This is a genomic window from Enterobacter soli ATCC BAA-2102 (assembly GCF_001654845.1).
GTDB lineage: Bacteria > Pseudomonadota > Gammaproteobacteria > Enterobacterales > Enterobacteriaceae > Enterobacter > Enterobacter soli.
This window is the reverse complement of the sequence record NZ_LXES01000048.1, coordinates 1-57,671: the sequence shown is the minus strand read 5'-3', so window position 1 is coordinate 57,671 and position 57,671 is coordinate 1. Positions and strand designations below refer to the sequence as shown.

The window sequence follows — 57,671 nt, the reverse complement described above, 5'->3', positions numbered from 1 at the left end:
CAATCCGCTATCGCAGAAAATTTAAAACTCGGTTTTTTGGTAAAACAACCTGAAGAACCCTGGTTCCAGACAGAATGGAAATTCGCTGATAAAGCCGGGAAAGATTTAGGTTTTGACGTCATTAAAATTGCGGTGCCGGACGGTGAAAAGACCCTGAATGCCATTGATAGCCTGGCAGCCAGCGGCGCGAAAGGATTCGTCATCTGTACGCCTGATCCAAAACTCGGTTCCGCGATTGCCGCAAAAGCGCGTGGTTATGGCATGAAAGTCATCGCCGTTGATGACCAGTTCGTCAATGCCAAAGGCAAACCAATGGACACCGTGCCGCTGGTGATGATGGCAGCCACCAAAATCGGTGAACGCCAGGGGCAGGAACTCTATAAAGAGATGCAAAAACGCGGCTGGGACGTGAAAGAAACAGGCGTGATGGCCATTACCGCGGATGAACTGGACACTGCCCGTCGCCGTACCACCGGTTCAATGGATGCCCTGAAAGCGGCCGGTTTCCCTGAAAAACAGATCTACAAAGTGCCGACCAAATCCAACGACATCCCGGGTGCGTTTGATGCGGCTAACTCCATGCTGGTACAGCATCCTGAAGTGAAACACTGGCTGGTGGTCGGTATGAACGACAACACCGTGCTCGGTGGTGTGCGTGCAACAGAAGGCCAGGGCTTCAAAGCACCAGATGTTATCGGTATTGGTATCAACGGTGTTGACGCCGTAAGTGAACTCTCTAAAGCCCAGGCTACCGGCTTCTATGGCTCTCTGCTGCCAAGCCCGGACGTACACGGCTATAAATCCAGTGAGATGCTCTACAACTGGGTGACCAAAGGGGCGGAACCGCCGAAATTCACCGAAGTGACCGATGTGGTGCTGATCACACGCGATAACTTCAAAGAGGAGCTGGCGAAAAAAGGACTGGGCGGTAAGTCATAAGTCATTCGCTGTGATTGTGCCCCTCATGTCGCCATGAGGGGCCAGACGTACACACTACAGGAATCACGGAGTCGTTATGCAACAGTCCTTACCGTATCTCTCTTTTCGCGGCATAGGTAAAACATTCCCCGGTGTAAACGCGCTGACCGATATCAGCTTCGATTGCTATGCCGGCCAGGTTCACGCCCTGATGGGGGAGAATGGCGCGGGGAAATCCACGCTGTTGAAAATCCTCAGCGGCAACTACACCCCAACCACCGGTACGCTTGCCATTCGTGGCGAAGAGGTGGCATTTGCCGACACCACAGCCGCACTGAATGCGGGTGTGGCTATCATTTATCAGGAGCTGCACCTGATCCCTGAAATGACGGTGGCTGAAAACATCTATTTAGGCCAGCTTCCGCACAAAAGCGGCGTGGTAAATCGTTCGCTACTCAATTATGAAGCGGGGCTGCAATTAAAACACCTTGGGCTGGATGTCGATCCACAAACGCCCCTGAAGTATCTCTCTATTGGCCAGTGGCAGATGGTGGAAATAGCGAAGGCGCTGGCGCGTAATGCCAAGATTATTGCCTTTGATGAACCTACCAGTTCGCTCTCTGCCCGCGAAATTGAAAACTTGTTCCGCGTGATACGCGAGCTGCGTAAAGAAGGCCGCATTATTTTGTACGTTTCGCACCGCATGGAAGAAATTTTCGCCCTTAGCGATGCCATTACTGTGTTCAAAGACGGGCGTTATGTGCGCACCTTTAGCGACATGCAGCAGGTCAATCACGATCAGCTGGTGCAGGCGATGGTCGGGCGCGAGCTGGGGGACATTTATCACTGGAAATCCAGAGAGTATGGCCCTGAACGCCTGCGTCTGGATAACGTCAAAGCGCCTGGCGTGCGTACCCCGATTTCATTATCGGTACGCAGCGGTGAAATCGTTGGGCTGTTTGGCCTTGTCGGGGCGGGGCGCAGCGAGTTAATGAAAGGGCTGTTTGGCGGGACGCGTATCACCGAAGGGCAAGTCACTATCGATGGCGAGCAGGTCGATATCCGCAAACCCGCTCACGCCATCAGGGCAGGGATGATGCTCTGTCCGGAAGACCGCAAAGCAGAAGGGATCATTCCCGTGCACTCGGTGCGCGACAACATCAACATTTCAGCAAGACGTAAGTTTATCCGCGCTGGCTGCCTGATTAACGATGGCTGGGAGTCGAGCAACGCCGATCATCACATCCGGTCGTTAAATATCAAAACGCCGGGGGCGGAGCAGTTAATCATGAACCTCTCCGGCGGTAACCAGCAAAAGGCGATCTTAGGCCGCTGGCTGTCGGAAGATATGAAGGTCATTTTGCTGGATGAACCCACCCGCGGGATCGACGTGGGGGCAAAACACGAAATCTATAACGTGATTTATGAACTGGCAAAACGCGGTGTGGCAGTGCTGTTCGCCTCAAGCGATCTGCCTGAGGTGCTGGGGGTTGCCGACCGCATTGTGGTGATGCGTGAAGGTGAAATTGCCGGTGAATTGCTTCATGAACAGGCGAATGAACAACAGGCGTTAAGTCTCGCCATGCCTAAAGTTAGCCAGGCTGTCGCCTGAGTAAGGAGTTAATGATGTCCTCTGTTACTACATCTGGATCACCGAAGTCGGCATTCAGTTTTGGCCGCATCTGGGATCAGTATGGGATGCTGGTGGTTTTTGCTGCCCTGTTCATCGCCTGTTCCCTGTTTGTTCCGAACTTTGCCACCTTCATTAATATGAAGGGGCTGGGGCTGGCGATTTCCATGTCTGGCATGGTGGCCTGTGGGATGCTGTTCTGCCTGGCGTCCGGCGATTTTGATTTGTCTGTTGCCTCTGTGATTGCCTGTGCTGGCGTCACAACGGCGGTGGTCATCAATATGACCGAAAGCCTGTGGATTGGCGTGTTTGCCGGTCTGCTGCTTGGGGTGTTAAGCGGTCTGGTGAACGGTTTCGTGATTGCGCGCCTTAAGATCAACGCGCTAATCACCACCCTTGCGACGATGCAAATTGTGCGTGGTCTGGCCTATATCATCTCTGACGGTAAAGCGGTCGGGATTGAAGACGAGCGCTTCTTTACCCTGGGTTATGCCAACTGGTTAGGTCTGCCTGCGCCAATCTGGCTGACGGTGGCCTGTCTTATCCTGTTCGGCTTCCTGCTTAACCGCACCACCTTTGGCCGCAATACGCTGGCTATTGGCGGTAACGAAGAGGCCGCGCGTCTGGCGGGTGTACCGGTGGTGCGCACCAAGATCATCATCTTTGTATTGTCAGGGCTGGTGTCGGCAGCGGCGGGGATTATCCTGGCATCGCGTATGACCAGCGGCCAGCCAATGACCTCTATCGGTTATGAGCTGATTGTGATTTCAGCCTGTGTTCTGGGCGGAGTATCCCTGAAAGGCGGCATCGGAAAAATCTCATATGTGGTGGCCGGTATTCTGATTCTGGGGACGGTAGAAAACGCCATGAACCTGCTGAACATCTCTCCGTTCTCGCAGTATGTGGTACGCGGCCTGATCCTGCTGGCAGCGGTAATCTTCGACCGTTACAAGCAAAAAGCGAAGCGTACCGTTTAAGCCATTTCCCACCTTTTTACGACCCAACTTATAACTGTAGTTGACCCTCTAACCCACCGGCCAGTTTCCCTGGCCGGTGGGTTCCTGAATGGCGAGCAACGTCACACTGTCTATACTTACATGGCTAATGATGGGGTAACGGTTTTACCTCACACAACCCTGTAAGGAGGAAGAGGGTGGCTGACCTGTTAACTGCACCGCCTGTACTGCCCGGACACTTTGCATTCTTTTTTGACCTCGACGGCACACTCGCCGAGATAAAACCGCATCCCGACCAGGTGGTCATACCCACTGCGGTTCTTCAGATGTTGGATCAGCTCTCGCAGATGAATGAGGGAGCACTGGCATTGATATCAGGGCGCTCAATGGCCGAGCTGGATATGCTCGCCAGGCCTTATCGCTTTCCGCTGGCGGGTGTCCACGGAGCGGAGCGCCGCGACATCCATGACCAAACCCATATTGTTTCTCTCCCGGATGATTTAATTGCGCTGCTGCACACGCAGCTTACGTCTGAGCTTGCCCGGCTTGCGGGCACTGAGCTTGAAGCCAAAGGCATGGCCTTTGCGCTGCACTATCGCCAGGCGCCGCAGCATGAAGTCGCAGTGCTTGCGCTGGCAAAGACGCTGGTGGATGCACATCCTCAGCTGGCGCTTCAGCCAGGGAAATGTGTGGTCGAGATAAAACCTGCCGGGATCAACAAAGGCGCGGCAATCAGTGCCTTTATGGGAACCCCGCCATTTAAAGGCCGGACACCGGTATTTGTGGGGGATGATCTCACGGATGAAGCCGGGTTTGCGGTCGTCAACCGGGCCAACGGCATGTCGGTAAAAGTTGGGCCGGGTGAAACAAACGCCGTATGGCGTCTGGGTAATGTCGGCAGCGTCTGGCAGTGGATAACGGATGTCGCTAATCAGCAAATCGCACAACACAGCGGGAGGAGCCAGTATGGGTCGCTTAGTCGTCATCTCTAACCGGATTGCGCCACCGGACGATAAGAAGTCCGGCGCAGGGGGGCTGGCGGTAGGGGTGTTAGGTGCCTTAAAAGCCGCCGGAGGCCTGTGGTTTGGCTGGAGCGGTGATATCAGCAATGAAGATAAGCCCCTGAAGAAAGTGACACGGGGCAACATCACATGGGCATCCTTCGCCCTCAATGAGAAAGATTACGAAGAGTATTACTCTGAGTTCTCGAATGCCGTGTTATGGCCAGCGTTTCACTATCGTCTGGATCTGGTGAACTTCCAGCGCGGATCCTTTGAGGGCTATATGCGCGTTAATGCGCTGCTGGCGGATAAACTGCTGCCATTAATTGAGCCCGACGATATTTTATGGGTGCACGATTACCATCTGCTCCCCTTTGCCAGAGAGCTGCGAAATCGCGGCGTAAATAACAGGATCGGCTTTTTCCTGCATATTCCTTTCCCTACGCCTGAAATATTCAACGCGCTGCCGCCACATGAAGAGCTGCTGGAAGGGTTATGTGACTACGATCTGCTGGGGTTTCAGACCGAAAATGACCGGCTGGCATTCCTCGACAGCGTCTCAGGCAAAACCCGGCTGGTAACCAATGGCAGCAAGTCGCATACCGCGTGGGGCAAACCGTTCCATACCGATGTGTACCCTATCGGCATCGAGCCTGATGAAATTGCCGGGCAGGCCGCGGGGCCGTTGCCGCCAAAACTGGCGCAGCTCAAGAATGAACTCAAGCATGTTAAGAATATCTTTTCGGTTGAGCGATTGGATTACTCCAAAGGTTTGCCGGAGCGTTTTCTTGCCTATGAAGCGCTGCTCGAAAAATTCCCTCAGCATCACGGTAAAATTCGCTACACCCAGATAGCGCCTACCTCACGTGGCGAAGTGCAGGCCTATCAGGACATTCGTCATCAGTTAGAAACGGAAGCGGGGCGCATTAACGGTCGTTACGGGCAATTAGGCTGGACGCCACTCTTTTATTTAAACCAGCATTTTGAGCGGAAGATCCTGATGAAAGTTTTCCGCTATGCCGATGTCGGGCTGGTCACACCGCTGCGAGACGGCATGAATCTGGTGGCAAAAGAGTATGTCGCCGCGCAGGATCCTGCCGATCCTGGTGTTTTGGTGTTGTCACAGTTTGCCGGGGCAGCAAACGAATTGACCTCTGCGCTGATCGTGAATCCCTACGATCGCGATGATGTGGCTAATGCGCTCGATCGTGCGCTGAATATGCCGCTTACTGAGCGTATTTCACGTCATGCTGAGATGATGGAAACCATCCATAAAAATGACATCAACCACTGGCAGTCGCATTTTATTCGCGACCTGCGCAGTATCACGCCGCGGGATACGGAGCAACGTTTCCAAAAAAAAGTCGCGACATTCCCTAAGCTGGCATAACACCTTCCGGGGGTATTATTTACCCCCGAGAGGCACTAACAGCACATCAACCTGGCTTGATGCAACAATCGATTTTGCAGAACATGCCGCTCTGGAAAAGAAACTGTGGTTATGATTACCGCAAATAACCAGGTCAATATTCTGTTTTCGACACATGCTAAGAATATGTTCGTTTAATTCACCCGTCGCAATGACGGTGTCATAAACAGGATATTGCGCCTTCTCAACCAGCTCCCGCAGAAATTGCTGCGTCTCTTCCTGCAATACGTCACGAATATCTTCGAGCATGGGTGCGGCCAGTTGATTGTACATCTCTGGCTCAGCCGCAAGGGTTATCAGGGTGATCCGGGCATTGGTGGGCCTGGCGATGGAAACCGCACGGGCGACAAGTTGGTGGCTTTCAGGTGAAACAGCAACAGAAACAAGAAGATGGGTGTAGCTCATCACGCACTCCTTTGGCATCTGAAACACAGTGTTTCAATCAGCATTACCGCGATTTTGCCGCTTCTGCAAGAGGTGAATACGACATTAGTGTGAACCTTATCATAATTATTCATTAATTATTCATTAATTATTCTTATAGGAGGAATAATCAAATAACGTGGCTGAATGATAAAAATTAACAACTTAACGTAAACAAAACAAATATTGTGTTGGGTTACTAAATCGTTTTAACGGGTTATCAACACAGGTGGGATGATAACGTAGGGAAATTTGTTAAATACAATATATCTATAACTGTATGTTTTTAATAGATTATAGATGCATGTCTCTATCATAGAGATATCACCTGACGCAAACTCGCTAATCATCAGGCCGCTAAGCAATTGTCATACCCAGCCTCTTCATACTTCTGCATGAGTATTCGTCCATTAAGAATATAAAATAGTGCCAACAGGTCAATAAATAATCAATTTACAAGTCGTGCTGATGGATTTCTCGGTAACATTCGCTTAAATTATGTGACGTGGATCACATTTTTTTTAAATTTTGGGTGAGGTCGCATTGTATGTGTCAGAGCTGACGAGTAGAGTTTGCGTCGAATTAGGAAAAATCTTAGTTATTTGTAAGAAATGATAAAACGTGTAACCAACGCCGCTGTGTGTTGGGATATCGCGCGTTTTGCTGCATACAAACCTTAATTCAACTATGCATTTGGCCTTTTCTTTTTTTATACCGGGTGATTTCCCGGCGACATCACGGGGTGCGGTCTTTCCGCATAAAAATAATAGTAGTTATTCGGGATGGGAAAAATGCATACATCCGAGTTGCTAAAACATATCTATGACATCAACTTGTCATATTTACTGCTCGCGCAGCGTTTAATTAGTCAGGACAAAGCGTCCGCGATGTTTCGTTTGGGTGTTAGCGAAGAAATGGCAACCATGCTGGGTGGGTTAACCCTTCCTCAGATGGTAAAGCTGGCGGAAACGAATCAACTAGTATGTCAGTTCCGTTTTGATAATCCTCAGACTATCACGCGTTTGACTCAGGAATCCCGTGTTGATGATCTGCAACAGATCCACACCGGTATTTTACTTTCTACTCGTTTGCTCAGCGAAATCAGCCAGCCTGATGACGCAGCCCGTAAGAAAAGGGCGTAAAAATGAGCGAAAAAAGCATTGTTCAGGAAGCGCGTGACATACAGCTGGCAATGGAACTGATTACGCTGGGTGCTCGTTTACAAATGCTGGAAAGTGAAACCCAGCTGAGCCGTGGTCGCCTCATCAAACTGTATAAAGAATTACGTGGCAGCCCACCGCCAAAAGGGATGCTGCCGTTCTCAACGGACTGGTTTATGACCTGGGAACAGAACATCCATGCCTCGATGTTCTGCAACGCCTGGCAGTACCTGCTGAAAACAGGTCTGTGCAGTGGCGTTGATGCCGTGATCAAAGCGTATAAACTCTACCTTGAGCAATGCCCACAGCAGAATGACGATGGTCCACTGCTGGCCTTAACCCGCGCCTGGACACTGGTGCGTTTTGTTGAAAGCGGAATGCTTGAACTGTCACGCTGCAACTGCTGTGACGGTAATTTTATTACCCATGCTCATCAGCCTGCTGGCAGCTTTGCCTGTAGTTTGTGCCAGCCTCCATCCCGAGCCGTAAAAAGACGTAAACTTTCCCGGGATGCTGCCGATATTATTCCACAACTGCTGGATGAACAGATCGAACAAGCTGTTTAACCCGAACGTGTGGGCAAGATTCCAGCAGCGGTAAGAAATTACCGCTGCTTTTTTTTACCCCGCATTCCGGTCACACACTCGAAATGAACGTCCTGCCTTAGTCACTAGCGGAAGGATGATGTCGTGCTTATCTTATTAGGTTACCTGGTAGTTCTCGGTACAGTTTTCGGCGGTTACATGATGACCGGCGGGCACCTTGGAGCACTCTATCAACCGGCCGAACTTATTATCATCGGCGGCGCAGGGGTAGGGGCTTTTATCGTTGGTAACAACGGTAAATCGATCAAGGGGACGCTGAAAGCTATTCCACTGCTGTTCCGTCGCTCGAAATACACCAAAAGCATGTATATGGATTTGCTGGCGCTGCTCTATCGCCTGATGGCGAAGTCGCGTCAACAGGGGATGTTCTCGCTGGAGCGAGACATTGAAAATCCAAAAGAGAGCGAAATCTTCGCCAGCTATCCGCGCATTCTTGCCGACGCCATGATGCTGGATTTTATCGTTGATTATCTGCGCCTTATCATCAGCGGCAACATGAACACCTTCGAGATCGAAGCGCTGATGGACGAAGAGATCGAAACTCATGAAAGCGAATCCGAAGTGCCGGCAAACAGCCTGGCGCTTGTGGGCGACTCGCTTCCGGCCTTCGGTATCGTGGCAGCAGTCATGGGGGTAGTACACGCCCTGGCGTCTGCGGATCGTCCGGCGGCGGAGCTGGGTGCCCTGATTGCGCACGCAATGGTCGGGACCTTCCTCGGTATTTTGCTGGCCTACGGTTTTATTTCTCCGCTGGCAAGCGTGCTGCGTCAGAAGAGCGCGGAAACCACCAAAATGATGCAGTGCGTGAAGATCACGCTGCTCTCTAACCTCAACGGCTACGCGCCGCCGATCGCTGTCGAATTCGGTCGTAAAACGCTCTACTCCAGCGAACGTCCTTCGTTTATCGAGCTGGAAGAACACGTGCGCGCGGTGAAAAACCCAAATCAACAGACGACAACTGAGGACGCATGAAAAACCAGTCCCATCCGATCGTCATCGTAAAAAAGCGCAAGCACAAGGGGGGCGGGCATGGCGCGCACGGCTCCTGGAAAATTGCTTACGCCGACTTTATGACCGCAATGATGGCGTTCTTTCTGGTGATGTGGCTTATCTCCATCTCCAGCCCGAAAGAGCTTATCCAGATTGCTGAATATTTCAGAACCCCGCTGGCGACGGCGGTGACAGGTGGGCAGCGTATCGCGAACAGCGATAGCCCAATTCCTGGCGGCGGTGACGACTACACCCAGCAAAAGGGTGAAGTGAAAAAAGAGCCGAACATTGACGAGCTGAAAAGACGGATGGAACAGGCGCGGCTGAAAAAACTGCGTGGCGATCTGGATCAGTTGATTGAAGCCGATCCGAAACTGCGCGCATTACGCCCACACCTGAAGATTGACCTCGTGCAGGAAGGTTTGCGTATTCAGATTATTGATAGTCAGAACCGCCCAATGTTTAAAACCGGCAGCGCCGAAGTTGAACCTTATATGCGCGACATTTTACGCGCAATTGCACCGGTTCTGAACGGGATCCCAAACCGCGTCAGCCTGTCAGGACACACGGACGATTTCCCGTATGCAACGGGTGAGAAGGGATACAGCAACTGGGAACTTTCTGCCGACCGTGCCAACGCCTCGCGTCGCGAGCTGGTGGCGGGTGGGCTTGATGATGGCAAGGTACTGCGCGTGGTCGGCATGGCCGCAACGATGCGCGTCTCCGACCGCGGGCCAGATGATGCCATCAACCGTCGTATCAGTCTTTTAGTGCTGAACCAGCAGGCGGAGCAGGCCATCCTGCATGAAAACGCCGAAAGTCAGAATGAGTCACTGGACGATTTAAAACAGCCTGGGGCCGTACCTTCGGCTGCCGTTCCAACATCGCCACCAGCCAATCCGAGGTGATAGCGTGAGCATGGATATTAGCGATTTTTATCAGACATTTTTTGATGAAGCCGACGAATTGTTGGCTGATATGGAGCAACACCTTCTGGATCTGGTGCCTGAAGCACCGGATTCAGAGCAGCTCAATGCCATCTTCCGTGCGGCGCATTCTATTAAAGGCGGAGCAGGGACGTTTGGTTTTACCATCTTGCAGGAAACAACCCATTTAATGGAAAACCTGCTCGATGAAGCGCGCCGTGGTGAGATGCAGCTCAATACCGACATTATTAACCTGTTTTTGGAAACCAAAGATATTATGCAGGAACAGCTCGACGCCTATAAAAGCTCGGCAGAGCCTGATGCCGCCAGCTTTGAATACATCTGCAACGCGCTGCGTCAGTTAGCGCTGGAAGCAAAAGGTGAAGCAGCCGCTCCCGCTGTTAGCCCGGCAACCCTGAGCGTTGTCGATACCGCTGAAGAGGCTGCACCTGCCGCTGCGGCCAGTAAGCTGCGCGTTGTGCTTTCTCGCCTGAAAGAGAGCGAAGTCAACCTGCTGGAAGAAGAACTGGGTAATCTGGCCAAATTAAGCAATGTGGTGAAAGGGAAAGACAGCCTTGCCGCAACGCTTGAAGACGGCATTAGCCAGGATGATATCGTGGCGGTGCTGTGCTTCGTCATCGAAGCCGATCAGATTGATTTTGAAACAGAAACGGCTCAAGCCCCTGCACCTGCCGAAGCGGTTGTGGCGGTTGCTGAAGTCGCGGCACCTGCTGTCGTTCCTGCGGCACCCGCGCTGAAAGCGGTGCCAAAAGAACCTGCTGCACCTGGCCGCGGTGAAAAACCGGCGGCTCGCTCCAGTGAATCAACCAGTATTCGCGTGGCGGTCGAGAAAGTTGACCAGCTGATTAACCTGGTAGGCGAACTGGTGATCACCCAGTCTATGCTCGCCCAGCGTTCCAACGAACTGGACCCGGTCACTCACGGCGATCTCATCACCAGCATGGGTCAGTTACAACGTAACGCCCGCGATTTGCAGGAATCGGTGATGTCCATCCGTATGATGCCGATGGAATATGTCTTTAGCCGCTTCCCGCGTCTGGTGCGCGACCTGGCCGGAAAACTGAACAAGCAAATCGAACTGACGCTGATGGGCAGCTCTACCGAACTGGATAAGAGCCTGATCGAACGCATCATCGATCCATTAACGCACCTGGTGCGTAATAGCCTTGACCACGGTATCGAACTGCCGGAAAACCGCGTTGCTGCGGGTAAATCACCGGTCGGTAACCTGATTTTGTCTGCGGAACACCAGGGCGGCAATATCTGTATCGAAGTGACCGACGACGGTGCTGGCCTGAACCGCGAGCGTATTCTGGCGAAAGCGATGTCTCAGGGCATGGCGGTTAGCGAAAACATGACCGACGAAGAAGTGGGGATGCTGATCTTTGCACCTGGCTTCTCGACGGCTGAACAGGTGACGGACGTTTCTGGCCGTGGCGTGGGCATGGACGTGGTGAAACGTAATATCCAGGAGATGGGTGGCCACGTTGAAATCCAGTCTAAGCAAGGTTCCGGTACAACCATCCGCATCCTGCTACCGCTGACGCTGGCAATTCTGGATGGTATGTCTGTCAAAGTTGCGGGCGAAGTCTTCATTCTGCCACTGAATGCGGTAATGGAATCTCTGCAACCGCGTGAAGAAGATCTGCATCCACTGGCAGGTGGCGAGCGCGTACTGGAAGTCCGTGGCGAGTATCTGCCGTTGGTTGAACTGTGGAAAGTATTCGAAGTCGATGGTGCGAAAACCGAAGCGACGCAAGGCATTGTGGTTATTCTGCAAAGCGCAGGCCGCCGCTATGCGCTGCTGGTCGATCAGCTGATTGGTCAGCATCAGGTCGTGGTGAAAAACCTCGAAAGCAACTACCGCAAGGTGCCGGGAATTTCTGCCGCCACCATCCTGGGCGATGGTAGCGTTGCGCTGATCGTTGATGTCTCAGCGCTTCAGGGATTAAATCGTGAACAACGTGTGGCATACACAGCCGCCTGATTAAGAAAAAGGTAATAACATGACCGGTATGAGTAATGTAACGAAACTGGCGGGCGAGCCATCTGGACAGGAGTTCCTGGTCTTCACTTTAGGCGATGAAGAGTACGGAATCGACATCCTTAAAGTGCAGGAGATCCGTGGTTACGATCAGGTTACCCGTATTGCTAACACCCCAGCCTTTATCAAGGGCGTGACGAACCTGCGCGGTGTGATTGTGCCAATCGTTGACCTGCGCGTGAAGTTCAGCCAGGGCGACGTGGATTACAATGACAACACCGTGGTGATTGTCCTGAATCTGGGTCAGCGCGTTGTGGGTATTGTTGTTGATGGCGTGTCTGATGTGCTGTCGCTGACCTCCGACCAAATCCGCCCTGCGCCGGAGTTTGCGGTAACGCTGTCTACCGAATATCTGACCGGTCTGGGTGCGCTCGGCGAGCGTATGCTGATTCTGGTGAATATCGAGAAGCTGCTGAACAGCGATGAGATGGCGCTGCTGGATATCGCGGCGAGTCACGTAGCGTAGGTAAATGCAAAACGGCAACTCAGGTTGCCGTTTTTAGTGTTTGCTCCCTCTCCCGTGGGAGAGGGGTGGGGTGAGGGCAACAGGCCTCACCTTTTTTACATCTTAAGCTTCCTGCTCCACCAGCTCAGCTTCCGCTTCCCGCGCACCTTCGTTCTGTGACAGCATCGCCGTCGCAATCCCGTTACCCAGCACGTTAATTGCGGAACGACCCATATCCAGGAAGTGGTCAATCCCCATCAGCAGCAGAATACCCGCCACCGGAATATTAAAGCTTGGAATGGTCGCTGCCAGCACCACCAGGGAAGAACGCGGAACACCCGCAATCCCTTTGGAGGCCAGCATCAGCGTCAGCATCAGCACCGTGACTTCGGAGAAACTCAGATGGATGTTGTACGCCTGGGCGATAAACATCGAGGCGAAAGAGCAATACACCATCGAGCCCACCAGGTTAAAGGAATAACCAATTGGCAGAACGAAAGAGGCGATATTGCGTGAACAGCCAAAGCGCTCCAGCTGCTCCAGCGTTTTTGGATATGCTGCTTCAGAGCTGCTGGTGGTAAACGCGACCAGCACCGGATCTTTCAGCATACTGACCAGGCGAAACACCTCTTTTTTCAGCACCATGTAACCCACTGCCAGCAGCACCATGCAGGTGAGCAGGATGGCAACATAGTAACCGCCGATAAATGACGCGTAGTTCAGCAGAATGCCCAGACCCTGGGTGGCAATAACGGATGAGATGGCCGCGAAAATGGCCAGTGGCGCAACGTACATCACGTAGCCCGTCACCTTCAGCATGATGTGAGAAACGACATCCAGCGCGGCAACCAGCGGAGCATTGAATTTTTGACCTAGCGACGCACCGCCAATACCGAAGAACATCGAGAACACCACAATTTGCAGGATCTCGTTGTTCGCCATTGCACCCGCAATACTGGTTGGAATGGTGTGGGACAGGAAGGCTTTCAGCGTCATCCCCCCAACGGCCAGACCGGTATCAACCGCTTCGGTCGGGATAGCCAGGTTCAGGCCGCTCCCCGGACGTTCCAGGGTGACAATAAACAGCCCCACCAGAATAGAAAGTACGGAGGAGCTGATAAACCACACCATCGCTTTACCGCCAACGCGGCCAATGGTTGAGGTTTCGCCCAGCTTCATAATGCCGACGGTTAACGTACTGAACACCAACGGCGCTATCACCATTTTAATCAGTCGCAGGAAAATATCGGTCAGCAGCGTGATGTTATCCGCCCAGGCGGTAATGACATCCTGTGATGCGTACTCGTGAATGGCTGCCCCTGAAAGAATACCCGCCAGCATGAATATCACGATGAAGAGTGTGAGTTTGTTTGCACTTGCCACGAAAAAAGACCCTCTATGCGCTTAAGATTCATCCCCACGCCGATACATATAGATTTTTTATTACAGCGCAGGAAAATATTCGGCACATAAATTGACGTAAAGCGAGGGGGGATACAACTGCTTTTTAATTTTTATTAATTTTGTTGCTAATGCTGCGACGATATATTGTGACGCTTATCACGTTTTTATGGATATATCCTTAGGATGCGACGCGTTTAATTCCTTTCAATCGTGTTAACTGATTGTTTTTTAATTAACTAACTTGTCAATACGGCAAAAGTTGCACGTACCCTGGCAAGGGTGGTTGAAGCGGTAACCATCAACTAAATTCTCAGTAACCCCCTCTCGGGATTGTTCAGTGGGGCTAACATCTTGAACAGTATCAATAAAATATAGCAAGCGAATGGCGACATCTTCTGGAGGGTGGGAAATGAAAAGAAAACGCCTTTTGATATTTGCAGGCGCCCTGCTGATCGCAACGACCGCCTGGCAGGCGCAGGCAGTAACCAGTAGCGGCACCATCGGCGCGACGCTGACGCTGACCAACGGTTGTCTGATCAACGGATCCCCCACTCAAAATGGGATTAACTTCGGGACGCTGGATTTCGGGACCCATCCTGCGACCTTTTCCACCCTGACTACCCAGTTGACCGGGGCGAGCGGCGGGAACGCCTTCACCATTCAATGTACCACCGCCAGCTTCACGGTAGCGATAACCGGCAATACCAACTCCACCGCACCGGGTACCGTTGTCGGAACACCGGGAACGCCTGCGCGTTACCTGATCAATACCGCCAATGCGGCACAGGGTGTGGCATACAGCCTGTACAGCGACAGCGGCTTTAACAACATTATCGCCAATAACGCGTCGATACCAGCAGCGTCGACGACGGGCGGGGTGAGCAGTTACACCCTGTACGGACGCATCACCGGAGGCGGCAACAGCGTGACGGTTGTCCCGGGAACCTACACTGACACCATTAACGTCAGCGTAACCTACTAGTCCAGCCATGAAGGCATTCTGGTTATGTCTGCGCAAAAGCGCAGAGGGTTTCGTGCAACCTTTTTTTGTCCTCGCGGTGGGGCTGATGCTGGCGTCCATCGCCGGGGCGGTGACGTCACAGCCATTTAAGGTCAGTGCGACCATTGTGCCGGGCTGCTCGGTCACCTCCGGAACCGGTGGGATTTTGGGGACGCTGGATTTTGGCACACATACCGGAGTGGAAAGCGCCCCTGTCAGCACCAGCTTTGTGCCCAACGGGGCATTGTCCATTGCCTGTACGCCAGGCGTGGCGCTGAGTATGAGCATCGATAGCGGGCAGAATTACGCTTCTGTGCGGCAAATGAAACGTTCAGGCGGAACCGATGTTGTGGCGTACCGACTCTACAGCAGCAGTTCGCTGGCCGCGAACAGTGAGATTGGGGTCAACCAGGCAGTCGCAGTGACCTATACCAACAGCAACAACATCTCACTGCCGCTCTTCGGTGTGGCGCTCCTGACCGGGTTTAGCCCGGCTGGTGCGTATTCTGATCAACTCGTCGTGACGTTGTCATGGTGATAAAGGGAGAAAATCGATGCAGCCATTATTCAGGCATCTTTGTCTGGTGAGTTTATTGGGGGTTACCGCCGCTGCAACGAGCCAGGTGCAGGCGGCGGCGACCATTCTGTTATGGCCCATCGACCCGTGGCTTTCGGCAGAGACCAAAGCCACGGAATTGTGGATCCAGAATCAGGGCAACAGCGCGACGACCATGCAGGTGCGCATTGTGCGCTGGAAGCAGGAAGAGGGATTTGAACGCTATACCGCACAGCAGGATGTTGTCGCCAGTCCGCCGATTGTCACCATCGGTAAAGGCAGCAAGCAGCTTATCCGTTTGATCAAACAAGGCGCTGTCCCGATGGGCGTCGAGCAAGCCTACCGCATTATTGTGGATGAAATTCCCCAGCCAGATGCCAAAGCCGAACCGACCATCGGCCTTAAACTCCAGATGCGCTACTCCATTCCGCTCTTTGTCTACGGGCAAGGGATCCCGACTATAAAAGAGGGCGCGCATCATGCGCTGGTGGAGAGCAAAAATCTGAGCTGGCGGGTGACGCAGGAAGCAGGGCACCCTGCGCTTGAGGTGCGCAATCAGGGGGATGTGCACGTCAGGCTGAGTCAGGTTACTCTGGATCAGGGTGGGCAGAAACGCACGGTTGCCGATGGGTTGCTGGGTTATGTGCTGCCAGGCAGTACCCGCAGCTGGCCGATCCCGGCGGGAATTCGCCAGCCAGAGCAGATGAGCGCGCAGATTAATGCCAGGGATACGCAATGGCAGTCGACGCCCGTCAACTGAAACCGGCGATGATTATCCTGCTCTGCGTCAGTACCAGCACCTGGGCCGAGCCTGGCGATGACAGTTTGCCACCGCCACCGCAAGCCCAGGCGATAAACGGTGAGGCCGTTTTTCAGCTTGCTCTCGTGCTGAACCATTACGATACCGGGCTGGTGGTGCCTGTCACGCAGCGCGATGGCGCTTATTTTATCTCCAGTGCCGATCTGCTGCGCGCCGGGCTTCCCCCTGAACATGTGCCGAATGGGGACGTCAATCTGTCTACGCTTTCACAGGTGCGCGTGGAGTACGACAGCGCTGCCCAGCGGCTGTTGTTAACTGTGCCTCGCGACTGGGTTTCATCCCGCGTCACGCCGTTTAGCGGCATGGCGGCGCAGAGCAAACCCCACTATGGCCGGGGGGCGCTGTTTAATTACGATCTCTATACCAACCACACCGACCACATTGGCGGCCAGGCGTCTCTCTGGCATGAATTCCGCTACTTCAATGAAAACGGCTCTTTTTCATCTACCGGTTACGCCCGGCAAAATTTCTCCGGGGACAATGGTCAACAGGAAGGTTACGTGCGCTATGACACCACCCTGTTGATGACCAACGAAGACGACGCAACCACCTGGACCGCCGGGGATGTGATAAGCGATGCCCTGAGCTGGAGCAGCAGCGTGCGGATGGGCGGGATAAGCTACGGACGTGATTTCTCCCTGCGACCGGATCTGGTGACCTGGCCGCTGCCGGAGTTCTCGGGGGAAGCGGCCGTGCCCACCTCCGTCGATCTGTTTATCAACGGCTATCGTTCGGGTTCGACTCAGCTCCAGCCGGGGCCGTTCACCCTGACAAACCTGCCCTATATCAACGGTGCAGGGGATGCGGTGCTGGTGACCACTGATGCGCTGGGGCGACAGGTCAGCACAACGCTGCCGTTTTATGTCACCAGTGATGTGCTCAAACAAGGTCTGAGCGACGGTGCGGTGACGCTCGGGAGCCTGCGGCGAAATTACGGAATTAAGAGTTTCGACTATGGCCCGGCGGCAGGCAGCGGATCGTATCGCTATGGTCTTACTGACTGGCTGACGCTGGAAGGACACGCCGAAGGCGCGCAAGAGCTGGCGCTGGGCGGGGCAGGAACGGTAGTGAAGCTCGGACGTTTTGGCGTGGTGAATACCTCATATACCCGCAGCCATATGCGCGGGGACGATGGCGGGCAAATCAACTGGGGGTATCAGTACAGCACCAGTGAGTTTAGCCTGGCGACCCAGCATAGCCGGCGCGGCCGCGGCTATGGCAACCTGGCCCTGTATGACCAGCCGACGGTCTATGATGAAAACAACCGTCCCATTGCCAGTTTTAGCCGCAACACTGACCAGTATTCCCTGACCTTTAACCTTGGGCAGTACGGCAATATTGGCGCGGCCTGGATTGGTGTTGAGAGTTTTGATAACCAGAAAACGGAGCTGCTGAATCTCTCCTGGAGCCGAAATTTGTGGGGGGCCAGCAGCATCTATCTGGCAGCCAGCCGCGACCAACAACGGGGTGACTGGACGGTCGCGCTCTCGCTACAGGTGCCGTTGGGTGAACGTGACAGCGCCGCCGTCACCTTTGAAAATACGCCGGATGCAGGCAGCACACAGCGCATCAACTACAACCACTCCATGCCTTCCGACGGTGGGTTTAGCTGGAATATGGCGTGGGCTAATCAGTCGAGGGCGAATAACTATCAGCAGGGCACGCTGGGCTGGCGCAACAATAATATTGAATTGCAGGGCGGCGGTTACGGCGAACAGGACATGATGACCTGGTGGGGCGAGGCGATGGGCTCCATTGTGCTGATGGACGGTGAGTTGTTTGCCGCCAATAAAATCAATGATGCGTTCGTGGTGATCAGCACCGATGGCCACCCGGATGTTCCCGTCAGCTATGAGAACCAGCCGGTCGGCAAAACCAATAACAACGGTTATCTGCTGGTGAGCGGCGTGTCGGCCTATTATCCGGCAAGCTACAGTATTGATACCCTGAATCTGCCTGCCGATACCCGGCTAAAAGAGACCGAGCGGCGGGTGGCGATCCGCCGTCACAGTGGCTATCTGGTCGATTTCCCGATGGAGCAGGAGCGGGTGGCAAGCGTGATCCTGCATGATGCGCAGGGGCATGATATCCCGGTGGGAAGCCAAGTGCGACGCGCCTCGCGCAGCAATGCGGTGGTGGGGTATGACGGCATTGCCTGGCTGGAAAACCTCAGCGATGTGAATCCGCTGGATATCACCACCCCGGACGGAAAACACTGCACGGCGACGCTGACCATTGGCGCAAACCCGGAACATAAGCTGCAAACCTACGGGCCACTGGTGTGCCGGGAGGGGCCATGAAGCGCCTGCTGCTGGTGATCATGCTGCTCTTTTCCGGCGGCAGCTGGGCGGCCTGTACCATCAGTACGGTGAATGCCGCCTTTGGCAACGTCGGGTCATTTTCCCTCAGTGGAACCGGAGAGGTGGAAACCACCGGCACTCTGGTGGTTTCCTGCGATGCGGTACTCAATCTGTTGACTAACGATTCGGTGACGCTGAGCTACACCTCGGCATCGGTGTCCGGTAACAGCCGCGCCACGATGAAACGCACCGACAACGCAACCATCACCGACGTGATCCCCACGCGGCTGTGTGGTTTATCGGGCTGTGCAAGCAACAGCGAAGTGCAAATCAGCAAAACCTATACCTGGAGTGGTAACACACTGCTGGGGCTGCTGGGGTCGAAGCAGTACAACATCCCGCTCTATTTCCGTACCGTGGCCGGGCAAAACGTCACGGCCGGACCGTATCAGGTGCTGTTGACCTTCAGCATTAACTACAACGTCTGTTCTGTGGGGATTCTGGGGCTATGTACTACGCCGCAAACGGGGACGGCGACGACAAGTATTTTGCTTAATATGACCGTGACCAACGACTGTAGCGCCATGACCACGCCGGACGTGAACTTCAACAGCGCGCCGCTGGTACAAAATTTCCCGACCATTTCACAAGCCATCGCCGTGACCTGCACCAAGGGCAGCACTTACACCATAGGAATTAACAATGGTGCCAACGCGCTGAACAATGTTCGCCGTATGGTTAACGGCAGTAACTATATGAGTTACGACATCTATAAAGAAGCCACCACCAACCGCTGGGGCGGAAGCGGCACCGAGCGCTGGGCCAGCTCGGCCTCTTCGCAACTGAGCACTGACGGCCTGCTGCGCACCTATAACTACACGGCCAAAGTGCTCACCAACCAGACCACCCCACCTGCCGGAACCTACAGCGACACGCTGATTGTCGATGTGGCGTTTTAACGGCGCTTTTCCCTTTCGCAAATGTAAAGTTCCTGTGGTCAGTGCCGATAACACCGTTAATAAATCTATGAGAAGGTGTTGTATGTTGAACCGTATCCGCGTTGTCACAATGCTTATGATGGTGCTGGTCATTTTCGCGCTTCTTCAGCTCATTTCGGGCGGGCTTTTTTTCTCGTCGTTAAAAAATAATCAGGATAGCTTTGCCGCATCAAACGATCTGCGTTTGCAACAGAGCGAGCTGACATCGACCTGGGATCTGATGCTGCAAACGCGCATTAACCTGAGCCGCTCTTCTGCCCGCATGATGATGGACCCTAATAACCAGCAGAGCACTGCGAAAACGGATCTGCTGAAAAATGCCCGCGCAACGCTTGCCGATGCTGCGAAACACTACGATGCCTTCAAGAAAATTGCCCCGCAGCCTGCCATGGAGCAGGTGAGCAGCAACATTGATGAAAAATACACGGCCTACTTCGCGGGGCTGACGGAGCTGATTCAGTTCCTCGAAAGCGGCAACATGGATGCCTACTTCGCGCAGCCAACCCAGGGGATGCAAAACGCCCTTGGTGCAGCGTTGGGGGAATACGCCAAAGCCAGTAACGACCTGTATCACACCTCCTTTACCGAAAGTCAGAACGACTACCGCTTCGCCAAATGGCAGATGGCTGTTCTGGCGCTGGCGCTGGTGATTGTGCTGGTTGGCGTGTGGTACGGCATTCGCCATATTCTGCTGAATCCGCTGGGCCGCGTGATTGCCCATATCCGTGAAATCGCCAGCGGTGACCTGACCAAAACGCTCACCGTGTCCGGGCGTAATGAAATCACGGAGCTGGCGAACTCCGTTGACCATATGCAGCGCTCGCTGATTGATACTGTGACCAATGTGCGTCAGGGATCGGATGCCATTTATACCGGAACCAGCGAAATTGCGATGGGCAACAACGATCTCTCTTCACGTACCGAACAGCAGGCTTCGGCGCTGGAAGAGACGGCCGCCAGCATGGAAGAGTTAACGGCGACCGTGAAGCAGAATGCGGACAACGCCCGTCAGGCTTCTCAGCTTGCCGAAAGCGCCTCTGACACCGCTCAGCGCGGTGGCCGTGTGGTGGATGGCGTGGTGAAAACCATGCATGAAATTGCCGACAGCTCGAAGAAAATTGCCGACATCATCAGCGTTATCGATGGTATTGCCTTCCAGACCAACATCCTGGCGCTGAACGCCGCGGTTGAAGCCGCTCGCGCTGGTGAACAGGGCCGTGGGTTTGCGGTAGTGGCCGGTGAAGTGCGTAACCTGGCAAGCCGCAGTGCTAACGCGGCGAAAGAGATTAAAGCGCTGATTGAAGATTCCGTTTCCCGTGTGGATACCGGCTCCGTGCTGGTGGAAAGCGCAGGGGAAACCATGAATGACATCGTGAATGCTGTTACCCGCGTAACGGACATCATGGGTGAAATCGCCTCTGCATCGGATGAGCAGAGTCGTGGTATTGACCAGGTCGCCCTGGCGGTATCTGAAATGGATCGCGTGACACAGCAAAACGCCGCGCTGGTGCAGGAGTCCGCAACGGCGGCGGCTGCACTGGAAGATCAGGCGAGCCGTCTGAAGATGGCCGTCTCGGCGTTCCGTCTTGCTTCAAAAACGACAAATACGGCCAACACGCGTGCAATGCACAGTGAGTCAGCAACTGCCCCGGCAGCGGCTCGCACCCGCACCGTGACGACCGGACAAGATGAAAACTGGGAAACATTTTGACTGAACTTTAAACCGCGGCTGCTTGCCGCTTAATGGGAGCGTGGATGTTAAATCGTATTCGTATCTCGACCACACTGTTTTTGATTCTGATCCTTTGCGGTGTGTTGCAGGTTGGCAGTAACGGGTTGTCTTTTTGGGCGTTTCGCGATGGCTATCAGAATTTGCAGGAAGTTGAGGCGAGTAATCAACAGCGCTCCGCACTGGCACAAACGCGTGCCGTGCTGTTGCAGGCAAGCACTGCGCTGAACAAGGCAGGGACCTTAACCGCGTTAAGTTATCCGCCGGATGACATCAAGGCGCTGATGGCAACCGCACGCGACAGCCTCAAGCAGGCTGATGCGCAGTTTAAAGCCTTCGTGTCTCAGGAGGCTGTCAGCGAGAAAGGCAAAGCGCTGAAAGTCGCCATGAAGAAGAACTTTGATCAGTGGCACAGCGATCTGGATCACCAGGCGACCTGGCTTGAGAACAACCAGCTCTCTGATTTTATGACCGCGCCGGTGCAGGAATCGCAGGCGGCCTTTGATGGCAGCTTTAACGCCTGGCAGCAGGACATCAACCAGTTTGTTGAGCGTGCAGGGGCAGCCAGCCGCACCAGCTACCACATGTCCGGCGTGATTTTTGCCGTCGTGGTGATTCTGGCGGCCTTGCTGACCGGGGGCGCGCTGTTCTGGTCGCGCAGAATGATTGTGCAGCCGCTGGCGATCATCAGCAGCCATTTCGACAGCATTGCGAAGGGTAACCTGGCGCGCCCGGTGGCGGTTTACGGTAAGAACGAGATTTCGGCAATTTTCGCCAGCCTGAAGGCGATGCAGGGATCACTGCGTGAAACGGTGACCGATGTGCGTCAGGGCAGTTATGCCATGCACACCGGGATATCTGAAATTGCGGCAGGCAATAACGATCTCTCTTCCAGAACCGAGCAGCAGGCGGCCTCGCTGGCACAAACAGCGGCCAGCATGGAGCAACTGACGGCGACGGTAAGCCAGAACGCCGATAACGCGCGTCAGGCATCGGATCTGTCGAAACAGGCCGCGCAAACGGCGAAGAAAGGGGGCGACCAGGCGACTCACGTTGCCAGCACTATGCATGAGATAGCCGCCAGTTCACAGAAAATTGGCGACATTATCAGCGTGATTGACGGTATTGCCTTCCAGACCAACATTCTGGCCCTGAACGCCGCCGTTGAGGCAGCGCGAGCAGGGGAACAGGGGCGCGGATTTGCGGTAGTCGCCGGTGAAGTTCGTAACCTGGCAAGCCGCAGCGCTAACGCGGCAAAAGAAATTAAGGTGCTGATTGAAGAGTCGGTGTCTCGCGTTGAGCAAGGCTCTGCGTTGGTGGATACGGCAGCAAAAACGATGAGCGAAATTGTCACCTCAGTGACCCGGGTTAACGACATCATGGGCGAAATCGCCTCCGCATCAGATGAACAACGTCGCGGGATCGAGCAGGTAGCCCAGGCGGTCAGCCAGATGGATCAGGTGACACAGCAGAACGCTTCGCTGGTGGAAGAGGCAGCCGCGGCAACCGATCAGCTGGCGAGCCAGGCCGATCACCTGACCGGGCTGGTCGCGGTATTTAATGTAAAAGAGCACGTTGAAGCAGTAACAGAAGTCGGGCGGTCGCAGGCCGTGCCAGTTGGAACCTGAATGTGATTAAGAAGGCGCTATGACATCACCAATGCCCTCAGGGCAAACGTCATTACTGTTACAGATGACACAGCGCCTCGCGCTGTCCGACGCGCATTTTCGTCGGATATGTCAGTTAATCTACCAGCGTGCGGGGATCGTGCTTGCCGATCATAAGCGAGACATGGTTTACAACCGGCTGGTGCGGCGCTTGCGCACCCTCGGGCTGGATGATTTTGGCCGCTATCTGAGTATGCTCGAAGCGAACCAGAACAGCGCGGAATGGCAGGCATTTATTAACTCGTTAACCACTAACCTGACCGCGTTTTTCCGTGAAGGGCACCATTTCCCGGTGTTGGCGGATCATGCGCGGCGTCGTAGCGGGGAGTATCGCGTCTGGAGTGCGGCAGCCTCAACCGGGGAAGAGCCGTACTCGCTGGCGATCACGCTGGCGGACACGCTGGGGATGGCGCCTGGGCGCTGGAAAGTGTTCGCCAGTGATATCGACACCGAAGTGCTGGAAAAAGCGCGTAATGGGGTCTATCGCCAGGATGAACTGAAGACGCTCTCGCCTCAGCAGCTTCAGCGTTACTTCATGCGCGGTACGGGCCCGCATGAAGGGCTGGTGCGCGTACGCCAGGAGCTGGCGAACTGCGTGGAATTCACCTCTGTAAACCTGCTGGATAAGCAGTACAACGTTCCGGGGCCGTTTGATGCCATTTTTTGCCGTAACGTGATGATTTATTTTGATAAAGAGACGCAACAGGACATTCTGCGTCGCTTTGTTCCGTTGCTCAAGCCTGACGGTTTACTGTTTGCCGGGCACTCGGAAAACTTTAGCAACCTCGTGCGTGAGTTTAGCCTGCGTGGGCAAACGGTATATGCGCTGAGTAAGGAAAAAGCATGAGTAAAATCAGGGTGTTGTCTGTCGATGATTCGGCGCTGATGCGCCAGATCATGACTGAAATTATCAATAGCCACAGCGATATGGAGATGGTGGCAACAGCGCCTGATCCGTTAGTTGCGCGGGATTTAATCAAAAAATATAACCCCGACGTGCTAACGCTGGATGTCGAAATGCCGCGCATGGATGGCATCGATTTTCTGGAAAAATTAATGCGTCTGCGCCCGATGCCGGTGGTGATGGTGTCATCCCTGACCGGGAAAGGGTCTGAAATCACGCTGCGTGCTCTGGAGCTGGGGGCGGTGGATTTTGTCACCAAACCTCAACTGGGTATCCGTGAAGGGATGCTGGCCTACAGCGAGATGATTGCCGAGAAGATCCGCACCGCGTCGCGCGCGAAGCTGGCGGCTCATAAGCCGACCGCCGCGCCGGCAACACTAAAAGCAGGCCCGTTACTCAGCTCGGAAAAACTGCTGGTGATTGGTGCGTCAACCGGGGGAACAGAGGCAATTCGCCATGTACTCCAGCCATTGCCACTTTCAAGCCCAGGTATTCTTATTACGCAGCATATGCCGCCAGGATTCACCCGTTCGTTCGCGGAACGTCTGAACAAACTGTGTCAGATAAGCGTGAAAGAGGCGGAAGACGGCGAACGTGTTCTTCCGGGGCACGCGTATATCGCACCGGGCGACAAGCATATGGAGCTGGCGCGCAGTGGGGCGAACTATCAAATCAAAATTCATGACGGGCCGCCGGTTAACCGGCACCGTCCGTCGGTGGATGTGCTGTTTCATTCGGTGGCGAAACATGCGGGGCGCAACGCCGTTGGGGTGATCCTGACGGGGATGGGCAACGATGGGGCCGCCGGAATGTTAGCGATGCACCAGGCTGGCGCCTGGACGATTGCGCAGAATGAAGCAAGTTGTGTGGTGTTCGGCATGCCGCGCGAGGCCATCAATATGGGTGGCGTGAGCGAAGTGGTCGATCTTAGCCAGGTAAGCCAGCAGATGCTGGCGAAAATCAGTGCCGGACAGGCAATACGTATTTGACTCAGGAGTATTATTTTATGGCGGATAAAGAGCTTAAGTTTTTGGTTGTGGATGACTTTTCCACCATGCGTCGTATCGTGCGCAACCTGCTTAAAGAACTGGGCTTCAACAATGTTGAAGAAGCAGAAGATGGCGTGGACGCGCTGAACAAACTTCAGGCAGGCGGATTTGGTTTTGTGATTTCTGACTGGAACATGCCTAACATGGACGGTCTGGAACTGCTGAAAACCATTCGTGCAGATGCGGGTATGGCCTCTTTGCCGGTTCTGATGGTGACCGCAGAAGCGAAGAAAGAGAACATCATTGCAGCAGCACAGGCGGGCGCAAGCGGCTATGTGGTGAAGCCATTCACCGCTGCAACCCTGGAAGAGAAGCTCGGTAAGATCTTCGAGAAACTCGGCATGTGAGGTGATGGATATGTTGCAACCTGCTATGAAACCCGTTGAAGAACATTCACCGAGCGACATTATTGCCCGCATTGGTAGCCTGACGCGCATGTTGCGTGACAGCCTGCGCGAATTAGGGCTGGATCAGGCCATTGCTGAAGCGGCGGAAGCGATTCCGGATGCGCGCGATCGTCTGGACTATGTTGTGCAGATGACTGCTCAGGCGGCTGAACGTGCGCTGAACAGCGTTGAAGCGTCACAGCCGCATCAGGACGCAATGGAGAAGGGGGCGAAATCCCTGACCAAGCGCTGGGACGAGTGGTTCGAAAATCCAATTGAGCTGGCGGATGCCCGTGAGCTGGTGACCGATACCCGTCAGTTCCTGGGGGATGTGCCGGGCCACACCAGCTTCACCAACGCGCAATTGCTGGACATCATGATGGCGCAGGATTTCCAGGACCTGACCGGTCAGGTTATCAAGCGCATGATGGATGTGATTCAGGAGATTGAGCGTCAGTTGCTGATGGTTCTGCTGGAAAACATCCCGGAACCGGCTGCGCGTCCGAAACGCGAGAACGAAAGCCTGCTCAATGGCCCACAGCTCGACGCGACCAAAGCGGGCGTTGTGGCAAGCCAGGATCAGGTGGACGATCTGCTGGACAGCCTTGGTTTCTGATAGTGCTTTCCGTCCCGGGTTGTTAACGCCACCCGGGGCGGGAAAAGTAAGAACCCGCGAAAAGAGCCCGAATAAACGGGCTTTTCCCGCCATTGGAATTCCTCTGCACTGGCATGATACCCATGACTTAATGGGCTGCGAGCACGTACAGTGTCAGAAGAAAACGACGACAAAACGGAAGCCCCCACACCCCACCGACTTGAAAAAGCGCGTGAGGAAGGGCAGATCCCCCGCTCCAGAGAACTGACATCCCTGCTTATTTTAGTGGTGGGTGTTTGTATTATCTGGCTGGGAGGGGAGTCGCTCGCCCGAAGACTGGCTGGAATGCTCTCTACCGGATTACGTTTTGACCACAGCATGGTCAACGATCCGAACCTTATTCTCAGCCAAATCATTCTGCTCATCAAAGGCGCGATGATTGCCTTGCTACCGCTGATAACCGGCGTGGTACTGGTGGCTATCGTCTCGCCCGTTATGCTGGGCGGCCTGGTGTTCAGCGCCAAATCGCTGCAACCTAAATTTTCCAAGCTTAACCCGCTGCCGGGCATCGCCCGTCTGTTTTCTGCCCAGACCGGCGCTGAGCTGGTGAAAGCGATTCTGAAATCCACGCTGATGGGCAGCGCGGCGGGTTTTTATCTTTTGCACAACTGGCCGGAAATGATGCGCCTTATCAGCGAATCGCCGCTCACCGCCATGAGCAATGCCATGAACCTGGTTGGGCTTTGTACGCTGCTGGTGGTGCTGAGCATTATCCCGATGGTGGGCTTCGACGTTATCTTCCAGTTGTACAGCCACTTCAAGAAACTGCGCATGTCACGTCAGGATATTCGTGATGAATACAAGCAGATGGAAGGTGACCCGCATGTGAAGGGGCGTATTCGCCAGATGCAGCGCGCTGCCGCCCGCCGTCGCATGATGGAAGACGTGCCAAAAGCCGATGTCATTGTCACCAACCCGACGCACTACTCGGTGGCGTTGCAGTACGACGAAAACAAAATGAGCGCGCCAAAAGTGGTGGCGAAAGGGGCCGGGCTGATTGCGCTGCGTATTCGTGAGATCGGCACTGAGAACCGCGTTCCCATTCTTGAAGCACCGCCGCTGGCGCGTGCCTTATACCGCCATGCGGAAATCGGACAACAAATCCCGGGGCAGCTTTACGCCGCAGTGGCTGAAGTGCTGGCCTGGGTATGGCAATTGAAACGCTGGCGTTTAGCAGGCGGTCAACGACCTGTGAAACCTGAAAACCTTCCAGTGCCAGAAGCGCTGGATTTTATGAACGAGAAGGACACTGATGGCTAATCTGGTGGCAATGTTGCGCCTGCCGAGCAACATGAAATCGACGCAATGGCAGATTCTGGCCGGGCCGATTCTCATCCTGCTGATTTTGTCGATGATGGTACTGCCGCTCCCGGCATTCATCCTCGATCTGCTTTTCACATTCAACATTGCACTTTCCATCATGGTGCTGCTGGTGGCGATGTTTACCCAGCGCACGCTTGAGTTTGCTGCGTTCCCGACCATTCTGCTGTTTACCACCTTGCTGCGTCTGGCGCTGAACGTGGCCTCCACGCGTATCATCCTGATGGAAGGGCACACCGGTGCGGCGGCAGCGGGTAAAGTGGTTGAAGCCTTCGGTCACTTCCTGGTAGGCGGTAACTTTGCCATCGGTATTGTGGTGTTTGTGATCCTCGTTATCATCAACTTTATGGTTATCACCAAAGGTGCAGGGCGTATCGCGGAAGTCGGCGCGCGCTTCGTGCTGGACGGGATGCCTGGTAAGCAGATGGCGATCGACGCCGATCTCAACGCGGGTCTTATCGCCGAAGATGAAGCCAAAAAGCGCCGTGCGGAAGTGACCCAGGAAGCCGACTTCTACGGTTCAATGGACGGTGCGAGTAAGTTTGTGCGCGGGGATGCCATCGCGGGCATCCTGATTATGGTGATCAACGTGGTGGGCGGCCTGCTGGTTGGTGTACTGCAACACGGCATGGACATGGGGCACGCGGCGGAAAGCTATACGCTGCTGACCATCGGTGACGGCCTGGTTGCACAGATCCCGGCGCTGGTTATCTCTACCGCTGCGGGTGTTATCGTTACCCGCGTCAGTACAGACCAGGACGTTGGCGAGCAGATGGTTGGCCAGTTGTTCAGCAACCCGCGCGTGATGCTGCTGGCTGCGGCTGTGCTGGGGTTGCTCGGTCTGGTTCCGGGGATGCCAAACCTGGTGTTCCTGCTGTTCACCGGCGCTCTGCTTGGCCTTGCCTGGTGGATGCGAGGGCGTGAAGCCAAACCCGCGGCCGAGCCTGCTCCTGTTAAAGTACAGGAGAATACGCAGGCGGTCGAAGCCACCTGGAACGATGTCCAACTGGAGGATTCACTGGGGATGGAAGTGGGCTATCGCCTGATCCCAATGGTGGATTTCCAGCAGGATGGCGAGCTGCTTGGGCGTATTCGCAGTATTCGTAAGAAATTTGCGCAAGAGATGGGCTTTTTGCCTCCGGTTGTCCATATCCGCGACAACATGGATTTACCGCCGGCGCGCTACCGCATTCTGATGAAGGGCGTGGAAATTGGCAGCGGTGATGCTTATCCGGGACGCTGGCTGGCTATCAACCCGGGCACGGCTGCCGGGACTCTGCCGGGCGAGCAAACCATCGATCCGGCCTTTGGTCTGGCCGCTATCTGGATCGAGAGCGCGCTGAAAGAGCAGGCGCAGATCCAGGGTTATACCGTGGTGGAAGCCAGTACCGTCGTGGCAACCCATCTTAACCATCTGATTGGCCAATTCTCGGCGGAACTGTTTGGCCGCCAGGAGGCGCAGCAGCTTCTGGACCGCGTTACGCAAGAGATGCCGAAGCTGACTGAAGATCTGGTACCGGGCGTAGTGACGTTAACCACGCTGCACAAAGTGCTGCAAAATCTGCTCGACGAGAAAGTGCCTATCCGCGATATGCGCACCATTCTGGAAACCCTGGCGGAACATGCGCCGCTGCAAAGCGATCCGCATGAGCTGACGGCGGTGGTTCGCGTGGCGCTGGGACGAGCTATTACCCAACAGTGGTTCCCGGGAACAGGCGAAGTACAGGTGATTGGCCTTGATACTCCGCTGGAGCGCTTGCTGCTTCAGGCCTTGCAGGGTGGCGGTGGTCTGGAACCGGGTCTGGCAGACAGACTGCTGGCACAAACTCAGGAAGCGCTGGCTCGTCAGGAGATGCTGGGTGCGCCACCGGTTCTGCTGGTGAATCATGCGCTACGTCCGCTGTTGTCACGCTTCCTGCGTCGCAGCCTGACGCAGCTGGTGGTGCTGTCGAACATGGAACTGTCGGATAACCGCCATATCCGCATGACGGCAACCATTGGAGGTAAGTAATGCGTAAGTGGCTATGGATACTGTTCTTCCCGCTGGCGGCACAGGCCGCAGGCGAGGGGACATGGCAGGCCAGCAGTATGGGGATTACGCTCAATCATCGTGGTGAGGCGATGTCTTCACGCCCGCTGTCTCCTTCTGAACCTGCCACCGGCCTGATGACGCTGGTGGCCTGGAATTACAAGCTGATTGGCCCAACGCCCGCAGGGTTGCGCGTGCGCCTGTGTACGCAGACCCGCTGTGCCGAAATTGAAGGGGAAAATGGCACCACTCAGGCGTTTAACGGCGTGTCTGCCATCGAGCCGCTGCGCTTTATCTGGGAAGTTCCTGGCGGCGGACGTTTGATCCCGGCGCTGAAAGTTCAGAGTAACTCTGTCATCGTTAACTATCGTTAACATCGCTAACCGCCTGCCTTTTAACCAGCCGTCAGGCAATTCTGATGGCTGGCTCGCAAAATTGACCTTGCCTTTTGAAGCAATAGAAACGCTGTTTTATAAATCAGTGACACGCGTAATGACACTCTTTGCATTTTTGCCATCCGCCACTTTGTTATGGCAGAAACAGAAAGGTATCAATAAGTCGATAATTCTACTGTAGCCGTGTAAAAACTCCCGGACGAGGTTTGCTTACAGGGAGTCTCCCAAAACTGATTAGGGTTGACGGCAATGAAAACACGTAAAATTGGACTCGCAAATTATCTTGCTTATGGATCAGGCGATTTCCTCGGGGCGGGTACAACCGCCCTGACGGCCGCCTGGCTTTTATATTTTTATACGACCTTTTGTGGACTTACCCCGATTGAGGCAACCTTCATCTTTGCGGCTGCAAGGGTACTGGATGCTGTTGTTAGCCCGCTGATGGGCTTTATGACCGATAACTTCGGTACGACCTGGCTCGGTAAGCGCTTTGGTCGGCGTAAGTTCTTTATCCTGCTGGGTATTCCTTGTGTGTTCAGCTACTCACTAATGTGGGTCGGGGACATGAGCTTCTGGTACTACCTGCTGACCTATCTGGTGTTTGATATCGTCTACACCATGATTCTGGTGCCATACGAAACGCTGGTACCGGAGATGACCGATGACTTCAAACAGAAAACCAAATTCTCCGGCGCACGTATTTCGATGGCGCAGATGTCGGCGATCCTTGCCTCATTCCTGCCGGGTATTTTGTTAACCCATTTTGGCAAAGACAACGCCGTTTCCTTCTTCTACGCAAGCCTGGTCTTCTCCGTGCTGTGCGCGATGATGCTGACCTTCGTCTGGTTCTTTACCTGGGAGCGCCCGCGTGAAGAGTGGACTGAAGCGGCGCTGCGCGCTGAAGAAGAGAAGAAAAAACTGACGCTGGGACAGAGCCTGAACCGTCTGTTTGTTGAATTAAGCTCGACGCTGCGCATTAAAATTTTCCGTCAGCATCTTGGCATGTACCTCGGCGGTTATATTGCACAGGACGTCTTCAATGCCGTGTTCACCTACTACGTGGTATTCGTGCTGATGCAGGAAGCCTCTATGGCTTCTAATCTGCTGGGCACAATGGCTATCTTCCAGTTCCTTGCCGTTATCGCCATGATCCCACTGTGTATTCGCTTCGGGCCTGCACCGTCTTACCGTATGGTGGTCGTGTTATTTGGTCTGGCGTCTATCTCTTACGCCGTGCTCTATTACGCGGGTCTGAGCGATGTCTACGCCTTGCTGCTGCTGGTGTCTGCTGTTGCCGGTTTGGGTCGCGGTGGTATCAACTATGTCCCATGGAATACCTACACCTACATTGCAGATGTGGATGAGGTGATCACCGGTCAGCGCCGCGAAGGGATCTTTGCCGGCATCATGACCCTGACCCGTAAAGCCTCTCAGGCGGGGGCGGTGATGCTGGTGGGCATCGTGATGCAGATGTCCGGTTTTGTCAGCGGTCAGAAAGTTCAGCCTGCTGAAGTCAGCCATACCATTCTGATGATCCTGAGTGTGGGTACCATTCTGGTGCTGTTCTGCGGCTTCCTGGTCTCCCTGCGTTTCAAACTCAATTTGCAGACCCACAGCACGCTGCGCGAAGAAACGGCCAAAATGCGTGAGTCTGGCCATGCGGTGGCGGAAACCGCAACGCCGCAAGCCCGTGCCACCGTCGAGATGCTGGCCGGTATGCCGTACGACTCTCTGTGGGGCAATAACAACATTGGTTATTTGAACCGCAATAAACCCGCTGCGCCTTCGCTGAAGGATCGTACGGTACTGAATTCGACATACAACAGAGGTTAAGATTATGAAAGTTTGGCCTGTCAAACAGAGTCCGTTACTGCGTCAGCCAGAGCGTTTTATCGCCAGAGATGAACTGAAATCACTGATTCAGAAAGTGACGCATAATCTGGTGAACATTCACGATAAAACGGGCGAATTTTTGCTGCGACTGGACGACGGGCGCGTGATCGACACCAAAGGCTGGGCGGGATGGGAGTGGACGCATGGCGTCGGTTTATACGGTATCTGGCAGTACTACTGCCAGACCGGCGACGAGGCGATGCGTGACATTATTGATAGCTGGTTTACCGACCGCTTCGCGGAAGGGGCGACCACCAAAAACGTCAATACCATGTCACCTTTTTTGACCCTGGCTTATCGCTACGAAGAGACGAAAAATCCGGCCTGGTTGCCGTGGCTGGAAAGCTGGGCGGAATGGGCGATGAACGAGATGCCGCGCACCGATCACGGCGGGATGCAACACATCACACTGGCTGAAGAGAACCATCAGCAGATGTGGGATGACACACTGATGATGACGGTTCTGCCGCTGGCGAAAATCGGCAAGTTGCTGAACAAGCCTGAATACGTTGAAGAAGCGGTGTATCAGTTCCTGCTGCACGTGCAGAACCTGATGGACAGAGAAACCGGGCTGTGGTTCCACGGCTGGAACTACGAAGGAAACCATAACTTTGCCAATGCCCGTTGGGCGCGCGGCAACAGCTGGCTGACTATTGTCATCCCGGATTTCCTCGAGCTTGTGGATCTGCCGGAAAACAACGCCGTACGGCGTTATCTGGTCCAGGTTCTGAATGCGCAGATTGCGGCCCTGGCGAAGTGTCAGGATGACAGCGGCCTGTGGCACACGCTGCTTGACGATCCGAACTCGTATCTTGAAGCATCGGCTACGGCAGGCTTTGCCTACGGTATTCTGAAAGCGGTGCGTAAGCGCTATGTCGGGGCGGAGTATGCAGAAGTTGCCGACAAAGCGATTCGTGGTATTGTGAAAAATATTTCGCCGGAAGGGGAGTTACTGCAAACGTCATTCGGTACGGGGATGGGCAGCGACCTGGAGTTTTATCGTCAGATCCCGCTGACATCGATGCCGTACGGACAGGCGATGGCAATATTGTGTTTAACGGAATATTTGCGGAAGTACTTCTGATAATAAAAAACCCGGCGCTCGCCGGGTTTCTTTTTTACATACGCTCTACGGTTTCGATACCCAGGGTATCCAGACCCAGTTTCAGGGTCTTCGCCGTCAACTGCGCCAGCTTCAGGCGGCTGTTGCGCACCGCTTCATTTTCTGCCGACAGGATAGGGCAGTGTTCGTAGAAGCCAGAGAACAGACCCGCCAGGTCGTACAGATACGCACACATCACGTGCGGAGTGCCATCGCGTGCAACGACGGACAGCGTCTCTTCGAATTGCAGCAGGCGGGCTGCCAGCTGGGCTTCACGATCTTCGCTAATCTGAACCGCGGCATTGGCCAGTACGCTTTCGTCGATATTCGCTTTACGGAACACAGACAACACGCGGGTGTAGGCATACTGCATGTACGGCGCAGTGTTGCCTTCGAATGCCAGCATGTTATCCCAGTCGAACACGTAGTCGGTAGTACGGTTCTTGGACAGATCCGCGTATTTCACGGCACCAATACCGACCGCGTTAGCCAGTTTTTCCAGTTCGTCAGCTGGCATATCCGGGTTCTTCTCTGCCACCAGACGACGGGCGCGTTCCAGCGCTTCATCCAGCAGGTCAGCCAGTTTTACCGTGCCGCCAGCGCGGGTTTTGAACGGTTTACCGTCTTTGCCGAGCATCATCCCGAACATGTGGTGTTCCAGCGGAACAGAATCAGGCACGTAGCCCGCTTTGCGCACAATCGTCCACGCCTGCATCAGGTGCTGGTGCTGACGGGAATCGATGTAGTACAGCACGCGATCGGCATGAAGGGTTTCGTAACGGTATTTCGCGCAGGCAATATCGGTGGTGGTGTACAGATAGCCGCCATCCTTTTTCTGGATGATCACGCCCATCGGTTCGCCTTCCTTGTTTTTGTACTCATCAAGGAACACCACCGTTGCGCCTTCGCTCTCTACTGCCAGACCTTTAGCTTTAAGATCGGCCACAATGCCTGGCAGCATTGGGTTGTACAGGCTTTCACCCATCACATCATCACGGGTCAGGGTCACGTTCAGACGGTTATAGGTTAACTGGTTCTGGGACATGGTGATGTCTACCAGTTTGCGCCACATCTCGAGGAAGTACGCGTCGCCGCCCTGTAATTTCACCACGTAGCTACGCGCACGTTCGGCGAAGACTTCATCTTCGTCGTAGTGTTTTTTCGCTTCGCGGTAGAAACCTTCCAGGTCCGCTAGCGCCATTTCGCCTGCATTTTCCTGCTGCTGTTTTTCCAGGTAAGCAATCAGCATCCCGAACTGCGTACCCCAGTCACCCACGTGGTTCGCACGGATAACGTTGTGACCGAGGAACTCCAGCGTGCGTACGGACGCATCACCAATGATGGTGGAGCGCAGGTGACCGACGTGCATCTCTTTCGCCACGTTTGGCGCAGAGTAGTCAATCACGATGGTCTGTGCTTTTGGCTGGGTTACACCCAGACGGTCGGACTTCAGCGCCGCGTCAACGTTGCTTGCCAGGAATGCCGGGTCAAGGAAGATATTGATAAAGCCCGGGCCAGCGATTTCCGTTTTGCTGGCAATACCAGCGAGATCCAGATGAGTCAGCACCTGCTCAGCGAGTTGTCGCGGCGGCATTCCCAGTTTTTTAGCCACTGCCATCACGCCATTAGCCTGATAGTCGCCAAACTGTACTTTTGCTGACTGACGAACCTGCGGTTCGCAATCCGCAGGTGCGCCTGCGGCAATCAGTGCCTGACTGACTTTTTCTGAGAGAAGAGCCTGAATATTCACCTGGATACCTTACATTTTTGATGCGGACTCAACACATCCGCGCCAGTTTAAGAATTTAGGGCGGGAGTATACTGCAAATGCCTTCTGGCGTCAGCATTGCGGGGGCCTTTGATTGTACAGAATCCAGGCTAAGGCAGTGTGCATAATCATGCAGTCGTAAAAACCGCAACGCTGCGGTTGGTAGAAACGAGGCAACAGAGTAAATTAGCGGCTTTGCGACACATTGAGAGAAGATTTTATGGCGAACTGGCAATCCATTGACGAACTGCATGATATTTCAGCCGATCTCCCGCGTTTCACCCAGGCGTTCACAGAACTTGCCACCCGTCTTGGTCTGGATATTGCGCCGCTTGAGGCCGATCACATTTCACTGCGCTGCCACCAGAATGCCACCGCCGAGCGCTGGCGTCGTGGGTTTGAGCAGTGCGGGGAACTGCTGTCAGAAAACATCATTAACGGACGTCCAATTTGCCTGTTTAAGCTGCATGAACCGGTTTGCGTTGCCCACTGGCAATTCAGCGTGGTTGAGCTGCCGTGGCCGGGTGAAAAACGATATCCGCATGAAGGCTGGGAACACATCGAAATTGTGCTGCCGGGCGAGCCTGAAACCCTTAACGCGCGCGCACTGGCTCTGTTGTCTGACGACGGGTTAAGCAAGCCGGGTATCTTCGTGAAAACCAGCTCACCAAAAGGGGAGCGCGAGCGCCTGCCAAACCCGACGCTTGCCGTGACGGACGGGCAGGTTACGGTGAAGTTTCATCCGTGGACGATTGAACAGATTGTTGCCAGCGAAGCCTGAGTGTAAGACTTGTGAGCTCACGCCAGGACGCACCGCGGCAGGCGTGTCATGATGGTGTGTTTCGTGGATCTTTAAGGAGGATTGAATGGCGCTGCTGGAGATTTGTTGTTACAGCGTGGAGTGTGCCGTGACCGCACAACAACAGGGGGCCGATCGCATTGAACTGTGCGCGGCACCGAAAGAAGGGGGGTTAACACCCTCTTATGGGGTGCTGAAATCGGCTCGTCAGGCGGTTTCCATTCCTGTTCATCCGATCATTCGTCCGCGTGGCGGTGATTTTTGTTACACGGAGGGTGAATTCAGTGCCATGCTGGAAGATATCGCCCTCGTTCGCGACCTGGGATTCCCGGGGCTGGTTATCGGCCTGCTTGATGAAGACGGCAATGTCGATATGCCGCGGATGCGGCAGGTCATGGATGTAGCAAAAGGGCTGGCAGTCACTTTTCATCGTGCGTTTGACATGTGTAAGAACCCGATGCAAGCCTTTGATAATCTGGACGAACTGGGAGTTGCGCGTATCCTGACATCGGGTCAGCAGTCGTCCGCAGAAAAAGGACTGCAATTAATTACGGAACTAAAAGCACATTCCGGTGTTCTAAAAATAATGGCAGGCGCAGGAGTTCGCGCCAGCAATCTGAATCTGTTTTTAAACGCAGGGGTAGAAGAGCTTCATAGCTCAGCAGGCAAGTGGATGCCTTCACCTATGCGTTATCGCAATACAGGGTTGTCAATGTCGACGGATGCTGAAGCGGATGAGTATTCACGCTACGGTGTAGATGGAGAGTCGGTTGCGGTAATGAAATCGCTGATTGAACGTCATCACGTGTAGCAACGTACCGATTTTTACCGCGCATCATGTCGCCCAATATGATGCTTGCTTGTACCAGGCCCCTGCCAATTAAACAGGGGCCTTTTTTTCTCCTTCATATTTCAAGCCGCAGCCGCGTTGGCTGCCTCGCTCACCCCGGTCACTTACTGATGTAAGCTCCCGGGGATTCGCTGCGTTGCCGCCTTGCTGCAACTTGAACTATTTTGGAGAAAACGTGCGACGCGTAGGCCGGGTAAGGCGCAGCCGCCACCCGGCTAAAAGACTACGGCTTCGTCGCAATCAACACTGCACGCATCGGTGCCGGATAGCCTTCAATCGTTTTACTGTGGTCTGCCGGGTCGAGGAACTGCTCCAGCGATTCGGTAATCATCCAGTCTGTACGGCGCTGCTCCTCGATTGAGGTCACGCTTACATCGGCAATACGCACATCGACAAAACCGCATTTCTCAAGCCAGTTTTTCAGCGCCAGCGCGGAAGGAATAAAGTATACGTTGCGCATCTGCGCGTAGCGGTCGCCAGGCACCAGAACGGCATTCTCATCACCTTCTATAACCAGCGTTTCCAGTACCAGCTCACCACCGCTGACCAGCTGATCTTTCAGCTGCCACAGATGCTCAAGCGGGGAACGACGGTGATAAAGCACGCCCATGGAGAACACGGTATCAAAGGCTTTCAGCGCCGGTAATTGCTCAATACCCAGCGGCAGCAGATGCGCACGCTGGTCATTGCCGAGTAATTTACGCACGGCTTCAAACTGACACAGGAACAACTGCATAGGGTCGATGCCGACCGCCAGATGCGCGCCTGCGCCAATCATGCGCCACATGTGGTAACCGCTGCCGCAGCCCACATCCAGAATGGTGCGCCCGCTGAGGTCAGACAGATGGGGCAGAACGCGATCCCATTTCCAGTCTGAACGCCATTCAGTGTTGATGTTCACGCCGTAAAGCGAAAACGGCCCTTTGCGCCACGGCATCAGGTTACGCATCAGTGTTTCAATGCGGTTCGTCTGGCCAGCGGAGAGTGGCTCTGCGCTTTCGGCCGTTACGCTATGCAGCAAATCAAGACGATGAGGCGTCAGTTCTGGCAAAAACTCCACCGCATTCGACCACTGCTTTAACAGACCGTGCTGCTGATCGCGCTGCCAGGTGGCGATTTGCGCAGGCAGTGTTTCCAGCCAGTGGGAAAGGTGATTTTTGGCAATCAACTGATAGAAATTACCGAACTCGATCATGCCGCGTCCCCGGCTTTCAGCGCCACCAGAGAGCCAAAGTTGAAGCACTGGAACCACAGTTCGCTGTGCTCAAATCCGGCTTTGCGCAGACGCGCTTTGTGGGTTTCAACGGAATCCGTCAGCATGACGTTTTCAAGCATACTGCGCTTCTGGCTGATCTCCAGCTCGCTATAGCCGTTCGCCCGTTTAAAGTCGTGGTGCATGTTAAACAGCAGTTCGCCCACATCGGCATCCTCGAAACTGAATTTCTCGGATAACACCAGCGCACCGCCCGGGTTCAGGCCCTTATAAATCTTGTCCAGCAGCAGTTGGCGATCTTCCGGCACCAGGAACTGAAGGGTGAAATTCAGGACCACCATTGAGGCGTTCTGAATGTCGATATCGCGGATATCGCCTTCCACAACCTCAACCGGCGTTGGGGCTTTATACGCGTCTATATGGCGACGGCAGCGTTCGACCATGGCCGGAGAATTATCAACAGCGATGATTTTACAGCCTTCCTGACGAACGTTACGACGAACCGACAGCGTTGATGCGCCAAGCGAACACCCCAGATCATAGACCTGCGTGCCGGGTTGAACAAAACGTTCAGCCAGCATCCCGATCATGGAGACAATATTGGAGTAACCAGGTACAGAGCGCTGGATCATGTCAGGGAAGACTTCGGCTACCCGTTCATCAAAGGTCCAGTCGCCCAGACTGGCGATAGGCGCGGAAAAAAGCGTGTCGCGATCAGACATAACGTAAAAATCCGGGAAAAATAAAGTGGCGTATTGTGCGCTAATGGAAGGAGAAAACCAACTCCCACGGCATATACCAAAGGTTAGCCAGCACCATCAGCAAAAGCGAACACCAGGTTGCGCTCATACCGGAACGACGCCAGCGGAACAAGCGGTGGTGAAAGCCGTAATAATGCATTAACCGGCCTGCAATCAGCAGCAAGCCACAGATGTGGACCATCCAGGTTTGTGCGCCGTTCATCTCCATAAACAGCAGCAATATCAGCGCAACGGGGATGTATTCAACCGCATTACCGTGGACGCGGATCGCGCTATGCAGCTCGGAAAAACCACCGTCACCGTAGGACACGCGGTACTGCATTCTGAGGCGCACAACATCAAACGAAAACTTAATCAGCAGTAATGCACCTAAGACCGCATAAAGCGCGCTGACCATACAAACTCCCTGTTTTTGGCAGATGGCACGTCTATATGATAGGGGGTGATATCAGAAAAGAGAAGATTGTTGTGGGATAGAGGGCGCGTTGCCTACGGACGGAACCGCATTCTGCAAGGCCTGCCAGAGTGCATCGACCAGTTCAGGAGCCTGGGCGATATCAGGCGTATGCAAAAACAGGAACGGGGTTGTGGTCTGTTCCCATTTCGGCAGGGTTTGCAGCCAGACGGCGAACATGTCCTGATTTTGCTGCATGTTATCGCTGCCGATAAAGCGAACCATCGGGTTGCTTGCCGTCACCACGGCATGAACGGGTACTTTCGGTTTCTTACGCTGCGCGTCAATAATGGCGTCGTTATGCGCAATGGCTCTATGCACCGGGCGGCTGTCGAGGATCACGCGGTTAACCGCGCGTTCATGCAGACCGCGATTGAGGGCTTTTTCAGCCTCGCCTTTGGCAAAAAAATCGGGATGGCGCACTTCAACGCCGTAGGTAAATTCCCGGGGCAGGGCATCGAGAAATTGCCACAGGGCAGGCATGTCGCGCGGGCCAAATGCCGCAGGAAGCTGGAGCCAGTACTGGCCGATACGATTTGCCAGCGGCGACATCCGGTCAAAAAATTCAGCGGTTAAATCACCACAGTTACGCAATGCCGCGGTATGGCTGATGGTTGCCGGAAACTTAAAGCAGAAGCGGAAATCATCGCTGGTTTGCTCTCGCCAGCGCTCGACGATCTCTGCTCGGGGAAGGGCATACAGGGTGGTATTGCCCTCCACGCAGTTAAAGTGCCGGGCATACTCTTCGAGGCTGGTTATCCCAAGGCGCACCCATTTCGGGTGCGACCACTGGGGCAGGCCCACATACATCATAGGGCGCTTAACACCTCATCGGTGCTGCGCACACGGCCGATACGCGGGAAGATGTTGGTCATGCTTCCCTGGTGTTGTTCCGCAGAGCCTGCGCTGCACGCATCTTCCACGATGACCAGATTAAAGCCCAGCTCCCATGCGTTACGGGCGGTGGATTCCACGCCAATATTGGTGGAAATCCCGCACAGAATGATGGTGTCGATTCCGCGGCGACGCAGCTGTAATTCCAGGTCGGTGCCATAGAATGCGCCCCACTGGCGTTTAGTGACTTCGATATCGCTGTCGCGTTTGCCGAGTGATACCGGATATGTCCACCAGTTTTCCGGCAGCGCATGTCCTGCGGCCTGGGCATCGACTGGCTGTTTTAACGCTTCGGCGAAATCCGCAGACCAGCCGACACGCACCATGACAACAGGCGCGCCACTGGCGCGGCATTTTTCCGCCAGACGGGCGGCACGGCTGACCACGTCGTCAGCGGTGTGCGGGCCACCGGCAAATGGCAGGATCCCTTCCTGTAAATCAATCACCACAAGGGCGGTTTTGGCGGCATCGAGTGTAAACATAGTAACTCCAGTCAAATTAATCGCTTCGGCTACACCTTACGATGTTCCGGCCTGTTACCGGGCGGATAATTTTGTTAATTTTTGTGAGAATACGCAATAAGAGTGCAGCAAACGTGCCTCAGGCCGCGCTTCTCTCTTATCGTCGGGCGGAATTTCCAGTATAATAGCCGCCTTTTTTCATCCAGTTGTGACATACAGTTAAAGCTGCGACAACGTAGCCTGATTTAAAGGCGACAAACAGCCTGCGGCTAATTAAGGGATATCTCATGCGTACAGAATATTGCGGGCAGCTGCGTCAGTCCCACGTCGGGCAGCAGGTTACCCTGTGTGGTTGGGTCAACCGTCGTCGTGATCTTGGTAGCCTTATCTTCATCGATATGCGCGACCGCGAAGGTATCGTTCAGGTGTTCTTCGATCCAGATCGCGCCGAGGCGTTGAAACTGGCTTCTGAGCTGCGTAATGAGTTCTGCATTCAGGTCACCGGCACCGTTCGTGCGCGTGACGAGAAAAATATCAACGCAGACATGGCGACCGGCGCAATCGAAGTGCTGGCGTCTGACCTGGTTATCATCAACCGTGCAGAAGCGCTGCCGCTGGACTCCAACCACGTCAACACCGAAGAAGCGCGTCTGAAGTACCGCTATCTTGATCTGCGTCGCCCGGAAATGGCTCAGCGCCTGAAAACGCGCGCGAAGATCACAAGCCTGGTGCGCCGCTTTATGGACGACCACGGTTTCCTCGATATCGAAACCCCGATGCTGACCAAAGCCACGCCAGAAGGCGCGCGCGATTATCTGGTCCCGTCCCGTGTTCATAAAGGCAAATTCTACGCGCTGCCGCAGTCACCACAGCTGTTCAAACAGCTGCTGATGATGTCCGGCTTCGACCGTTACTACCAGATTGTTAAGTGCTTCCGTGACGAAGACCTGCGTGCTGACCGTCAGCCAGAATTTACCCAGATCGACGTAGAAACCTCCTTCATGACCGCCGAGCAGGTGCGTGAAGTGATGGAAGCGCTGGTACGTAGCCTGTGGAACGACGTGAAAGGCGTTGAGCTGGGCGATTTCCCAATCATGACCTTCGCCGAAGCCGAGCGTCGCTACGGTTCTGATAAACCAGATCTGCGTAATCCGATGGAGCTGGTGGACGTGGCAGACCTGGTGAAAGCCGTTGAGTTTGCGGTGTTCTCAGGCCCGGCTAACGATCCGAAAGGCCGCGTTGCTGCCCTGCGTGTACCAGGTGGCGCAAGCCTGAGCCGTAAGCAGATTGACGATTACGGCAACTTCATCAAGATCTACGGTGCGAAAGGTCTGGCCTATATTAAGGTTACCGAGCGTGCAAAAGGTCTGGAAGGCATTACCAGCCCGGTCGCTAAATTCCTGAACGCAGAGATCGTTGAAGCCATCCTTGAGCGCACTGGCGCACAGGACGGCGACATGATCTTCTTCGGTGCAGACAACAAAAAAGTCGTTGCCGATGCAATGGGCGCGCTGCGTCTGAAGCTGGGCAAAGACCTGAACCTGACCGACGAAACCAAATGGGCACCGCTCTGGGTTATCGACTTCCCGATGTTTGAAGACGACGGTGAAGGCGGCCTGACGGCGATGCACCACCCGTTCACCTCGCCAAAAGACATGAGCGCGGCAGAGCTGAAAGCAGCACCGGAAGATGCTGTGGCGAACGCCTACGACATGGTGATCAACGGCTACGAAGTGGGCGGCGGTTCCGTACGTATTCACAACGGCGAAATGCAGCAGACCGTATTCGGTATTCTGGGCATTAACGAGCAAGAGCAGCGCGAGAAGTTCGGCTTCCTGCTGGATGCCCTGAAATACGGCACGCCTCCGCACGCGGGTCTGGCATTCGGTCTTGACCGTCTGACCATGCTGCTGACCGGTACCGACAACATCCGTGATGTTATCGCCTTCCCGAAAACGACCGCCGCGGCGTGTCTGATGACGGAAGCACCAAGCTTTGCCAACCCGGCCTCACTGGCTGAGCTGGGCATCGACGTGGTGAAAAAGGAAGAGAAAAACTGATATGACATATAAGCTCCCCGTTTCTGTCTTAGTTGTCATTTATGCCCAGGACACGAAGCGGGTGCTGATGTTGCAGCGGCGCGACGATCCTGATTTCTGGCAGTCGGTTACCGGCAGCCTGGAAGAGGGTGAAACTGCGCCGCAGGCCGCCGCGCGCGAAGTAAAGGAAGAGGTCGCCATTGATGTTGCTTGCGAGCAACTGACCCTGAAGGACTGTCAGCGCACGGTGGAGTTTGAAATTTTTAGCCATTTACGTCATCGCTATGCTCCGGATATCGAGCGCAATACGGAATCGTGGTTCTGTCTCGCGCTCCCCCATGAACGGGAGATCGTGTTCACTGAGCACCTGAGCTACCGCTGGGTGGATGCGGTGGATGCCGCCGCACTGACCAAGTCGTGGAGCAACCGGCAGGCGATTGAAGAATTTGTAATTAACGCTGCCTGAGAAGGCGCGATTTTCGAGGATATTTCTATGGCAGGTCATAGTAAGTGGGCCAACACCAAGCACCGCAAAGCGGCACAGGATGCTAAACGCGGTAAGATCTTTACCAAAATCATTCGTGAGCTGGTAACAGCAGCACGTCTGGGCGGCGGCGATGCGGGTTCTAACCCACGTCTGCGTGCGGCGATTGATAAAGCACTGTCTAACAACATGACGCGTGACACCCTGAACCGTGCAATCGCACGTGGCGTGGGCGGTGACGACGACGCGAACATGGAAACCATCATTTATGAAGGTTACGGCCCTGGCGGTACTGCGGTCATGGTAGAGTGTCTTTCTGACAACCGTAACCGTACCGTTGCCGAAGTGCGCCACGCGTTCACCAAAACCGGTGGCAACCTGGGTACTGATGGCTCCGTCGCTTACCTGTTCAGCAAAAAAGGCGTGATTTCTTTCGAGAAAGGCGACGAAGATGTGATCATGGAAGCGGCGCTGGAAGCCGGTGCTGAAGACGTTGTGACCTTCGATGACGGTGCTATCGACGTGTACACCGCATGGGAAGAAATGGGTGCGGTGCGTGATGCGCTGGAAGCGGCGGGTCTGAAAGCAGACAACGCTGAAGTGTCTATGATCCCGTCAACCAAAGCGGACATGGACGCAGAAACTGCGCCTAAACTGCTGCGTCTGATCGACATGCTCGAAGATTGCGACGATGTGCAGGAAGTGTACCACAACGGTGAAATCTCTGATGAGGTTGCAGCGACTCTCTGATGAGAGCGTTTAAACCGTTTACAGGAGGCGCGTGATGTCGATTATCCTCGGGATTGACCCCGGCTCACGCGTCACCGGTTATGGCGTTATCCGCCAGGTTGGACGCCAGTTAACCTACCTGGGCAGTGGCTGTATTCGCACCAAAGTAGACGATCTACCGTCACGTCTTAAGTTAATCTACGCAGGTGTGTCAGAGATTATCACCCAGTTTCAGCCTGACTATTTTGCTATCGAGCAGGTCTTTATGGCGAAAAACGCCGATTCGGCGCTGAAGCTTGGCCAGGCGCGCGGCGTGGCGATTGTTGCGGCCGTAAACCAGGATCTTCCGGTGTTCGAATACGCAGCAAGACAGGTTAAGCAGACGGTGGTAGGGAATGGTGGCGCGGAGAAAAGCCAGGTGCAGCACATGGTGCGCACGCTGTTGAAGCTCCCCGCAAACCCACAGGCCGATGCCGCCGATGCGCTGGCAATCGCCATAACCCACTGTCATGTCAGCCAGAACGCGATGCAAGTGAGCGATTCGCGGCTCAATCTGGCGCGAGGCAGGTTACGATAATGACAAATGAGGCTGGATGTTTATCCAGCCTTTTTTTATTATACCCGCAGTTAACTCTTCCAGAACGCAGGAGCGTCACGTGATAGGCAGACTCAGAGGCATCATCATTGAAAAACAACCCCCGTTAGTGCTGCTCGAAGCGGGAGGCGTAGGCTATGAAGTCCATATGCCAATGACCTGTTTCTATGAACTTCCTGACGCGGGCAAAGAAGCGATTGTCTTCACCCAGTTCGTTGTGCGTGAAGATGCGCAGCTGCTGTATGGTTTTAATAACAAGCAGGAACGCACCCTGTTCCGCGAGCTGATTAAAACCAACGGCGTCGGGCCAAAACTGGCACTGGCGATTTTATCCGGCATGTCTGCACAGCAGTTTGTGAATGCCGTCGAGCGCGAAGATCCGGTCGCGCTGATTAAACTGCCTGGCATCGGCAAGAAGACCGCAGAGCGCCTGATTGTGGAAATGAAAGACCGCTTTAAAGGCCTGCACGGCGATCTGTTTACGCCAGCGGCAGACCTGGTGTTGACATCGCCGGGTGCGCCAACGGCTGATGATGCTGAGCAGGAAGCGGTTGCTGCTCTGGTAGCGCTGGGCTATAAACCTCAGGAGGCCAGCCGTATGGTGAGCAAAATCGCCAAACCGGATGCCAGCAGTGAAACCCTGATTCGTGAAGCGCTGCGCGCTGCATTGTGAGGTAAAGGATGATTGAAGCAGACCGCCTGGTATCGGCAGGCACTATTCAGGCAGATGATGTGGTGGATCGCGCGATCCGCCCGAAGCTGCTTGATGAGTACATTGGCCAGCCGCAGGTACGTTCTCAGATGGAGATCTTCATCCAGGCGGCAAAACTGCGTGGCGATGCCCTCGATCATCTGCTAATTTTTGGCCCGCCGGGGCTAGGTAAAACCACGCTGGCAAATATCGTTGCCAATGAAATGGGTGTAAACCTGCGCACCACTTCCGGTCCGGTGCTGGAGAAAGCTGGCGACCTGGCGGCGATGCTGACCAACCTTGAACCGCATGATGTGCTGTTCATTGATGAGATCCACCGTCTGTCCCCGGTAGTGGAAGAGGTGCTCTATCCTGCGATGGAAGACTACCAGCTGGATATCATGATTGGTGAAGGTCCGGCTGCGCGCTCCATCAAAATCGACCTGCCGCCGTTTACGTTGATTGGCGCCACAACCCGCGCCGGTTCGTTAACATCACCACTGCGTGACCGCTTCGGCATCGTGCAGCGTCTTGAGTTTTATCAGGTGCCTGATCTTCAGCATATTGTCAGCCGTAGTGCACGTTACATGGGGCTGGAGATGAGCGAGGAAGGAGCATTTGAAGTGGCAAAACGCTCTCGGGGCACACCGCGTATCGCCAACCGCCTGCTGCGCCGCGTGCGTGACTTCGCTGAGGTGAAGCATGATGGCAGCATCTCGGCAGATATTGCCGCACAGGCGCTGGACATGCTGAACGTGGATGCCGAAGGTTTTGACTACATGGACCGCAAGCTGCTGCTGGCGGTGCTGGACAAGTTCTTTGGTGGCCCGGTCGGGCTGGATAACCTGGCGGCGGCGATCGGTGAAGAGCGTGAGACAATTGAAGATGTGCTGGAGCCGTATCTTATCCAGCAGGGCTTTTTACAGCGCACCCCGCGTGGACGCATGGCGACGGTGCGGGCGTGGAATCATTTTGGGATCACCCCACCAGAGATGCCTTGATGTTTTTCCCTCTTCTGGCGGGAGAGGGCGTTATCTATTGTAGGCCCGGTAAGCGAAGCGCCACCGGGCAACACATCAATTCGCGGCTTTCTTCGTCATACTGAGGATAAACAGCACAGCCGCGCACAGCACCACTGACGGCCCCGCAGGCGTGTCGTAGAACGCCGAGAAGGTCAACCCACCTGTTACCGCAATCATCCCTACAATAACGGCCACGCCGGCCATTTGCTCTGGCGTACGGGCAAAACGACGGGCGGTTGCTGCCGGGATGATCAGCAGGGACGTAATAATCAACGCCCCGACGAACTTCATCGCCACACCAATGGTCAGGGCAGTCACCAGCATCAGAAGAAGCTTCACGCGCTGAAGCTTAACGCCATCGACGAATGCCAGATCCGGGCTAACGGTCATCGCCAGCAGGTTGCGCCACTGCCATAACAGAATCGCCAGTACTACCACCACTCCTATGGCGATAGAGATCAGGTCCTCCGGCGTCACGGCCAGCAGATCCCCAAACAGGTAGGCCATCAGGTCAACGCGAATATTCGACATCAGGCTTACGACGACCAGACCCAGTGACAACGCGCTGTGCGCCATAATGCCGAGCAGCGTATCAATGGCGAGGTGAGGGCGCTTTTCCAGCCACACCAGACCGGCGGCCAGCATCAGCGTTACCAAGATCACCGCATAAAACGGGTTTACATTCAGCAGCAGACCAAAGGCTACGCCAAGCAGAGAGGCGTGTGCCAGCGTATCGCCGAAATAGGACATCCTGCGCCACACAACAAAAGATCCCAGCGGCCCTGCGGCGCAGGCAAGCATAATCCCGGCCAGCCAGCCGGGCAGTAACAGTTCAATCATGAGTGTCCATTTCCCCGACGCAGTACAATCCGTCCCTGCAAATCATGGCGATGATTGTGGTGGTGGCGATAGATGCCAAGCTGTTCGGCTCCACGAGGGCCAAACATAGAGATAAATTCAGGGTGCATCGACACCACTTCCGGCGTGCCGGAGCAGCAGATGTGGTGGTTCAGACACAGCACTTCGTCGGTTTTTGCCATCACCAGATGCAGGTCGTGAGAAACCATCAGCACTGCGCAGTCAAGCTCATGGCGAAGCTGATCAATCAAATCGTACAGCGCAACCTGGCCATTCACGTCAACACCCTGAGTCGGTTCATCGAGGACCAGCAGTTGCGGGCTGCTCAGTAATGCGCGAGCCAGCAGAACACGCTGCGTTTCACCGCCAGAGAGCTTCTGCAATGGAGCGTCGATCAGATGTCCGGCCTGCACGCGTTTCAGCGCCGGAAGGATATCGTCTTTACGCGTGCCCGGACGCAGCCGCAGGAAACGGCTCACCGTCAGTGGCAGGGTGGCGTCCAGGTGTAATTTTTGTGGCACATAGCCAATACGCAGTCTGGTATCACGTTTGATAACACCTCCATCGGGTGCTACCAGACCCAGAACCACGCGCACCAGGGTGGATTTCCCGGCACCATTAGGGCCGAGCAGTGTCAGTATTTTACCGGGTTTCAGTTCCAGCGAAACATCAGAAAGGACGCGGCGCTGACCGAATGACACCGAAATATTTTCGAGAGAAACCAAAGTCGTCATGTCAATTTAAGCTTGCAGAAGTCATCGAATGTTATAATATCACATTCCCCGAACTTATTACGATGAATAGTCGCATTATGTTACATAAAAATACGCTTCTTTTCGCAGCATTATCCGCTGCCCTTTGGGGTACAACAGCACAAGATGTTAACGCTGCCGTTGTCGCTTCGCTTAAACCCCTTGGCTTCATCGCCTCTGCTATTGCAGATGGCGTAACAGAGACCCAGGTTTTGCTCCCTGACGGTGCTTCTGAGCATGATTATTCCCTGCGACCGTCTGATGTAAAACGCTTACAAAACGCGGACTTAGTCGTCTGGATTGGCCCGGAGATGGAAGCGTTCATGCAGAAGTCTGCCCAGCAGGTTCCGGCGCAAAAACAGGTCACCATTGCGGACCTTGCAGGCGTGAAACCGTTACTCATGAAAGGGGCTGACGACGACGAGCACGAAAGTGAGCACAACCACGCTGAAGGTGAAAAAGGTGACGACCATCACCATCACGGCGAGTACAACATGCATCTTTGGCTCTCGCCAGAGATAGCGCGGCTTTCGGCGGTTGCAATCCATGACAAATTAGTGGAACTTATGCCGCAAAGTCGAGCCAAATTAGACGCCAACCTGAAGGATTTTGAGGCAAGTTTAGCCGCAACCGATAAACAGGTGGGTAACGAGCTCGCACCGCTGAAAGGCAAAGGGTATTTCGTTTTCCATGACGCTTATGGCTACTACGAAAAACACTACGGTTTGACCCCGCTCGGGCACTTTACCGTCAACCCCGAAATTCAGCCTGGTGCGCAGCGTTTACATGAAATCAGAACACAGTTGGTTGAGCAGAAAGCGACATGCGTTTTTGCTGAGCCACAGTTCAGGCCAGCGGTCGTAGAAGCCGTGGCCAGGGGAACATCCGTGCGCATGGGAACCCTTGACCCGCTAGGAACGAATATCCAGTTGAGCAAAGCGAGCTATTCGCAGTTCCTCAGCCAACTGGCGAACCAGTATGCGAGCTGCCTGAAAGGAGATTAACGAGGAAGTGAATACGTGCAACAGATAGCCCGCTCTGTCGCCCTGGCATTTAACAATCTGCCCCGGCCCCATCGCGTTATGCTGGGGTCGCTTACAGTTCTCACTCTGGCGGTCGCCGTATGGCGGCCCTATGTTTACCATCCGAGTTCTGCGCCCGTCATCAAAACCATTGAGCTTGAGAAGAGCGAAATCCGTTCTCTGTTGCCTGAGGCCAGCGAGCCTATCGATCAGGCGGCTCAGGAAGACGAAGCGATTCCTCAGGATGAACTGGACGACAAAACCGATACCGAAGCGGGTAACCACGAATACGTGGTATCCACCGGAGACACGCTCAGCAGCGTACTGAACCAGTACGGCATTGAACTGGGGGATATCAGCCAGCTCGCCGCCGTCGATAAAGACTTACGTAACCTCAAAATCGGCCAACAACTCTCCTGGACCCTAACCGCAGAAGGCGATTTAAAACGCCTGACATGGGAAGTTTCTCGCCGTGAAACCCGTACTTACGATCGCACTGCAAACGGTTTCAAAATGAGCAGTGAAATGCAGCAGGGCGACTGGGTTAACAGCGTGCTGAAAGGCACAGTAGGGGCGAGTTTCGTCGGCAGCGCGCGTGATGCGGGCCTGACCAGCGCGGAAATCAGCTCGGTGATCAAGGCGATGCAGTGGCAGATGGACTTCCGTAAGCTGAAAAAAGGCGATGAGTTCTCGGTGCTGATGTCCCGCGAGATGCTGGATGGAAAGCGCGAGCAAAGCCAGCTGGTGGGCGTGCGTCTGCGTTCTGATGGTAAAGATTACTACGCCATCCGCGCTGAAGACGGCAAGTTCTATGACCGTAACGGTACGGGTCTGGCGAAAGGCTTCCTGCGATTCCCGACCGCGAAGCAGTTCCGTGTCTCCTCTAACTTTAACCCGCGCCGTCTGAATCCGGTGACCGGCCGCGTTGCGCCGCACCGTGGTGTTGACTTCGCCATGCCGCAGGGAACGCCTGTGCTGGCGGTAGGTGATGGTGAGGTGGTGATGGCGAAACGCAGTGGTGCCGCAGGTTACTATGTTGCCGTACGCCATGGTCGTACCTACACCACTCGTTACATGCACCTGCGTAAGCTGCTGGTTCAGCCGGGGCAGAAGGTGAAACGTGGCGATCGTATCGCGCTTTCCGGTAACACCGGGCGTTCAACCGGGCCGCATCTGCACTATGAAGTGTGGATCAACCAGCAGGCGGTGAATCCGCTGACGGCGAAACTGCCGCGCACCGAAGGCCTGACCGGTAAAGATCGTACCGATTATCTGGCGCAGGTGAAAGAGGTGATGCCGCAACTGCGTTTTGACTAAGCTTGTGTATCTTAAAGCCGGTGCCTTCGCGCGCCGGCTTTTTCTTTTGTGCGTAAGCGCCAGCCTCGCTACACTATCCGCATTGTTCTTTATTTCGCGTCACCTTCCCTGGAATCAGCATGGAAACAAAAAAAAATAACATTGAGTACATTCCTGAGTTTGAGCCGTCGTTTCGCCATCCGTCCAACTGGGGCGCCTGGCTGGGTGTCTATGCGTTTGCCGGTATCGCACTGCTGCCGGCCTCTGTCCGCGATCCTATTCTCGGCAAGATAGGTCGCCTTGCCGGGCGGATGGGTAAAAGCGCTCGTCGGCGCGCGCAAATTAACCTCTACTATTGCTTCCCTGAGAAAAGCGACGCCGAGCGCGAAGCCATCATTGATGCGATGTACACCACGGCACCGCAGGCAATGGCGATGATGGCAGAACTGGCTCTGCGTGGGCCGGAGAAGCTGCTCAGCCGTGTTGACTGGAAAGGGCTGGAAATCATTGAAGAGATGCGCCGCAATGACGAGAAGGTGATCTTCCTCGTTCCTCACGGCTGGGGCGTTGATATCCCGGCCATGCTTATGGCATCGCAAGGGCAGAAGATGGCTGCCATGTTCCATAATCAGGGGAATAAGATCTTTGATTATGTGTGGAACACCGTCCGCCGCCGTTTTGGTGGCCGCCTGCACGCGCGCAACGACGGTATCAAACCTTTTATTCAGTCTGTGCGTCAGGGCTACTGGGGATACTATCTGCCAGATCAGGACCACGGGCCTGAGCACAGCGAGTTTGTCGATTTCTTTGCCACTTACAAAGCTACGCTGCCGGCGATTGGCCGTCTGATGAAAGTCTGTCGCGCCCGCGTTATTCCGCTGTTCCCTGTTTATGACGGCAACACGCACCGCCTGAGCATTGAGGTGCGCCCGCCAATGGATGACCTGCTGAAGGCAGACGATCACACCATTGCGCGTCGGATGAATGAAGAAGTTGAGTTGCTGGTGGGGCCACATACGGAACAGTACACGTGGATACTTAAGCTGCTTAAAACGCGTAAGCCGGGCGAAAAAGAGCCCTATAAACGCAAAGAGCTTTTCCCGAAGAAATAAAAAAAGCCCCCTCCGTAAGGAGGGGGCTTTTTAATAACACTGGGATTATTCGACGGTCATAACACGGGTGGTGTTGGTTGAACCCACGGTGCTCATCACGTCACCCTGAGTCACGATCACGATATCGCCGGACACCAGGTAGCCTTTGTCGCGCAGCAGGTTAACGGCATCGTTCGCTGCGGCAACGCCATCGCTGGTGCTGTCGAAGTAAACCGGCGTCACACCACGATACAGCGCAGTCAGGTTCAGGGTGCGCTCATGACGGGACATAGCAAAGATTGGCAGCCCAGAGCTGATACGGGACGTCATCAGTGCGGTACGGCCAGATTCGGTCATGGTGATGATGGCGGTAACACCTTTCAGGTGGTTTGCCGCGTACATTGCGGACATCGCAATGGCTTCTTCTACGTTGTCGAACTGCACGTCCAGACGGTGTTTAGAAACGTTGATGCTTGGGATTTTCTCAGCGCCCAGGCACACGCGCGCCATGGCAGCAACGGTTTCAGCCGGGTACTGGCCTGCTGCGGTTTCAGCAGACAACATGACCGCATCGGTACCATCCAGCACGGCGTTTGCCACGTCCATGACTTCTGCACGGGTTGGCATTGGGTTGGTGATCATTGACTCCATCATCTGGGTCGCAGTGATCACGGCGCGGTTCAGCTGACGTGCACGGCGGATCAGCGCTTTCTGGATACCGACCAGTTCCGGGTCGCCGATTTCAACGCCCAGGTCGCCACGGGCAACCATCACCACGTCGGAGGCCAGGATAACGTCATCCATAGCATCCTGATCGCAAACGGCTTCTGCGCGCTCAACTTTAGCAACGATTTTCGCATCGCAGCCTGCATCACGCGCCAGACGGCGAGCGTAGTTCAGGTCTTCACCACAGCGAGGGAAGGAAACTGCCAGGTAATCCACACCAATCTGCGCGGCAGTAACAATGTCGGCTTTGTCTTTATCGGTCAGCGCTTCAGCAGAGAGGCCGCCACCGAGTTTGTTAATCCCTTTGTTGTTGGACAGCGGGCCGCCCACGGTCACTTCGGTGAACACTTTCATGCCCTGAACTTCCAGCACTTTCAGCTGAACACGGCCATCGTCGAGCAGCAGAATGTCGCCAGGTACCACGTCAGCAGGCAGACCTTTATAGTCGATGCCCACTTTCTCTTTATCGCCTTCACCTTTGCTCAGGTTGGCATCCAGCAGGAACTTATCGCCAACATTGAGGAAAACTTTGCCTTCTTTGAATGTTGATACACGGATTTTTGGCCCTTGCAGGTCACCGAGGATAGCAACATGGCGGCCCAGTTTAGCCGCGATCTCACGCACTTTATCTGCACGCAGTTTATGGTCTTCTGGCGTACCGTGAGAGAAGTTCATACGTACCACGTTGGCGCCTGCGGCGATAATTTTCTCGAGGTTATTATCGCGATCGGTAGCCGGGCCTAAGGTGGTTACGATCTTGGTTCTGCGAAGCCTTCTGGACATGTAATACTCCGTTGACTGAAACAATTTTGGTGTTGCGTGAACATTGAATCGGCGTTCTGGCTGCTGCAAGGCAACAGTGAACTGACCGAGTGCCGTAAATCGTTAAAACATCATTATTAACTATTAGGGAACATCGCTCTTTATGAGCAATTCTTTATCAAAACGCGATTCCTTGAGCGCTTCCTTGACCCGCTTCAAGTTATCTCTGAATTTTGCCCCACGACGTAAGGTAAAACCGGTCGCCAGTACGTCAATCACGGTGAGTTGCGCAAGACGTGACACCATTGGCATATACATGTCGGTGTCTTCCGGCACATCCAGAGTGATGGCGAGTGTCGCTTCTCGTGCCAGCGGCGTGCCTGCGGTTGTAAGCGCTATCACCATAGCATCATTATCTCGCGCCAGTTGGGCAAGTTCTACCTGGCTTTTGGTGCGTCCGGTATGCGAGATAAGAACCACCACATCATCTTCGCTACAATTCATACAGCTCATGCGTTGCAACACAATGTCATCGGAATAAATAACCGGGACATTGAAGCGGAAGAATTTGTTCATGGCATCGTGAGCAACCGCGGCGGACGAGCCCAGACCGAAGAAGGCTATCTTCTTCGCCTGGGTCAGTAAATCGACCGCGCGATTAACAGACGTCATATCCAGCGACTGACGGACATGATCGAGCGTTGCCATCGCGGATTCAAATATTTTCGCGGTATAGGCATCAACGCTGTCGTCTTCATCCACATTGCGATTAACATACGGCGTACCGTTTGCCAGACTTTGTGCCAGATGCAGTTTAAAATCGGGGAAGCCACGCGTTTCAAGGCTTCGACAGAACCGGTTAACCGTCGGTTCGCTAACGCCCGATTCCTGTGCCAGAGCGGCGATGCTTGAATGAATCGCCTGAGCGGGGGAGGCGAGAATAACTTCAGCCACTTTTCGCTCGGATTTGCTAAGGTGTTCCAGTTGAAACTGGATTTTTTCCAGCATGTTCATCGTTAACCAGGCGCTCATGGGTGGAAACGATTTCATTGATTGATGAAATCATGATTCGATTGAGTCGATATTACCCCTCGGGCTTCCTTAAAGGGTAATGTACGACAAGAAATGTTGTTGTTTTTTTTCATTACTTGATCGCTGTCGGGTTTTGCAGTGACCGGGCAGTACAAAGATTCAACGGATCCAGCGTTTTTGCCGTGCCACAGGCGCTTGACGGGCGAAAAATCACGGTATCGCACGTGACGTTAAGCGCTAATGGTTTCGGGAATGACGTAAAAGCAGTACAGTGCATTGTAATAAAATTACAACGATACCTGGCAGAAGTACCAGGTTATCCAACTGAGGAGAATGACATGGCGGTAACGCAAACAGCCCAGGCATGTGACCTGGTCATTTTCGGCGCGAAAGGCGATCTTGCACGCCGGAAATTGCTGCCTTCCCTGTATCAACTGGAAAAAGCGGGCCAACTTCATCCGGATACCCGTATCCTGGGTGTCGGGCGCGCCGAATGGGACAAGGACGCTTATACCAAAGTCGTGCGTGAAGCGCTCGAAACTTTCATGAAAGAGAAAATCGATGAAAGTTTGTGGGATACGCTGAGCGGACGCCTCGATTTCTGTAACCTGGACGTGAACGACGTTAGCGCGTTTTCCCGCCTGGGCAAGATGCTGGATCAGAAAAACCGCGTCACCATCAACTATTTCGCGATGCCGCCAAGCACCTTCGGTGCCATCTGCAAAGGTCTGGGCGAAGCAAAACTGAACGCTAAGCCTGCACGCGTGGTGATGGAAAAACCGCTGGGGACATCCCTTGCGACCTCCCGTGAAATCAACGATCAGGTGGGTGAGTTCTTTGAAGAGTGTCAGGTTTACCGTATCGACCACTATCTCGGTAAAGAGACGGTACTGAACCTGCTGGCACTGCGTTTTGCGAACTCCCTGTTTGTGAACAACTGGGACAATCGTACTATCGATCACGTGGAAATTACCGTGGCCGAAGAGGTGGGCATCGAAGGGCGCTGGGGTTACTTTGACCAGGCCGGCCAGATGCGCGACATGATCCAGAACCACCTGCTGCAAATTCTGTGCATGATCGCCATGTCGCCTCCGTCTGACCTGACGGCTGACAGCATCCGCGATGCTAAAGTGAAAGTGCTGAAGTCTCTGCGCCGCATTGACCGTTCAAATGTGCGTGAGAAAACCGTTCGCGGCCAGTACACCGCAGGCTTTGCCCAGGGCAAAAAAGTGCCGGGCTATCTGGAAGAAGAGGGCGCGAACAAGGCCAGCAACACCGAGACCTTCGTGGCGATCCGCGTGGATATCGATGACTGGCGCTGGGCGGGTGTTCCATTCTACCTGCGCACCGGTAAACGTCTGCCAGCCAAATGCTCTGAAGTGGTGGTGTACTTTAAAAACCCTGAGCTGAACCTGTTCAAAGAGTCCTGGCAGGAGCTGCCGCAGAACAAGCTGACCATCCGTCTGCAACCGGACGAAGGTGTGGATATCCAGATCCTGAACAAAGTGCCAGGCCTGGATCACAAACACAACCTGCAAACCACCAAGTTAGATCTGAGCTACTCCGAAACCTTCAACGAAACGCACCTGGCGGATGCTTACGAGCGTCTGCTGCTGGAAACCATGCGTGGTATTCAGGCGCTGTTTGTACGTCGTGATGAAGTGGAAGAGGCGTGGAAATGGGTCGATTCCATTACCGAAGCCTGGGCTGCCGATCAGGACGCGCCAAAACCGTATCAGGCGGGCACCTGGGGACCTGTCGCCTCTGTGGCGATGATCACCCGTGATGGCCGCTCCTGGAACGAGTTTGAGTAGGATAATCCTCTAGCCCGAAGGTGTTATTTTACCGGTAACATGATCTAACACAGTTAGTGGCACAATTTTTAATCTTTTAAGCTCCGCGTGGATTTCCCCGCGGAGCTTTTTTTATTACACTGCCGGAAGCGATTTTGCCCCTGAGCTCCGGACACCAAGCGTTTCAGCGTTGTTAACAACTGCCAGAGACTTTGTAAACTCCCGAGCCCGGACAGATAAATTAGAGGAGCTTTTATGAATCCGACATTGTTACGCGTAACACAACGCATTATCGAGCGCTCAAAAGAGACGCGTTCTGCCTACCTCGCCCGTATTGAACAGGCCAAAAGCGACACCGTACATCGTTCACAACTGGCTTGCGGTAATCTGGCCCACGGCTTTGCTGCCTGCCAGCCGGGTGACAAAGACTCGCTGAAAAGCATGTTGCGTAACAATATCGCCATCATTACCTCCTACAACGATATGCTCTCGGCGCACCAGCCGTATGAGGTCTACCCGAATATCATTCGTCAAGCGCTGCACAGCGTTAATGCGGTGGGGCAGGTTGCGGGTGGTGTACCGGCCATGTGTGACGGCGTGACCCAGGGCCAGGATGGGATGGAGTTGTCCCTGCTGAGCCGTGAAGTGATTGCCATGTCTGCGGCGGTGGGGCTATCGCACAATATGTTCGATGGTGCGCTTTATCTGGGCGTGTGCGACAAAATTGTCCCGGGCCTGGTGATGGCGGCGCTCTCATTTGGTCATCTGCCTGCGATTTTTGTGCCATCAGGCCCAATGGCAAGTGGCCTGCCAAACAAAGAAAAAGTGCGTATCCGCCAGCTGTATGCTGAAGGCAAAGCGGATCGCCAGGCGCTGCTGGAAGCGGAAGCCGCCTCCTACCATGCACCGGGTACCTGTACCTTCTACGGTACGGCAAACACCAACCAGATGGTGGTGGAATTTATGGGGATGCAGCTTCCTGGTTCGTCCTTCATTCAGCCGGATGCGCCGCTGCGTCAGGCACTGACCGAAGCCGCTGCCCGCCAGGTTACTCGCCTTACCGGAAACGGCAACGAGTGGATGCCGATGGGCAAAATGGTGGATGAAAAAGTGATCGTCAACGGGATTGTTGCTCTGTTGGCAACCGGCGGTTCTACCAACCACACCATGCACCTGGTAGCGATGGCCCGTGCGGCAGGCATTCTGATTAACTGGGATGATTTCTCTGACATCTCTGCCGTTGTCCCGCTGATGGCGCGTCTGTACCCGAATGGCCCGGCAGACATTAACCACTTCCAGGCGGCCGGTGGCGTACCGGTGCTGATGCGTGAACTGCTCAAAGGCGGCTTGCTGCATGAAGATGTGAATACGGTGGCCGGTTTTGGCTTGCAGCGTTACACCATGGAGCCGTGGCTGAACAATGGCGCGCTGGACTGGCGTGATGGGGCGACTGCCTCCCTGGACGCACAGGTTATCGCGACCTTCGATACCCCGTTCTCCCGTCATGGCGGCACAAAAGTGCTGAGCGGTAATCTGGGGCGTGCGGTCATGAAAACCTCTGCCGTACCGGAAGAGAACCAGATTATCGAAGCTCCGGCTGTGGTATTTGAAAGCCAGCACGATGTTTTACCTGCCTTCGATGCCGGTCTTCTCGACAAGGATTGCGTAGTGGTCGTGCGTCATCAGGGGCCAAAAGCGAACGGGATGCCAGAATTACATAAACTTATGCCACCACTTGGTGTATTATTGGACCGCCGTTTCAAAATTGCGTTGGTTACCGATGGACGCCTCTCTGGTGCATCAGGTAAAGTGCCTTCTGCAATCCACGTGACGCCCGAAGCGTACGATGGTGGGCTGCTGGCGAAAGTCCGTGACGGCGATATGATTCGCGTCAATGGCCAGACAGGCGAGTTAACCCTGCTGGTGGATGAAGCTGAACTGGCTGCCCGTGAACCGCATATTCCTGACCTGAGCGCATCGCGCGTGGGAACCGGACGCGAAATGTTCAGCGCGCTGCGCGAGAAACTCTCCGGCGCGGAACAGGGTGCGACCTGTATTACGTTTTAAGACGAATTGAATTATCGATCTGGCGAGAGAAACTCTGATGAAAAACTGGAAAACAAGTGCAGAAGCAATCCTGAAAACTGGCCCTGTAGTGCCGGTAATCGTGGTGAATAAGCTGGAACACGCCGTACCTATGGCAAAAGCGCTGGTTGCTGGCGGTGTGCGCGTGCTGGAAGTGACCCTGCGTACTGCCTGTGCAATGGACGCGATCCGCGCGATCGCCAAAGAAGTACCGGAAGCGATTATTGGTGCGGGCACAGTTCTGAACCCACAACAGCTGGCTGACGTGACTGAAGCTGGTGCGCAGTTCGCAATCAGCCCTGGCCTGACTGAGCCACTGCTGAAAGCCGCAACCGAAGGCACCATTCCGTTGATCCCGGGTATCAGCACCGTTTCTGAACTGATGCTGGGTATGGACTACGGTCTGAAAGAGTTCAAATTCTTCCCGGCTGAAGCGAACGGTGGCACCAAAGCGTTGCAGGCGATTGCTGGCCCATTCTCTCAGGTTCGTTTCTGCCCGACTGGCGGTATTTCTCCAGCGAACTACCGTGACTACCTGGCGCTGAAAAGCGTGCTGTGCATCGGCGGTTCATGGCTGGTTCCGGCGGATGCGCTGGAAGCGGGTGACTGGGATCGCATCACTAAACTGGCTCGCGAAGCGGTTGAAGGCGCGAAACAGTAAGTTTGCTTGCCGGGTGACCCGGCTTGCGAAAAAAAACGGGCCTTTTGGCTAATGCTTGTCAGTTAAGCACGGTGGAAG

At 54.5% G+C, this 57,671-nt stretch carries 53 protein-coding genes (1 of these 53 running past the window's edge); 41 read left to right on the top strand and 12 right to left on the bottom strand.

Annotated features, from left to right (window positions below; all coding sequences use genetic code 11):
• From araF to otsA, 5 genes are all read left to right on the top strand, one after another.
• A protein-coding gene (gene araF, locus M987_RS19030; protein ID WP_014070728.1) for an arabinose ABC transporter substrate-binding protein AraF crosses the window boundary here: on the top strand, positions 1-939 show its 3' portion. It extends 54 nt beyond the left edge of the window; only the last 939 of its 993 coding nucleotides appear in the window; the start codon falls outside the window, past its left edge; the stop codon is at positions 937-939.
• 76 nt (positions 940-1,015) lie between these two features.
• A complete protein-coding gene (araG, locus tag M987_RS19025; RefSeq protein WP_014070727.1) occupies positions 1,016-2,530 on the top strand; it encodes an L-arabinose ABC transporter ATP-binding protein AraG in 1,515 nt (504 codons plus the stop codon).
• 14 nt (positions 2,531-2,544) lie between these two features.
• Positions 2,545-3,525 (top strand): arabinose ABC transporter permease AraH, encoded by a 981-nt coding sequence (araH, locus tag M987_RS19020; protein WP_014070726.1) that lies wholly within the window; start codon positions 2,545-2,547, stop codon positions 3,523-3,525.
• A 176-nt stretch (positions 3,526-3,701) separates the two neighbouring features.
• Positions 3,702-4,496, top strand: coding sequence for a trehalose-phosphatase (gene otsB / locus M987_RS19015; protein ID WP_014070725.1), 795 nt, complete (start codon positions 3,702-3,704; stop codon positions 4,494-4,496).
• Positions 4,471-5,895, top strand: coding sequence for an alpha,alpha-trehalose-phosphate synthase (gene otsA, locus M987_RS19010; protein ID WP_014070724.1), 1,425 nt, complete (start codon positions 4,471-4,473; stop codon positions 5,893-5,895). Before otsB ends, otsA begins: the two co-directional genes overlap by 26 nt.
• 15 nt (positions 5,896-5,910) lie before the next feature.
• Here otsA and uspC read toward each other — a convergent pair whose 3' ends face one another.
• Entirely contained in the window at positions 5,911-6,339 is a 429-nt protein-coding gene (gene uspC / locus M987_RS19005; RefSeq protein ID WP_014070723.1) for a universal stress protein UspC, read from the bottom strand.
• A gap of 809 nt (positions 6,340-7,148) precedes the next feature.
• Here uspC and flhD point away from each other — a divergent pair.
• The 6 genes from flhD to cheW all read left to right on the top strand — a co-directional run bounded on the left by flhD (position 7,149) and on the right by cheW (position 12,569).
• Positions 7,149-7,499, top strand: coding sequence for a flagellar transcriptional regulator FlhD (gene flhD / locus M987_RS19000; protein ID WP_014070722.1), 351 nt, complete (start codon positions 7,149-7,151; stop codon positions 7,497-7,499).
• 2 nt (positions 7,500-7,501) lie between these two features.
• Positions 7,502-8,083 (top strand): flagellar transcriptional regulator FlhC, encoded by a 582-nt coding sequence (gene flhC / locus M987_RS18995; RefSeq protein WP_014070721.1) that lies wholly within the window; start codon positions 7,502-7,504, stop codon positions 8,081-8,083.
• Positions 8,084-8,206: 123 nt separating this feature from the next.
• Positions 8,207-9,094: a flagellar motor stator protein MotA gene (gene motA / locus M987_RS18990; RefSeq protein ID WP_008500417.1), complete on the top strand. Its 888-nt coding sequence runs from the start codon at positions 8,207-8,209 to the stop codon at positions 9,092-9,094.
• Entirely contained in the window at positions 9,091-10,020 is a 930-nt protein-coding gene (motB, locus tag M987_RS18985) for a flagellar motor protein MotB (RefSeq protein WP_014070720.1), read from the top strand. Before motA ends, motB begins: the two co-directional genes overlap by 4 nt.
• A gap of 4 nt (positions 10,021-10,024) precedes the next feature.
• Complete coding sequence (cheA, locus tag M987_RS18980; protein ID WP_014070719.1) at positions 10,025-12,046, top strand: chemotaxis protein CheA; 2,022 nt, start codon at positions 10,025-10,027, stop codon at positions 12,044-12,046.
• Positions 12,047-12,065: 19 nt separating this feature from the next.
• Positions 12,066-12,569, top strand: a complete 504-nt coding sequence (cheW, locus tag M987_RS18975; protein WP_008500420.1) for a chemotaxis protein CheW — start codon at positions 12,066-12,068, stop codon at positions 12,567-12,569.
• 102 nt (positions 12,570-12,671) lie between these two features.
• Here the strand turns inward: cheW and M987_RS18970 are convergent, their stop codons facing one another.
• Positions 12,672-13,931 (bottom strand): dicarboxylate/amino acid:cation symporter, encoded by a 1,260-nt coding sequence (locus tag M987_RS18970; RefSeq protein ID WP_014070718.1) that lies wholly within the window; start codon positions 13,929-13,931, stop codon positions 12,672-12,674.
• A 430-nt stretch (positions 13,932-14,361) separates the two neighbouring features.
• On the opposite strand from M987_RS18970, the gene M987_RS18965 reads away from it, so the two are divergent.
• The 16 genes from M987_RS18965 to bglB all read left to right on the top strand — a co-directional run bounded on the left by M987_RS18965 (position 14,362) and on the right by bglB (position 32,737).
• The gene (locus M987_RS18965; RefSeq protein WP_014070717.1) at positions 14,362-14,934 is read left to right on the top strand and encodes a Csu type fimbrial protein; all 573 of its coding nucleotides are present in this window, start codon (positions 14,362-14,364) and stop codon (positions 14,932-14,934) included.
• Positions 14,935-14,941: 7 nt separating this feature from the next.
• Complete coding sequence (locus tag M987_RS18960; protein ID WP_041162082.1) at positions 14,942-15,490, top strand: Csu type fimbrial protein; 549 nt, start codon at positions 14,942-14,944, stop codon at positions 15,488-15,490.
• 16 nt (positions 15,491-15,506) lie between these two features.
• Positions 15,507-16,268: a fimbrial biogenesis chaperone gene (locus tag M987_RS18955; RefSeq protein WP_014070715.1), complete on the top strand. Its 762-nt coding sequence runs from the start codon at positions 15,507-15,509 to the stop codon at positions 16,266-16,268.
• Entirely contained in the window at positions 16,244-18,628 is a 2,385-nt protein-coding gene (locus M987_RS18950) for a fimbria/pilus outer membrane usher protein (RefSeq protein WP_014070714.1), read from the top strand. The genes M987_RS18955 and M987_RS18950 overlap by 25 nt, the downstream gene beginning before the upstream one ends.
• Positions 18,625-19,587, top strand: coding sequence for a Csu type fimbrial protein (locus M987_RS18945; protein ID WP_014070713.1), 963 nt, complete (start codon positions 18,625-18,627; stop codon positions 19,585-19,587). The genes M987_RS18950 and M987_RS18945 overlap by 4 nt, the downstream gene beginning before the upstream one ends.
• A gap of 82 nt (positions 19,588-19,669) precedes the next feature.
• Complete coding sequence (tar, locus tag M987_RS18940) at positions 19,670-21,337, top strand: methyl-accepting chemotaxis protein II (protein ID WP_014070712.1); 1,668 nt, start codon at positions 19,670-19,672, stop codon at positions 21,335-21,337.
• Between the two features lie 44 nt (positions 21,338-21,381).
• Positions 21,382-22,983, top strand: a complete 1,602-nt coding sequence (tap, locus tag M987_RS18935) for a methyl-accepting chemotaxis protein IV (protein WP_014070711.1) — start codon at positions 21,382-21,384, stop codon at positions 22,981-22,983.
• A 19-nt stretch (positions 22,984-23,002) separates the two neighbouring features.
• Positions 23,003-23,869 (top strand): protein-glutamate O-methyltransferase CheR, encoded by an 867-nt coding sequence (gene cheR, locus M987_RS18930; RefSeq protein ID WP_014070710.1) that lies wholly within the window; start codon positions 23,003-23,005, stop codon positions 23,867-23,869.
• Positions 23,866-24,915: a protein-glutamate methylesterase/protein-glutamine glutaminase gene (locus tag M987_RS18925; protein ID WP_003859716.1), complete on the top strand. Its 1,050-nt coding sequence runs from the start codon at positions 23,866-23,868 to the stop codon at positions 24,913-24,915. Before cheR ends, M987_RS18925 begins: the two co-directional genes overlap by 4 nt.
• Positions 24,916-24,932: 17 nt before the next feature.
• Entirely contained in the window at positions 24,933-25,322 is a 390-nt protein-coding gene (gene cheY, locus M987_RS18920; RefSeq protein ID WP_000763862.1) for a chemotaxis response regulator CheY, read from the top strand.
• Positions 25,323-25,332: 10 nt separating this feature from the next.
• Positions 25,333-25,977 (top strand): protein phosphatase CheZ, encoded by a 645-nt coding sequence (gene cheZ / locus M987_RS18915; RefSeq protein ID WP_014070709.1) that lies wholly within the window; start codon positions 25,333-25,335, stop codon positions 25,975-25,977.
• A gap of 150 nt (positions 25,978-26,127) precedes the next feature.
• Positions 26,128-27,276 carry a flagellar biosynthesis protein FlhB gene (gene flhB / locus M987_RS18910; protein ID WP_014070708.1) on the top strand — a complete coding sequence of 383 codons (1,149 nt, stop codon included), beginning with the start codon at positions 26,128-26,130 and terminating at the stop codon, positions 27,274-27,276.
• A complete protein-coding gene (gene flhA, locus M987_RS18905) occupies positions 27,269-29,347 on the top strand; it encodes a flagellar biosynthesis protein FlhA (RefSeq protein WP_014070707.1) in 2,079 nt (692 codons plus the stop codon). The genes flhB and flhA overlap by 8 nt, the downstream gene beginning before the upstream one ends.
• A complete protein-coding gene (gene flhE, locus M987_RS18900; protein ID WP_014070706.1) occupies positions 29,347-29,739 on the top strand; it encodes a flagellar protein FlhE in 393 nt (130 codons plus the stop codon). The genes flhA and flhE overlap by 1 nt, the downstream gene beginning before the upstream one ends.
• A 270-nt stretch (positions 29,740-30,009) precedes the next feature.
• The gene (locus M987_RS18895) at positions 30,010-31,593 is read left to right on the top strand and encodes an MFS transporter (RefSeq protein ID WP_014070705.1); all 1,584 of its coding nucleotides are present in this window, start codon (positions 30,010-30,012) and stop codon (positions 31,591-31,593) included.
• 4 nt (positions 31,594-31,597) lie between these two features.
• On the top strand, positions 31,598-32,737 hold the full coding sequence (gene bglB, locus M987_RS18890; protein ID WP_014070704.1) for a beta-galactosidase BglB: 1,140 nt from the start codon (positions 31,598-31,600) through the stop codon (positions 32,735-32,737).
• 34 nt (positions 32,738-32,771) lie between these two features.
• Here bglB and argS read toward each other — a convergent pair whose 3' ends face one another.
• On the bottom strand, positions 32,772-34,505 hold the full coding sequence (gene argS / locus M987_RS18885; RefSeq protein ID WP_014070703.1) for an arginine--tRNA ligase: 1,734 nt from the start codon (positions 34,503-34,505) through the stop codon (positions 32,772-32,774).
• A 238-nt stretch (positions 34,506-34,743) separates the two neighbouring features.
• Between argS and M987_RS18880 the strand changes: the two genes are divergently transcribed.
• Entirely contained in the window at positions 34,744-35,304 is a 561-nt protein-coding gene (locus M987_RS18880) for a VOC family protein (RefSeq protein WP_014070702.1), read from the top strand.
• An 85-nt stretch (positions 35,305-35,389) separates the two neighbouring features.
• Positions 35,390-36,133 (top strand): copper homeostasis protein CutC, encoded by a 744-nt coding sequence (gene cutC, locus M987_RS18875; protein ID WP_014070701.1) that lies wholly within the window; start codon positions 35,390-35,392, stop codon positions 36,131-36,133.
• Positions 36,134-36,395: 262 nt separating this feature from the next.
• On the opposite strand, the gene cmoB is transcribed toward cutC, so the two are convergent.
• Genes cmoB through M987_RS18850 form a run of 5 tightly spaced genes read right to left on the bottom strand, consistent with a single transcriptional unit; the run spans position 36,396 to position 39,976 of the window.
• Positions 36,396-37,367 carry a tRNA 5-methoxyuridine(34)/uridine 5-oxyacetic acid(34) synthase CmoB gene (gene cmoB, locus M987_RS18870; protein WP_014070700.1) on the bottom strand — a complete coding sequence of 324 codons (972 nt, stop codon included), beginning with the start codon at positions 37,365-37,367 and terminating at the stop codon, positions 36,396-36,398.
• Positions 37,364-38,107, bottom strand: a complete 744-nt coding sequence (cmoA, locus tag M987_RS18865) for a carboxy-S-adenosyl-L-methionine synthase CmoA (protein ID WP_014070699.1) — start codon at positions 38,105-38,107, stop codon at positions 37,364-37,366. The genes cmoB and cmoA overlap by 4 nt, the downstream gene beginning before the upstream one ends.
• Before the next feature lie 40 nt (positions 38,108-38,147).
• A complete protein-coding gene (locus tag M987_RS18860; protein ID WP_014070698.1) occupies positions 38,148-38,543 on the bottom strand; it encodes an MAPEG family protein in 396 nt (131 codons plus the stop codon).
• A gap of 51 nt (positions 38,544-38,594) precedes the next feature.
• Positions 38,595-39,413, bottom strand: coding sequence for a DUF72 domain-containing protein (locus M987_RS18855; RefSeq protein ID WP_014070697.1), 819 nt, complete (start codon positions 39,411-39,413; stop codon positions 38,595-38,597).
• Positions 39,410-39,976 carry a hydrolase gene (locus tag M987_RS18850; protein WP_014070696.1) on the bottom strand — a complete coding sequence of 189 codons (567 nt, stop codon included), beginning with the start codon at positions 39,974-39,976 and terminating at the stop codon, positions 39,410-39,412. The genes M987_RS18855 and M987_RS18850 overlap by 4 nt, the downstream gene beginning before the upstream one ends.
• Positions 39,977-40,242: 266 nt before the next feature.
• Here M987_RS18850 and aspS point away from each other — a divergent pair, with 266 nt between their 5' ends.
• The 6 genes from aspS (at position 40,243) to ruvB (ending at position 45,494) form a co-directional block, all read left to right on the top strand.
• Entirely contained in the window at positions 40,243-42,015 is a 1,773-nt protein-coding gene (gene aspS / locus M987_RS18845; RefSeq protein WP_014070695.1) for an aspartate--tRNA ligase, read from the top strand.
• Position 42,016: 1 nt separating this feature from the next.
• On the top strand, positions 42,017-42,460 hold the full coding sequence (nudB, locus tag M987_RS18840; protein WP_014070694.1) for a dihydroneopterin triphosphate diphosphatase: 444 nt from the start codon (positions 42,017-42,019) through the stop codon (positions 42,458-42,460).
• 27 nt (positions 42,461-42,487) lie between these two features.
• On the top strand, positions 42,488-43,228 hold the full coding sequence (locus M987_RS18835; protein ID WP_014070693.1) for a YebC/PmpR family DNA-binding transcriptional regulator: 741 nt from the start codon (positions 42,488-42,490) through the stop codon (positions 43,226-43,228).
• 34 nt (positions 43,229-43,262) lie between these two features.
• Positions 43,263-43,784: a crossover junction endodeoxyribonuclease RuvC gene (gene ruvC / locus M987_RS18830; RefSeq protein ID WP_014070692.1), complete on the top strand. Its 522-nt coding sequence runs from the start codon at positions 43,263-43,265 to the stop codon at positions 43,782-43,784.
• 79 nt (positions 43,785-43,863) lie between these two features.
• Positions 43,864-44,475, top strand: coding sequence for a Holliday junction branch migration protein RuvA (gene ruvA, locus M987_RS18825; RefSeq protein WP_014070691.1), 612 nt, complete (start codon positions 43,864-43,866; stop codon positions 44,473-44,475).
• Between the two features lie 8 nt (positions 44,476-44,483).
• Entirely contained in the window at positions 44,484-45,494 is a 1,011-nt protein-coding gene (gene ruvB / locus M987_RS18820; RefSeq protein ID WP_014070690.1) for a Holliday junction branch migration DNA helicase RuvB, read from the top strand.
• Between the two features lie 75 nt (positions 45,495-45,569).
• Here ruvB and znuB read toward each other — a convergent pair whose 3' ends face one another.
• Both znuB and znuC read right to left on the bottom strand, forming a co-directional pair.
• On the bottom strand, positions 45,570-46,355 hold the full coding sequence (znuB, locus tag M987_RS18815; RefSeq protein WP_014070689.1) for a zinc ABC transporter permease subunit ZnuB: 786 nt from the start codon (positions 46,353-46,355) through the stop codon (positions 45,570-45,572).
• The gene (gene znuC / locus M987_RS18810; RefSeq protein ID WP_014070688.1) at positions 46,352-47,107 is read right to left on the bottom strand and encodes a zinc ABC transporter ATP-binding protein ZnuC; all 756 of its coding nucleotides are present in this window, start codon (positions 47,105-47,107) and stop codon (positions 46,352-46,354) included. The genes znuB and znuC overlap by 4 nt, the downstream gene beginning before the upstream one ends.
• Positions 47,108-47,184: 77 nt before the next feature.
• Between znuC and znuA the strand changes: the two genes are divergently transcribed.
• The 3 genes from znuA to lpxM all read left to right on the top strand — a co-directional run bounded on the left by znuA (position 47,185) and on the right by lpxM (position 50,555).
• On the top strand, positions 47,185-48,129 hold the full coding sequence (gene znuA, locus M987_RS18805; RefSeq protein WP_041162081.1) for a zinc ABC transporter substrate-binding protein ZnuA: 945 nt from the start codon (positions 47,185-47,187) through the stop codon (positions 48,127-48,129).
• A 15-nt stretch (positions 48,130-48,144) separates the two neighbouring features.
• Positions 48,145-49,464, top strand: coding sequence for a murein DD-endopeptidase MepM (gene mepM, locus M987_RS18800; RefSeq protein WP_014070686.1), 1,320 nt, complete (start codon positions 48,145-48,147; stop codon positions 49,462-49,464).
• A gap of 119 nt (positions 49,465-49,583) precedes the next feature.
• On the top strand, positions 49,584-50,555 hold the full coding sequence (gene lpxM, locus M987_RS18795; RefSeq protein WP_064555890.1) for a lauroyl-Kdo(2)-lipid IV(A) myristoyltransferase: 972 nt from the start codon (positions 49,584-49,586) through the stop codon (positions 50,553-50,555).
• Between the two features lie 45 nt (positions 50,556-50,600).
• Here the strand turns inward: lpxM and pyk are convergent, their stop codons facing one another.
• Together pyk and M987_RS18785 are read right to left on the bottom strand one after the other, a co-directional pair.
• Positions 50,601-52,043, bottom strand: coding sequence for a pyruvate kinase (gene pyk / locus M987_RS18790; RefSeq protein ID WP_014070684.1), 1,443 nt, complete (start codon positions 52,041-52,043; stop codon positions 50,601-50,603).
• A 123-nt stretch (positions 52,044-52,166) separates the two neighbouring features.
• Positions 52,167-53,036, bottom strand: a complete 870-nt coding sequence (locus M987_RS18785; protein ID WP_041162241.1) for a MurR/RpiR family transcriptional regulator — start codon at positions 53,034-53,036, stop codon at positions 52,167-52,169.
• Between the two features lie 356 nt (positions 53,037-53,392).
• On the opposite strand from M987_RS18785, the gene zwf reads away from it, so the two are divergent.
• The 3 genes from zwf to kdgA all read left to right on the top strand — a co-directional run bounded on the left by zwf (position 53,393) and on the right by kdgA (position 57,593).
• Positions 53,393-54,868 (top strand): glucose-6-phosphate dehydrogenase, encoded by a 1,476-nt coding sequence (gene zwf, locus M987_RS18780; RefSeq protein WP_014070682.1) that lies wholly within the window; start codon positions 53,393-53,395, stop codon positions 54,866-54,868.
• A 234-nt stretch (positions 54,869-55,102) separates the two neighbouring features.
• Complete coding sequence (edd, locus tag M987_RS18775) at positions 55,103-56,914, top strand: phosphogluconate dehydratase (RefSeq protein ID WP_014070681.1); 1,812 nt, start codon at positions 55,103-55,105, stop codon at positions 56,912-56,914.
• 37 nt (positions 56,915-56,951) lie between these two features.
• On the top strand, positions 56,952-57,593 hold the full coding sequence (gene kdgA / locus M987_RS18770; protein ID WP_014070680.1) for a bifunctional 4-hydroxy-2-oxoglutarate aldolase/2-dehydro-3-deoxy-phosphogluconate aldolase: 642 nt from the start codon (positions 56,952-56,954) through the stop codon (positions 57,591-57,593).
• The last annotated feature ends 78 nt before the right edge of the window (positions 57,594-57,671 follow it).

Excerpts from the sequence above, each read along its gene's own strand:
- araG (WP_014070727.1), top strand. The coding sequence starts at position 1,016 with ATGCAACAGTCCTTACCGTATCTCTCTTTTCGCGGCATAGGTAAAACA.
- araH (WP_014070726.1), top strand. The coding sequence starts at position 2,545 with ATGTCCTCTGTTACTACATCTGGATCACCGAAGTCGGCATTCAGTTTT.
- otsA (WP_014070724.1), top strand. The coding sequence starts at position 4,471 with ATGGGTCGCTTAGTCGTCATCTCTAACCGGATTGCGCCACCGGACGAT.
- uspC (WP_014070723.1), bottom strand. The coding sequence starts at position 6,339 with ATGAGCTACACCCATCTTCTTGTTTCTGTTGCTGTTTCACCTGAAAGC.
- flhD (WP_014070722.1), top strand. The coding sequence starts at position 7,149 with ATGCATACATCCGAGTTGCTAAAACATATCTATGACATCAACTTGTCA.
- flhC (WP_014070721.1), top strand. The coding sequence starts at position 7,502 with ATGAGCGAAAAAAGCATTGTTCAGGAAGCGCGTGACATACAGCTGGCA.
- motB (WP_014070720.1), top strand. The coding sequence starts at position 9,091 with ATGAAAAACCAGTCCCATCCGATCGTCATCGTAAAAAAGCGCAAGCAC.
- cheW (WP_008500420.1), top strand. The coding sequence starts at position 12,066 with ATGACCGGTATGAGTAATGTAACGAAACTGGCGGGCGAGCCATCTGGA.
- M987_RS18965 (WP_014070717.1), top strand. The coding sequence starts at position 14,362 with ATGAAAAGAAAACGCCTTTTGATATTTGCAGGCGCCCTGCTGATCGCA.
- M987_RS18960 (WP_041162082.1), top strand. The coding sequence starts at position 14,942 with ATGAAGGCATTCTGGTTATGTCTGCGCAAAAGCGCAGAGGGTTTCGTG.
- M987_RS18955 (WP_014070715.1), top strand. The coding sequence starts at position 15,507 with ATGCAGCCATTATTCAGGCATCTTTGTCTGGTGAGTTTATTGGGGGTT.
- M987_RS18950 (WP_014070714.1), top strand. The coding sequence starts at position 16,244 with ATGGCAGTCGACGCCCGTCAACTGAAACCGGCGATGATTATCCTGCTC.
- M987_RS18945 (WP_014070713.1), top strand. The coding sequence starts at position 18,625 with ATGAAGCGCCTGCTGCTGGTGATCATGCTGCTCTTTTCCGGCGGCAGC.
- tar (WP_014070712.1), top strand. The coding sequence starts at position 19,670 with ATGTTGAACCGTATCCGCGTTGTCACAATGCTTATGATGGTGCTGGTC.
- tap (WP_014070711.1), top strand. The coding sequence starts at position 21,382 with ATGTTAAATCGTATTCGTATCTCGACCACACTGTTTTTGATTCTGATC.
- cheR (WP_014070710.1), top strand. The coding sequence starts at position 23,003 with ATGACATCACCAATGCCCTCAGGGCAAACGTCATTACTGTTACAGATG.
- M987_RS18925 (WP_003859716.1), top strand. The coding sequence starts at position 23,866 with ATGAGTAAAATCAGGGTGTTGTCTGTCGATGATTCGGCGCTGATGCGC.
- cheY (WP_000763862.1), top strand. The coding sequence starts at position 24,933 with ATGGCGGATAAAGAGCTTAAGTTTTTGGTTGTGGATGACTTTTCCACC.
- cheZ (WP_014070709.1), top strand. The coding sequence starts at position 25,333 with ATGTTGCAACCTGCTATGAAACCCGTTGAAGAACATTCACCGAGCGAC.
- flhA (WP_014070707.1), top strand. The coding sequence starts at position 27,269 with ATGGCTAATCTGGTGGCAATGTTGCGCCTGCCGAGCAACATGAAATCG.
- flhE (WP_014070706.1), top strand. The coding sequence starts at position 29,347 with ATGCGTAAGTGGCTATGGATACTGTTCTTCCCGCTGGCGGCACAGGCC.
- M987_RS18895 (WP_014070705.1), top strand. The coding sequence starts at position 30,010 with ATGAAAACACGTAAAATTGGACTCGCAAATTATCTTGCTTATGGATCA.
- bglB (WP_014070704.1), top strand. The coding sequence starts at position 31,598 with ATGAAAGTTTGGCCTGTCAAACAGAGTCCGTTACTGCGTCAGCCAGAG.
- M987_RS18880 (WP_014070702.1), top strand. The coding sequence starts at position 34,744 with ATGGCGAACTGGCAATCCATTGACGAACTGCATGATATTTCAGCCGAT.
- cutC (WP_014070701.1), top strand. The coding sequence starts at position 35,390 with ATGGCGCTGCTGGAGATTTGTTGTTACAGCGTGGAGTGTGCCGTGACC.
- cmoB (WP_014070700.1), bottom strand. The coding sequence starts at position 37,367 with ATGATCGAGTTCGGTAATTTCTATCAGTTGATTGCCAAAAATCACCTT.
- cmoA (WP_014070699.1), bottom strand. The coding sequence starts at position 38,107 with ATGTCTGATCGCGACACGCTTTTTTCCGCGCCTATCGCCAGTCTGGGC.
- M987_RS18860 (WP_014070698.1), bottom strand. The coding sequence starts at position 38,543 with ATGGTCAGCGCGCTTTATGCGGTCTTAGGTGCATTACTGCTGATTAAG.
- M987_RS18855 (WP_014070697.1), bottom strand. The coding sequence starts at position 39,413 with ATGATGTATGTGGGCCTGCCCCAGTGGTCGCACCCGAAATGGGTGCGC.
- M987_RS18850 (WP_014070696.1), bottom strand. The coding sequence starts at position 39,976 with ATGTTTACACTCGATGCCGCCAAAACCGCCCTTGTGGTGATTGATTTA.
- aspS (WP_014070695.1), top strand. The coding sequence starts at position 40,243 with ATGCGTACAGAATATTGCGGGCAGCTGCGTCAGTCCCACGTCGGGCAG.
- nudB (WP_014070694.1), top strand. The coding sequence starts at position 42,017 with ATGACATATAAGCTCCCCGTTTCTGTCTTAGTTGTCATTTATGCCCAG.
- M987_RS18835 (WP_014070693.1), top strand. The coding sequence starts at position 42,488 with ATGGCAGGTCATAGTAAGTGGGCCAACACCAAGCACCGCAAAGCGGCA.
- ruvC (WP_014070692.1), top strand. The coding sequence starts at position 43,263 with ATGTCGATTATCCTCGGGATTGACCCCGGCTCACGCGTCACCGGTTAT.
- ruvB (WP_014070690.1), top strand. The coding sequence starts at position 44,484 with ATGATTGAAGCAGACCGCCTGGTATCGGCAGGCACTATTCAGGCAGAT.
- znuB (WP_014070689.1), bottom strand. The coding sequence starts at position 46,355 with ATGATTGAACTGTTACTGCCCGGCTGGCTGGCCGGGATTATGCTTGCC.
- znuC (WP_014070688.1), bottom strand. The coding sequence starts at position 47,107 with ATGACGACTTTGGTTTCTCTCGAAAATATTTCGGTGTCATTCGGTCAG.
- znuA (WP_041162081.1), top strand. The coding sequence starts at position 47,185 with ATGTTACATAAAAATACGCTTCTTTTCGCAGCATTATCCGCTGCCCTT.
- lpxM (WP_064555890.1), top strand. The coding sequence starts at position 49,584 with ATGGAAACAAAAAAAAATAACATTGAGTACATTCCTGAGTTTGAGCCG.
- pyk (WP_014070684.1), bottom strand. The coding sequence starts at position 52,043 with ATGTCCAGAAGGCTTCGCAGAACCAAGATCGTAACCACCTTAGGCCCG.
- M987_RS18785 (WP_041162241.1), bottom strand. The coding sequence starts at position 53,036 with ATGAACATGCTGGAAAAAATCCAGTTTCAACTGGAACACCTTAGCAAA.
- zwf (WP_014070682.1), top strand. The coding sequence starts at position 53,393 with ATGGCGGTAACGCAAACAGCCCAGGCATGTGACCTGGTCATTTTCGGC.
- edd (WP_014070681.1), top strand. The coding sequence starts at position 55,103 with ATGAATCCGACATTGTTACGCGTAACACAACGCATTATCGAGCGCTCA.
- kdgA (WP_014070680.1), top strand. The coding sequence starts at position 56,952 with ATGAAAAACTGGAAAACAAGTGCAGAAGCAATCCTGAAAACTGGCCCT.